This is a genomic window from Lysobacter arseniciresistens ZS79, assembly GCF_000768335.1.
GTDB lineage: Bacteria > Pseudomonadota > Gammaproteobacteria > Xanthomonadales > Xanthomonadaceae > Novilysobacter > Novilysobacter arseniciresistens.
Genome location: NZ_AVPT01000022.1, coordinates 1 through 43,865, shown reverse-complemented (window position 1 = coordinate 43,865; position 43,865 = coordinate 1). Strand labels below are relative to the sequence as shown.

36 protein-coding genes and 1 pseudogene are annotated in these 43,865 nt (G+C 72.6%); 22 read left to right on the top strand and 15 right to left on the bottom strand.

The features are described 5' to 3' along the window. Positions 1-95 precede the first annotated feature (95 nt). Genes tssM through N799_RS10655 form a run of 3 tightly spaced genes read left to right on the top strand, consistent with a single transcriptional unit; the run spans position 96 to position 5,696 of the window. Positions 96-3,866 carry a type VI secretion system membrane subunit TssM gene (tssM, locus tag N799_RS10665; protein WP_081974969.1) on the top strand — a complete coding sequence of 1,257 codons (3,771 nt, stop codon included), beginning with the start codon at positions 96-98 and terminating at the stop codon, positions 3,864-3,866. After that, positions 3,866-4,861, top strand: a complete 996-nt coding sequence (gene tagF / locus N799_RS10660; protein WP_052101468.1) for a type VI secretion system-associated protein TagF — start codon at positions 3,866-3,868, stop codon at positions 4,859-4,861. Before tssM ends, tagF begins: the two co-directional genes overlap by 1 nt. Position 4,862: 1 nt before the next feature. Then, positions 4,863-5,696: an OmpA family protein gene (locus tag N799_RS10655; RefSeq protein WP_081974968.1), complete on the top strand. Its 834-nt coding sequence runs from the start codon at positions 4,863-4,865 to the stop codon at positions 5,694-5,696. Between the two features lie 16 nt (positions 5,697-5,712). Here N799_RS10655 and xth read toward each other — a convergent pair whose 3' ends face one another. Continuing rightward, complete coding sequence (xth, locus tag N799_RS10650) at positions 5,713-6,486, bottom strand: exodeoxyribonuclease III (protein ID WP_036212110.1); 774 nt, start codon at positions 6,484-6,486, stop codon at positions 5,713-5,715. A gap of 65 nt (positions 6,487-6,551) precedes the next feature. On the opposite strand from xth, the gene N799_RS10645 reads away from it, so the two are divergent. Further along, positions 6,552-7,088, top strand: coding sequence for a gamma carbonic anhydrase family protein (locus N799_RS10645; RefSeq protein WP_036212108.1), 537 nt, complete (start codon positions 6,552-6,554; stop codon positions 7,086-7,088). Positions 7,089-7,107: 19 nt separating this feature from the next. Here N799_RS10645 and N799_RS10640 read toward each other — a convergent pair whose 3' ends face one another. Together N799_RS10640 and aroE are read right to left on the bottom strand one after the other, a co-directional pair. After that, complete coding sequence (locus N799_RS10640) at positions 7,108-7,395, bottom strand: YkgJ family cysteine cluster protein (protein ID WP_052101467.1); 288 nt, start codon at positions 7,393-7,395, stop codon at positions 7,108-7,110. A 2-nt stretch (positions 7,396-7,397) separates the two neighbouring features. Beyond that, positions 7,398-8,246, bottom strand: a complete 849-nt coding sequence (gene aroE, locus N799_RS10635) for a shikimate dehydrogenase (protein ID WP_036212106.1) — start codon at positions 8,244-8,246, stop codon at positions 7,398-7,400. A gap of 44 nt (positions 8,247-8,290) precedes the next feature. On the opposite strand from aroE, the gene N799_RS10630 reads away from it, so the two are divergent. Beyond that, positions 8,291-9,229, top strand: coding sequence for a TolB family protein (locus N799_RS10630; protein ID WP_052101466.1), 939 nt, complete (start codon positions 8,291-8,293; stop codon positions 9,227-9,229). Here the strand turns inward: N799_RS10630 and hemB are convergent. From hemB to N799_RS10610, 4 genes are all read right to left on the bottom strand, one after another. Beyond that, entirely contained in the window at positions 9,187-10,182 is a 996-nt protein-coding gene (gene hemB / locus N799_RS10625) for a porphobilinogen synthase (RefSeq protein ID WP_036212104.1), read from the bottom strand. The two genes, N799_RS10630 and hemB, sit on opposite strands and share 43 nt — an antisense overlap. Positions 10,183-10,219: 37 nt before the next feature. Then, positions 10,220-10,468, bottom strand: coding sequence for a hypothetical protein (locus N799_RS10620; protein ID WP_036212101.1), 249 nt, complete (start codon positions 10,466-10,468; stop codon positions 10,220-10,222). 65 nt (positions 10,469-10,533) lie between these two features. Next, the gene (locus tag N799_RS10615; protein ID WP_036212099.1) at positions 10,534-11,535 is read right to left on the bottom strand and encodes a chorismate transformation FkbO/Hyg5 family protein; all 1,002 of its coding nucleotides are present in this window, start codon (positions 11,533-11,535) and stop codon (positions 10,534-10,536) included. Positions 11,536-11,546: 11 nt separating this feature from the next. Continuing rightward, a complete protein-coding gene (locus tag N799_RS10610; protein ID WP_081974967.1) occupies positions 11,547-12,956 on the bottom strand; it encodes an NAD(P)/FAD-dependent oxidoreductase in 1,410 nt (469 codons plus the stop codon). A gap of 106 nt (positions 12,957-13,062) precedes the next feature. Here N799_RS10610 and N799_RS10605 point away from each other — a divergent pair, with 106 nt between their 5' ends. The 9 genes from N799_RS10605 to N799_RS10565 all read left to right on the top strand — a co-directional run bounded on the left by N799_RS10605 (position 13,063) and on the right by N799_RS10565 (position 20,341). Further along, positions 13,063-13,332, top strand: coding sequence for a phosphopantetheine-binding protein (locus N799_RS10605; protein ID WP_036212096.1), 270 nt, complete (start codon positions 13,063-13,065; stop codon positions 13,330-13,332). 15 nt (positions 13,333-13,347) lie between these two features. Beyond that, entirely contained in the window at positions 13,348-14,040 is a 693-nt protein-coding gene (locus tag N799_RS10600) for a COG4648 family protein (RefSeq protein ID WP_203225051.1), read from the top strand. A gap of 69 nt (positions 14,041-14,109) precedes the next feature. Next, positions 14,110-14,442: an ApeI family dehydratase gene (locus tag N799_RS10595; protein WP_036212127.1), complete on the top strand. Its 333-nt coding sequence runs from the start codon at positions 14,110-14,112 to the stop codon at positions 14,440-14,442. Continuing rightward, on the top strand, positions 14,439-15,416 hold the full coding sequence (locus N799_RS10590; RefSeq protein ID WP_036212091.1) for a lysophospholipid acyltransferase family protein: 978 nt from the start codon (positions 14,439-14,441) through the stop codon (positions 15,414-15,416). The genes N799_RS10595 and N799_RS10590 overlap by 4 nt, the downstream gene beginning before the upstream one ends. Then, on the top strand, positions 15,337-16,023 hold the full coding sequence (locus N799_RS10585) for a LolA-related protein (RefSeq protein WP_238978917.1): 687 nt from the start codon (positions 15,337-15,339) through the stop codon (positions 16,021-16,023). The genes N799_RS10590 and N799_RS10585 overlap by 80 nt, the downstream gene beginning before the upstream one ends. A 5-nt stretch (positions 16,024-16,028) precedes the next feature. Beyond that, positions 16,029-18,374 carry an MMPL family transporter gene (locus N799_RS10580; protein WP_152597907.1) on the top strand — a complete coding sequence of 782 codons (2,346 nt, stop codon included), beginning with the start codon at positions 16,029-16,031 and terminating at the stop codon, positions 18,372-18,374. Between the two features lie 26 nt (positions 18,375-18,400). Then, positions 18,401-18,859 carry a hotdog family protein gene (locus N799_RS10575; protein ID WP_036212089.1) on the top strand — a complete coding sequence of 153 codons (459 nt, stop codon included), beginning with the start codon at positions 18,401-18,403 and terminating at the stop codon, positions 18,857-18,859. A 134-nt stretch (positions 18,860-18,993) separates the two neighbouring features. After that, the gene (gene fabG / locus N799_RS10570; protein ID WP_036212086.1) at positions 18,994-19,731 is read left to right on the top strand and encodes a 3-oxoacyl-ACP reductase FabG; all 738 of its coding nucleotides are present in this window, start codon (positions 18,994-18,996) and stop codon (positions 19,729-19,731) included. 145 nt (positions 19,732-19,876) lie between these two features. Beyond that, positions 19,877-20,341 (top strand): hypothetical protein, encoded by a 465-nt coding sequence (locus N799_RS10565; protein ID WP_036212083.1) that lies wholly within the window; start codon positions 19,877-19,879, stop codon positions 20,339-20,341. A gap of 61 nt (positions 20,342-20,402) precedes the next feature. Here N799_RS10565 and N799_RS10560 read toward each other — a convergent pair. From N799_RS10560 to N799_RS10545, 4 genes and pseudogenes are all read right to left on the bottom strand, one after another. Next, positions 20,403-22,043, bottom strand: a pseudogene (locus tag N799_RS10560) (NAD(P)/FAD-dependent oxidoreductase); the annotation flags it as partial. Further along, the gene (locus N799_RS10555) at positions 22,040-22,861 is read right to left on the bottom strand and encodes a glycosyltransferase family 2 protein (protein WP_036212080.1); all 822 of its coding nucleotides are present in this window, start codon (positions 22,859-22,861) and stop codon (positions 22,040-22,042) included. The gene N799_RS10555 and the pseudogene N799_RS10560, both read right to left, overlap by 4 nt. After that, entirely contained in the window at positions 22,854-23,666 is an 813-nt protein-coding gene (locus N799_RS10550; RefSeq protein WP_036212076.1) for a beta-ketoacyl synthase chain length factor, read from the bottom strand. The genes N799_RS10555 and N799_RS10550 overlap by 8 nt, the downstream gene beginning before the upstream one ends. Continuing rightward, positions 23,663-24,874: a beta-ketoacyl-[acyl-carrier-protein] synthase family protein gene (locus N799_RS10545; protein WP_036212073.1), complete on the bottom strand. Its 1,212-nt coding sequence runs from the start codon at positions 24,872-24,874 to the stop codon at positions 23,663-23,665. Before N799_RS10545 ends, N799_RS10550 begins: the two co-directional genes overlap by 4 nt. Before the next feature lie 202 nt (positions 24,875-25,076). On the opposite strand from N799_RS10545, the gene N799_RS10540 reads away from it, so the two are divergent. From N799_RS10540 to uvrD, 3 genes are all read left to right on the top strand, one after another. Further along, a complete protein-coding gene (locus N799_RS10540) occupies positions 25,077-25,832 on the top strand; it encodes a YdcF family protein (protein WP_036212119.1) in 756 nt (251 codons plus the stop codon). A gap of 61 nt (positions 25,833-25,893) precedes the next feature. Next, complete coding sequence (locus N799_RS10535) at positions 25,894-28,257, top strand: S9 family peptidase (protein ID WP_036212070.1); 2,364 nt, start codon at positions 25,894-25,896, stop codon at positions 28,255-28,257. Positions 28,258-28,533: 276 nt separating this feature from the next. Beyond that, positions 28,534-30,714, top strand: coding sequence for a DNA helicase II (gene uvrD, locus N799_RS10530; protein ID WP_036212068.1), 2,181 nt, complete (start codon positions 28,534-28,536; stop codon positions 30,712-30,714). Position 30,715: 1 nt separating this feature from the next. Here the strand turns inward: uvrD and chaB are convergent, their stop codons facing one another. Then, entirely contained in the window at positions 30,716-30,943 is a 228-nt protein-coding gene (chaB, locus tag N799_RS10525) for a putative cation transport regulator ChaB (protein WP_036212065.1), read from the bottom strand. Positions 30,944-31,076: 133 nt separating this feature from the next. Next, a complete protein-coding gene (locus N799_RS10520) occupies positions 31,077-31,364 on the bottom strand; it encodes a DUF2782 domain-containing protein (RefSeq protein ID WP_036212062.1) in 288 nt (95 codons plus the stop codon). Between the two features lie 72 nt (positions 31,365-31,436). On the opposite strand from N799_RS10520, the gene polA reads away from it, so the two are divergent. Continuing rightward, positions 31,437-34,253, top strand: a complete 2,817-nt coding sequence (gene polA / locus N799_RS10515) for a DNA polymerase I (RefSeq protein WP_036212059.1) — start codon at positions 31,437-31,439, stop codon at positions 34,251-34,253. Between the two features lie 467 nt (positions 34,254-34,720). Here the strand turns inward: polA and hemF are convergent, their stop codons facing one another. Both hemF and N799_RS10505 read right to left on the bottom strand, forming a co-directional pair. Then, complete coding sequence (gene hemF / locus N799_RS10510) at positions 34,721-35,671, bottom strand: oxygen-dependent coproporphyrinogen oxidase (protein ID WP_036212056.1); 951 nt, start codon at positions 35,669-35,671, stop codon at positions 34,721-34,723. A 205-nt stretch (positions 35,672-35,876) separates the two neighbouring features. After that, positions 35,877-38,297: a S9 family peptidase gene (locus N799_RS10505; protein ID WP_052101461.1), complete on the bottom strand. Its 2,421-nt coding sequence runs from the start codon at positions 38,295-38,297 to the stop codon at positions 35,877-35,879. 209 nt (positions 38,298-38,506) lie between these two features. On the opposite strand from N799_RS10505, the gene N799_RS10500 reads away from it, so the two are divergent. The 4 genes from N799_RS10500 to N799_RS10485 all read left to right on the top strand — a co-directional run. Then, positions 38,507-39,946 (top strand): cytochrome ubiquinol oxidase subunit I, encoded by a 1,440-nt coding sequence (locus N799_RS10500; RefSeq protein WP_238978915.1) that lies wholly within the window; start codon positions 38,507-38,509, stop codon positions 39,944-39,946. Next, positions 39,946-40,959, top strand: coding sequence for a cytochrome d ubiquinol oxidase subunit II (gene cydB / locus N799_RS10495; RefSeq protein ID WP_036212053.1), 1,014 nt, complete (start codon positions 39,946-39,948; stop codon positions 40,957-40,959). The genes N799_RS10500 and cydB overlap by 1 nt, the downstream gene beginning before the upstream one ends. Positions 40,960-41,069: 110 nt before the next feature. Continuing rightward, entirely contained in the window at positions 41,070-41,342 is a 273-nt protein-coding gene (locus N799_RS10490) for a YcgL domain-containing protein (protein WP_036212114.1), read from the top strand. A gap of 280 nt (positions 41,343-41,622) precedes the next feature. Continuing rightward, positions 41,623-43,865, top strand: a 2,243-nt coding sequence (locus N799_RS10485) for an ankyrin repeat domain-containing protein (RefSeq protein ID WP_425476986.1), incomplete at its 3' end; no start/stop codon positions are given.

Below are 43,865 nucleotides of genomic sequence, written 5' to 3'. Positions count from 1 at the left end.
CCCCCGACGCCCCCGCCCCCGACGCCCCCGGCACCGACGCCGATACCCGAACCCCGGCCGCCGCAACGGCCACCGCCTGACGACTGGATGCACCGATGAGCAGTTTCTGGATGAACCTCCGCTATTGGCTGACCGACTACCGGGTGCTCGCCGCGCTCGGCATCGCCGCCGCCGCCGCGGTCGCCTACTTCGGCGTCGACGGCCTGCTGGCCGCCGGCGGCTGGCTGCTGGTGGCCGTGCTGGTCGCCGCCGCGGTGTGGCTGCTGGTGGTGATCGCGCGCAAGGTCCGCGCCCGCCGCGCCGGCGAGCGGATCGACGAGATGGTCAACCGCCAGGCCGAGCACGCCGTCGCCAGCGCCCAGCCGGCCGCGCGCGCCGACGCCGAGCAGCTGCGCGAGCGCATGGCCGAGGCGGTCAAGGCGATCAAGTCGTCCAAGCTCGGCCAGACCCGCGGCAGCGCGGCGCTGTACGAGTTGCCGTGGTACGTGATCATCGGCAACCCGGCGGCCGGCAAGAGCACCGCGATCCTCAATTCCGGCCTGCGCTTCCCGTTCGAGGACAACCGCAGCAACGTCATCCACGGCCTCGGCGGCACCCGCAACTGCGACTGGTACTTCACCACCGAGGGCATCGTGCTCGACACCGCCGGGCGCTACTCGGTCAGCGCCGAGGACCGGCTGGAGTGGCTGACCTTCCTCGACCTGCTGAAGAAGAACCGCCCGCGTGCGCCGATCAACGGCATCATCATCGCCGCCTCGATCGCCGAGCTGTCCGGCAGCAAGCCGGAGTTCGCGATCGAGCTGGCCAAGAACCTGCGCCAGCGCGTGCAGGAGCTGACCGAGCGGCTGGAGGTGCACGCCCCGGTCTACGTGGTGTTCACCAAGGCCGACCTGATCAGCGGCTTCACCGACTTCTTCCGCAACCTCGACCCGTCCGAGCGCGAGAACGCCTGGGGCGCGACCCTGCCCTACGACGTCAGCGCCCAGACCGACGCGCTGGCCGCGTTCGACCACCACTTCGACATCCTGTCCGACGGCCTGCGCGAGATGGGACTGTCGCAGATGGCGATGGCGCGCGGCCGCGAGGTCGCGCCGGGGCTGCTGACGATGCCGATGGAGTTCGCCGGCATCAAGCCGGCGCTGCAGACCTTCATCGCCACCCTGTTCGAGGAGAACCCCTACCAGTTCAAGCCGGTGTTCCGCGGCTTCTACTTCACCAGCGCGCTGCAGGAAGGCGTCGCGGTGCAGCCGGCGTCGGAGCGCGTCAGCCGCCAGTTCGACCTGCCGCCGGGCCGCGGCGGCGAGGAGGCGGTGGCGCCGGCCGACAGCAGCCACTTCCTGCTCGGGCTGTTCCGCAAGGTGATCTTCGCCGACCGGCAACTGGTGCGGCAGTACTCCAGCCCCGGCCGCACCCGGCTGCGCTACGCCGCGTTCGGCGCCGCGGTGCTGGCGCTGGGCATCGCCCTGACCGGCTGGACCTGGTCGTACACCGGCAACCGCCAACTGGTCGCCGACGTGCGCGCCGACCTCGACAAGGCGATCGCCCTGCAGGAAGGCAAGGTCGACCTGCAGTCGCGGGTCGAGGCATTGCTGGTGCTGCAGGACCGCCTCGGCCAGCTGGAGCGCTACCGCGACGACCACCCGCTCAGCCTCGGTCTGGGCCTGTACCAGGGCGAGGCGATCGAGGCGACGCTGCGCCGCGAGTACTTCCACGGCATGCGCCAGCTGATGCTGGATCCGACCACGACGCGGATCGAGGACTACCTCGGCAAGGTCGTCGCCAGCGCCGGCGAGCTGCGGCCGCCGCGGGTTGGCGCGCCGGCCGACGGGCAGGGCGATGGGCAGGCCGATGACGGCGCCGACGCGACCGCCGGCACCGGCCAGCTCTACCGCGACGCCTCGCCGACCGACACCCAGGACGCCTACAACGCGCTCAAGACCTATCTGATGCTGGCCGACGGCTCGAAGGTCGAGGCCACCCATTTGGGCGACCAGCTGACCCGCTTCTGGCGCGGCTGGCTGGAGGCCAACCGCGGCGCGATGCCGCGCGAGGACATGCTGCGTGCGGCCGGCCGGCTGATGACGTTCTACGTCGCCCAGGCCGGGCACCCGGACTGGCCGGAGGTCGAGAACCGCTACAGCCTGGTCGACGACAGCCGCCAGGCCCTGCGCGCGGTGATGAAGGGCACCCCGGCGCGCGACCGCGTGTACGCGCAGATCAAGGCGCGCGCGGCGACGCGGTTCAGCCCGGTGTCCGTCGCCAGCCTGCTCGGCGAGGACGGCGGCGACCTGCTGACCGGCAGCCACCAGATCCCCGGCACCTTCACCCGCGAGGCGTGGGAGGAGTACGTCGAGGACGCGATCGCCGAGGCCGCCACCACCGAGCTGAGCAGCACCGACTGGGTGCTGGAGGCGACCGTCCAGAACGACCTGACCCTCGCCGGCAGCCCGCAGCACATCGCCCAGGAGCTGACCGCCCTGTACAAGGCCGAATACGCGCGCGAATGGCGCAAGCTGCTGCTCGGCGTCGGACTGGCGCGGTTCGAGGACTTCGCCGACGCGGTGGCACGCATGAACCGCCTCGGCGACCCGGCCGCCTCGCCGCTGCGCGCGCTGCTGGAGGAGGTCAACCGGCAGACCGTGTGGGACAACCCGGCCGCCGCCAGCGCGGTCGCCGACGCCGCCCGCGGCGGCTTCGTGGCCTGGTTCAACCGGGTGATCATGCGCCGCAACCCGACGTCGGTGGCGGTCGAGGTGGACCCCGGGACCGGCGCCAAAGCCCCGGCCGCGGCCGGCCCGATCGGCCAGGAGTTCGCCGGCCTGGCGCGGTTGCTGGCCACCCACGAGGGCAACCCGCCGCTGCTGGACCAGTACTTCGAGGCGCTCGGCAAGGTCCGTACCCGCTTCAACGCGATCAAGACCCAGGGCGACCCGGGCCCGGGCACCCGCCAGCTGATGCAGCAGACTTTCGACGGCGAGGGCTCCGAACTGGCGGCCGCGCTGCGGCTGGTCGATGAACAGATGCTCAACGGCCTCGCCCAGGACCAGCGCGACGCCCTGCGCCCGCTGCTGCTGCGGCCGCTGATGCAGGGCTTCTCCGCGCTGGTGCCGCCGACCGAGGCCGAGATCAACCGGACCTGGGCGGCCCAGGTGCACAAGCCGTTCGCCGAGGGCATCGGCCAGCGCTACCCGTACTCGCCGAACGCGACGGTGGAGGCGGCGCCGTCGGACATCGAGCGGATGTTCGGCCCGCAGGGCGCGATCGCCAAGTTCGGCGAGGACGCGCTGGGTTCGCTGGTGATCCGCCGCGGCAACACGCTGACCGCGCGCCAGTGGGCCGACATCGGCATCAACCTGCGGCCGGAACTGGTTGCCAACTACGGCCGCTGGGTCGGTGCCAGCGCCGCCGGCGACGGCCCGACGATGGTGATCGAGATCCTGCCGCTGGCGGCGCGCGGTCGCGAATACACGGTCACCATCGACGGCCAGCAGCTGCGTTACCGCAACACGCCGCCTCAGTGGCACACCTTCCAGTTGCCCGGCCAGGGCGTGCCGGGGGTGCGGATCGCGGCGGTGACCGGCGACGGCCGGGGGATCGACGTGTTCAACGAGCCCGGCGACCAGGCGATGGCGCGGATGTTCGAGGCCGCGCGCAAGCAGAGCCTCGGCAAGAACCATTACCGGCTGGCGTGGGAACGCGACGGCGCCGAGGTCGAGGTGGAGCTGCGGATCGTCAGCGTGGTGCAGCCCAACAGCGACGGCAACGACGCGCTCGGGCTGCAACTGCCGGCGCTGGTGGCCGGCGCGACGCCGGCGGTGCCGGGCGGCGCGTCGACCGCCACCGCCGCACCGGCGGAGGCGCCCTGATGGTCGCGGTCGACACCGGCCGGCCGCTGGGCTGCTTCGGCAAGCTGCCCAGCCGCGGCGACTTCGTCCGCACGCCCGACCAGCACGGCCTGATGGCGACGCTGGACCGCTGGGCCGGCGGCGGCATCGAGCTGCTGGCGCGCTCGCCGGACTGGAAGCGGCTGTACGACAGCGCCCGGCCGCTGCACTTCGCCTTCCTCGGCTCGCGCAGCCGGGTCGCGATCGGCGGCCACTTCGTCCCCAGCCACGATGCGTCCGAGCGCCGCTTCCCGTTCCTGGCCGCGACCCGGATCGAGCTGACCGAGCCGCTGGCCTTCATCGGCCGCAGCCCGCTGGCGCTGTCGCGGCTGTGGTCCGGGCTGGCCCGCCACGGCCGCGAGGCGGTCGCCGCCGAGGACGCCGGCGAGGTGCTGCGCGCGCTGGCCGAGGCGCGCATCCAGGCCAGCGCCGACCCGCACGACTACGACGCGCCGTTCGACGACTTCATCGACCTGCAGGACATCGGCATGCTGCAGGGCCTGTTGCGCCAGTCCGGTCATCCGCAGCTGCAGCTGCGCTGGGTGCTGCCTGCGCTGGGCCTGCTGATGCAGCCGCTGATCGCCGGCGGCAGCGGCCGGATCGACAAGGCGCTGTCGCTGCCGCTGCCGGCCGACGCGCTGTACCGGCCGCTGGTGGCGGCGTTGTGGCTGGACCTGCTGGCCGGCTTCCTCGGCCGCGCCGACTTCGAGCTGGTGCTGTTCATCCGTGACGGCGACGACACTGGCGGGCCGCAACTGGTGGTCGGCTTCAATGGCGCCGACCCGCGCACGCTGCATGCGGTGCTGGACCCGCAGGTGGCCGACGAGCACGTGATCCGGGTCGACGACGCCGAGTGGGTCGAGGACCAGGTCGACGGCGACTACGCGCTCAACCGGCTGGTCAGCTTCGTCGCCCGCGACGACCTCTCGCTGCGCCAGGCGCGCAGGACCTTCAACGAAACCTTCCTCGGTACCTGACATGCGCGTCGTTTCCTGCCCGCGGTTCACCTCCGTCCCGTCCCTGTTGCCGCGCCCCTGGTACGGCCTGTTGCTGGCATTGCTGCTGGCACCGGCGGTGTCCGCCCAGGTCGCCGCCCCCGCGTCGGCCGCGACCCGCGCCGACCAGCCGGTGATCGCCGCCGGCACCGTCCCCGACGAGGCCACCCGCGCCGCGGTGCTGGCCCGCCTGCGCGAGCTGTACGGCGCCGGGCGCGTGGTCGACCGGATCGAGGTCGGCACGGTGATGGCGCCGCCCAACTGGGGCGAGCGCGTGGTCGCGATGCTCGGGCCGGACCTGCAGCAGGTCCGCCGCGGCGAGCTGGTGGTCGATGGCAGCAGCGTGCGCATCAGCGGCGAGGTCGCCAACGAGGCCGAGCGCCAGCAGCTCGCCAGCACCCTGGCCACCGCCGCCGGCCCCAACTACCTCGTCCGCAACGCCCTGCGCGGCGGCGGCAACCGCCAGCAGCAGCTGCTCGACCAGGCGCTGGCCGACCGCATCATCGAGTTCCAGAGCGGCAGCGCGACCCTGACCCCCGCCGGCCGAGCGATCCTCGACGAGATGGCGGTGGCGATGAAGCAGGTCGGCGACCAGCAGGTGCAGGTGATCGGCCACACCGACGACGTCGGCCAGCGCGAGGCCAACGTCGCGCTGAGCCTGCAGCGCGCGATCGCGGTCAAGGCCTACCTGGAAAGTGTCGGCGTCGCGCCCGACAACCTCGGCGTGCAGGGTTTCGGCCCCGACCGGCCGGTGGCCGACAACACGACCGCCGAGGGCCGCGCGCGCAACCGGCGGATCGAGTTCCGGGTGCTGTGACCCGGCCTGGCCGCGGCTAGATCGCGGCCAGCTGCACCCAGGCCGGCGCGTGGTCGCTCGGCCGCTCCCAGGTGCGCGGCTCGCGGTCGATCCCCGCCGCCACCGCCACCGGCCGCAGCGCGTCCGACACCAGGGTCAGGTCGATCCGCAGCCCGAGGTTGCGGCGGAACGCGGCCTGCCGGTAATCCCACCAGCTGAACTCGCCGGCGCCGTCGTGATGCAGCCGGTAGGCGTCGTGCAGGCCGAGGTCGAGCAGCCGCCGCAGCGCGTCGCGCTCGGGCGTCGAGGTCAGGATGTGGTGCTCGTTCCAGCGTACCGGGTCGTGCACGTCGCGCTCGTCCGGGGCGATGTTGAAGTCGCCCAGCACCACCAGCCGCGGGTGCGCCTGCAGCTCGGCGGCGAGCCAGCCGTGCACCGCCTCCAGCCAGCGCAGTTTGTAGGCGTACTTGTCGGTGCCGACGTCCTGGCCGTTGACCACGTACAGGTTGACCACGCGCACGTCGCCGACGGTCGCCGCGATCACCCGCTTCTGCTCGTCGCCGAAGCCGGGGATGCCCATCTGCACGTCGGTCGCCGGCTCGCGCGAGAGGATCGCCACGCCGTTGTAGGTCTTCTGCCCGGTGAACACGCTGCGGTAGCCGAGCGCGGCCAGCGCGTCGTCGGGGAAGCGCATGTCGTCGAGCTTGGTCTCCTGCAGCCCGACCACCTCCGGCGCCGCGGCCCGCAGCCACTGCTCCAGGTGCGGCAGGCGGACGTTGAGGGAGTTCACGTTCCAGCTGGCGATTTTCATGCCCCGCAGTCTAGCCGGGCGCCGCCGCGCCCGCCCGGACTGCACCGGCCCGCTAGAATGCGCGCATGAGCATCCGACCCTTTCTCGACCACCTCCCCGCGCTCGGCGAGCGTGTGTACGTCGACCCGGCGGCGACCGTCATCGGCCGCGTCACCCTCGGCGACGACGTCTCGATCTGGCCCGGCTGCGTGGTCCGCGGCGACGTCAACTCGATCGAGATCGGCGCGCGCACCAACATCCAGGACGGCACCATCGTCCACGTCACCCACGAGGGGCCATTCACCCGACCGGGCGGGTTCCCGACGGTGATCGGCAGCGACGTCACGGTCGGCCACGGCGCGATCGTGCACGCCTGCCGGATCGGCGACTTCGCCCTGATCGGGATGGGCTCGACCGTGCTCGATGGCGCGGTGGTGGAGGCGTTCGGCTTCGTCGGTGCCGGCGCGGTGGTGCCGCCGGGCAAGACCGTCGGCGAGGGCGAGCTGTGGCTCGGCAACCCGGCGCGGTTCGTGCGCAGGCTCGGCGAGCGGGAGATCGAGCAGCTGCGCTACAGCGCCGGCCACTACATGCGGCTGAAGGACCAGTACCTGTCGATGGGCTGACGCGCGCCGCCGGGTCGTCCTACGGGTTACGCGGCGCCGCCGTGTCGGATGGCGAGGGCCGGGTGGCTTCCTCCAGCGCGGCCAGCATCGCCAGCGCCTGCGCGCGACTGCTTCCGCACATGTCCGGGCCCGGTCGCAGCGAGGCGCAGAAGGCCGGCCGCTCGGGGCGGCCGAACAGCCGGCAGCGCATCCGCTCGTCCAGTTGCACGCAAGGCACGCCGGCCGGCTTGCCGGCGGGCATGCCGGGGATCGGCGAGGTGATCGACGGCGCCGTGCAGCAGGCGCCGCACAGCGCGCGGCACTCCATCGTCAGCCGGCGGTCGCCATCGATGACTCGCGCGCGCGCAATTCGTCGTAGACCGCGTCGCCGTCGGGTCGCACGCCGTGCCAGACGAGGAAGCTTTCGGCGGCCTGCTCGACCAGCATGCCGAGGCCGTCGATCACGTGGTCGGCGCCGGACGCCCGCGCCCACGACAGGAACGGGATCGCCGCCTCGCCGTAGCCGAGGTCGACCACGTCGCAACGTGGCGCGATCAGCGAGCCCGGCAGCACCAGCTCGCCGCGGCTGGTCCGTGCGATCGAAGTCGCGTTGATGATCAGGTCGAACGAACCGATCGCGCCGAGGTCGTTGAAGTAGCGCGGGTGCACCCGCCGCGGCTCGCCCAGCGCGTCGGCCAGCGCGTCGCTGCGGGTGTCGGTGCGGTTGACGATGAACAGGTCGGCGATGCCGGCGTCCAGCAGCGCCGGGGCGACGCCCTGGGCCGCGCCGCCGGCGCCCAGCAGCAGCACCTTGCGGCCGCGCAGGTCCTGGCCGTGGCGGCTGGTGAGGTCGCGCACCAGGCCGACGCCGTCGGTGTTGTCGCCGTCCCAGCCGGTGGCGGTGCGCACCAGCGTGTTGACCACGCCGGCGCGGCGCGCGCGCTCGGTCAGGTGGCCGCAGATGCCGGCCGCGCGCTGCTTGTGCGGCAGGGTGACGTTGGCGCCGACGCCGCCCTCGGCCGCGAACGCCGCCAGCGCCGCGTCGAAGTTCTCCCGCGGCGCGTCGATCGCGCCGTACTCCAGCGCGATGCCCGCCTGCTTGCCGAAGCGCGCATGGATGAGGGGGGACAGCGAATGTGAGACCGGGTGGCCGATCACGGCGTAGCGTGGAGAGGACATGGCAATCTCGCTTGTTCCGGGACTGATATGCAGGGAGACGCACGATGCAGCAGCGCACGGCCCTTGTCGGGGCCAGTCTACTCGCGGGGCTGTTAACCGCCGGCAGCGCCGCGGCGTGGCTGTCGGAGTACGGCATCGAGGGCATGCACGTGGTGTCGACGAAGGCCGTCGAGGTCCGCGCCAGCGTCAGCCCCGACGGCCAGCGGATCGTCTGGGGCAGCACCGACCGCGAGGGCGGCCGCGGTGGCTGGGACCTGTGGCAGGCCCGGCTGGTCGACGGCCGCTGGCAGGACCCGCAGCCGTTGGCGCTCAACAGCCGCGACAACGACTTCGACCCGATGTTCAGCACCGATGGCCGCTGGCTGTACTTCTTCTCCAACCGCCGCGGCGGCGAGGGCGGCGACGACCTGTACCGTGCCGCGGTCGAACCCGGTGGTTTCGGCAAACCGGCCAACCTCGGGCCGGGGGTCAACACCGCCGGTGACGAGTGGGCGCCGACCCCGTCGGCCGACGGCGCGCACCTGCTGTTTGCCAGCGACGGCCACGGCGGGGCCGGCGGCCACGACCTGTTCGTCGCCCGCCACGACGGCGACGCCTTCGTCGATCCGCGCCCGCTGGCCGGGGTCAACACCGCCGCCGACGAGTTCGACGGCGCCTGGCTCGGCGCCGGCCGCTCGCTGGTGTTCGCGCGCTCGGACGACCCGGCGACGGCGCCTGTGCGCCTGCACGTCGCCCACTGCGACGGCAGCCGCTACGGCCGCGAGGCGCCGCTGAAGCTGTCGTTCAACACCGCCGAGGCCACCACGCTCGGCCCGGTGGTCGACTGGAACAAGCCGGGCGAGCTGCTGGTCACCGGCGTGGCCCGGGCGCCGCGCGCCGGCGGCCTGGACATCTACCGGATGAAGGCACCGGCGGCCGACGGCGAGGCGGGTTGCGTCGCTCAGCCGTCCTCGCGCAGCCAGCCGGCGGCGTCGAGCGCGTAGTACGTCAGCACGCCGTCGGCCCCGGCGCGCTTCATGCTGGTGAGCGCCTCCAGCGCGCAGGCGCGCTCGTCGAGCCAGCCGTTGAGCGCGGCGGCCTTGAGCATCGCGTACTCGCCGCTGACCTGGTAGACGAAGGTCGGCACGCCGAATTCGTCCTTCACCCGGCGCACGATGTCGAGGTAGGGCAGGCCGGGCTTGACCATCACCATGTCGGCGCCCTCGTCGAGGTCGAGCGCGACCTCGTGCAGGGCCTCGTCGCTGTTGGCCGGGTCCATCTGGTAGGTCTTCTTGTCGGCCTTGCCGAGCGCCGTGGCCGAGCCGACCGCGTCGCGGAACGGACCGTAGAAGGCGCTGGCGTACTTCGCGCTGTAGGCGAGGATGCGGGTGTGGACGTGGCCCGCGTCTTCCAGCTCGCCGCGGATCGCGCCGATCCGGCCGTCCATCATGTCGCTCGGTGCGACCACGTCGGCGCCGGCGCGGGCGTGGCTCAGGGCCTGCCGTACCAGCGCGTCGACGGTGCGGTCGTTCATCACGTAGCCGCTGTCGTCGAGCAGGCCGTCCTGGCCGTGGCTGGTGTAGGGGTCGAGTGCGACGTCGGTGATCACGCCCAGTTGCGGGAAGCGCTGCTTGAGCGCCCGCACCGCGCGCTGGCACAGGCCGTCCTCGTCCCAGGCGGCGGCGGCGTCGAGCGACTTGGCCTCCGGCGCGGTGACCGGGAACAGCGCGAGCGCCGGCACCCGCAGCTCGCTGGCCTGCTCGGCGACTTTCAGCAGCTCGTCGATCGACAGCCGCTCGACGCCGGGCATCGACGGCACCGGCACGCGGCCGGCGGGCTCGTGGACGAATACCGGGTAGATCAGGTCGTTGGCGGTGAGGACGGTCTCGCGCATCAGGCGGCGCGAGAAGTCGTCGCGGCGCATCCGCCGCGGGCGGGTGTGGGGGTGGCTGCTCATGGGCGCGATTCTACGCCCGCGCGCCGCGTGCCCCGGCCTAGATGATCCCGCCGCCGAGGCTCAGGCGGACGATGCCGACGATGATGACGATGCCGTTGAGCACCAGCCCGGCCTTGGCGCGGCCGCGCTTCTCCGGGCTGGTCAGGGCGATGCCGATCGCCGCGATCACCGCGCCGATGGCGGCGAACGGGATCAGGAACCAGTTGCCCCAGCCCAGCAGCGGGATCAGCGCGACCACCATCCAGATCATCGCGACCACGCCCCACAACAGGCTGATCAGTCCCATGTCACTTCTCCGTACGGCGTGGTCGATGGGCGAATGGTCGCCCGGGCGGGACAATCGCGCACGGCTCAAAGGTCATGCACGCCGTCGATCTCGATCCGCAGCTCGCGCCGGCAGATCGCCGCGTGCAGCACGATCCGCGGCACCGCCGGGTCCAGCCGGTCGGCCAGCAGCTGCTCGACGTGGGCGAGCTCGGCCGCGTCGCGGACGTAGACCTTGAGCCGCGAACCCGGCCCGAACCGGGTCGGCAGCGACGGCCGGCGCGCGTGGGCGGTCGCCAGCAGGCTGTCGAAGTTGGCCAGGGTCTCGTCGAGCTGGGTTTCGACCGAATCGGCGTGGCGCGACTCGTGGCCGACGATCGCGGCGGTGCCCGACAGCAGCAGCGGCATCGCGCTGCCGGGCGGCGGCAGCAGGGCGCGGGCGAAGCTCGGCGACTGCGGCCCGTACTGGCGCGGGTAGCGGTAGGCGCTGAGCTGGCGCGGGTTCTCCAGCGGCGTGCCGGGCGCCTTCGCGGCCAGCCAGTACACCTGCAGCCGGCGCCGGCCGTCGAGCCGGCCGATCGCGGTCGCCGCCGGCAGCCGGGTCGGCTCGAAGCCGCCCAGCCCGGCGGCGCGGCCGACGCAGAAGCGGCGGTAGCGCTCGTCGTCGTCGCGGCCCTCGGTGATGCCGTCGAGGTAGTTCCAGATCCGCAGCAGGTGCGGGTAACCGCTGGTATCGATGAAGCCGAGCATGCGCCGGTAGGCCTCGGCCGCCGCCGCGCCGATATCGTCGTCGCCGGCGGCGATCGCCGGCTCGTCGATCTCGATCGCGCCGAACTGCAGCCGGCCATCCGATGCCCAGGCCACGTCGCCGTCGCGGCCGTGGCGGACCGGGCCGACGCCACGCCAGACCTCCAGCGGCGCCGTACCGTGCGGCTGCAGGCCGACCTGCAGATAGCGCGGGTCGTCGCTGCGCGGCGCGGCGTCGCCGAAGCCGAACACCGCGAGCACGTCGGGCTCGCGCAGCAGCGTGGCGAGGCCGGTGTCGAGATAGTCGACCTGCAGCCGCGGCGTCGCGGCGGCGTTGTCCAACGGCGCGGTACTCAACGCACGGCCTCGGCGTCGCCGGGTTCGAAACCGCGGGTGCCGGTGCCTGCGCGCGGCGCCGCGGGCGGGTCGGCCTGCAGGGTGTCGCCGCCGAAGGCCACCGCCGGCTGCCGCTTCCGCTCGCGCCATGCGCGCCAGGCCTGCGGCGCCGTCTTCAGCGTGCCAAACGCGTAGATCAGCCGGAACAGCCGCAGCCGCCAGCGCACCGCCGGCGCGTCGAACACGTCGCCGGCCAGCATCGAGATCACCGCCTGCTCGACCTGCAGTACGTTGCGCGGGCGCGAGAACAGCGACTTCATCGTGGGCGAGGTGAAGCGGTAGATGAACCATTTTAACTCGTCGAGGCCGCGGCTGAGCCTCTTCTCCAGCGCCGCCATCAGCGCCGCCTCGCGGGCCGGCTCGCGCAGCAGCGTGTCGACCGCGCCCGCGCCGAGCTCGGCGCTGTTCATCGCCAGGAACACGCCGGAGGAGAACATCGGGTCGACGAACGTCCACGCATCGCCCAGCAGCATCCAGCCCGGGCCGCTCATGCGGCTGCAGTCGTAGGCGTAGTTGCCGGTCGCGTGCACCGGCGCGACGCGCTTGGCGCCGCGCATGCGTTCGGCCGCGGCCGGCACCGACTCCAGCGTCTGCTGCAGGAACGCCTCGCTGTCGCCGCGGCGCTGCTTGAGGTACTCCGGCGTGCACACCGCGCCGACGCTGGTGACGCCGTCGCGCAGCGGGATCAGCCACAGCCAGCCGTGCTCGTGTCGGATGATGCTGACGTTGCCGGCGTCGTCGCCGGGCCGGCGCTCGACCCCGGTGTAGTGGCTGAACAGCGCCGCCGAAGCGTGCCGCGGGTTGCGCCGCTTGAGCCCGAGCCGGCCGCCGAGGAAGGCGTCGCGGCCGCTGGCGTCGACCAGGTAGCGCGGCCGGAACCGCAGCGTGCCGTGCTCGCCGCGGGCGTGCACCAGCGTCGCGCCGTCGTCCAGCTCGACCCGCTCCACCCGCACGTTGTCGCGTGCGTCGACGCCTTCGCCGCGGGCGTGCTCGAACAGCAGCTGGTCGAACTCGGCGCGCTTGACGTGGAACGCGTAGCCCGGGCTGTCGCCAAGCGCGCGCTTGAACGGGAAGCCGTTGTAGCTGCCGTCGTCGACCGGGAAGTCGGCGCCGAGCTTGAGCACGCCGATCCCTCGCACCTGTTCGAGCACGCCGAGGCGTTCGAGGATCGGCATGTTCATCGGCAGCAGCGACTCGCCGATGTGGAAGCGCGGGTGCCGGTCCTTTTCCAGCATCGTGACCTGCCAGCCCTTGCGCGCGAGCAGGGTGGCGATGGTGGACCCTGCCGGGCCGCCGCCGATGACGAGCACGTCGGGATGCGCGATGGAGTCGGCGGAAGCGGTTGCGGCGGGGTCGGGCACGGTCATGCGCGGCATGATACTTGGCGCCCGCCGCGGCGCGGCCGCCGGTTGCGCCGGGCCGGCCGATCGCGGATCGTTGCCGCCATCGTCACCACCACACTGGAAGCACCCGATGTCCGCACAGAGCCCCGCCGAGCACGAACTGGCGCAACTGCTGGTCGAGAGCCTGAACCTGGAGGGCGTGCAACCCGAGGGGATCGACCCGGAGGCGCCGCTGTTCGGTGACGGGCTCGGGCTGGATTCGATCGACGCGCTCGAGCTGGCGCTGGCGATCAGCAAGAAGTACGGCTTCCAGCTGCGATCGGACAGCGACGAGAACCGCCGCATCTTCGCGTCGCTGCGCGCGCTGTCGGCGCACATCGAACAGCACCGGGCCGGCTGACCGCCCGGCCCGCCGGTGACCCCGCTCGTCGCGCTGCGGCTGCTGCTCGCGATCGCCTATCCGCTGCTGGCGCACTGGGCCAGCACCGATGGCGGCGGCACGGTCGCGCTGCTGGCGCTGGCCGACCTTGCGCTGATCGTCCTGCTGGCCCCGCTGGCGCGGCCGCGCGCATGGGCGTGGCTGCTGCTGGCGGCGCTGCTGGCGGGGTTGTGGGTTGTGCGCGACAGCCCGGTGCCGGCGCTGCTGCTGCTGGCCCCGCCGATGGTGTTCACCGCGCTGCTGGCATGGTGGTTCGGCCGCAGCCTCGGCGGTGGCCGGGTGCCGCTGATCAGCCGGATTGTCTCCGGACTGGAGGGCTGCGAACCGGCGGCGCTGCGGCCCGACCTCAAGGCCTACACGCGCCGGCTGACGCTGCTGTGGTCGCTGCTGCTGGCGGGTCTGGCGCTGGCCAACGGCGTGCTGGCGCTGGTCGCGGTGCCCGACGGGCTGCTGGTGCGGATGGGCCATCCGCCGCTGGTGACGGTGCCGCAGGAAGCCTGGTCGTGGTTCGCCAACCTGCTCAACTACGGGATCGTCGGCGGCTTCTTCATCGGCGAGTACGTGTACCGCAAGCGGCGCTTCCCGGACCGGCCGTACCGCGACTTCCCGGATTTCCTGCGCCGCATGGCCGGGCTCGGGCCGGCGTTCTGGCGGACCCTGTTCGACTGAGCCCGGGTCGCGGCCGCGCGGCTGTCTTATCCTTGCGGCCCCGAAAGCCTCGCGTGCGCCGCCGTGTCCCTGTCGTTCACCATCCCCGCCGACCATCCGAGCCTGCCCGGGCACTTCCCCGGCCGCCCGCTGGTGCCCGGCGTTGTGGTGCTGGACCGCGTGCTGGAGGCGATCGAGTCGCGCCATGGCGCGCTGCCGGCGGGCCTGCGGCTGCCGCAGGTGAAGTTCCTGCAGCCGCTGCTGCCGGGCGAGGCGGCGCGGGTCGAGCTGGACGTGGTCGAGCCGGTCGCGGCCGGAGCGGTTGCGGCCGACACGCCGTCGCGCTGGCGCTTCCGGGTGCTGCGCGGCGATGTCTTGCTGGCCAGTGGCGAGGTGGTCGCCGGCCACGGGGCGACGCCGTGAGCGCCGACTGGAAGCAGCGCCCCGAGGGCGGCGGCTGGTTCGCGATCTGGCTGATCCGCAGCATCGCCCGCTACGGCGGCCGCGCCGTCGCCCGGCTGCTGCTGTACCCGATCACGCTGTATTTCCTGCTGGTGCGCGGCCCCGAGCGCGCCGCCTCGCGCGACTACCTGCGACGCGTGCTGGGGCGGCCGGCGGGGCTGTCCGATGTCGCCCGCCATATCCACGCGTTCGCCGCGACCATCCTCGACCGGGTGTTCATGCTCAGCGGCCAGATGGAGCGGTTCGACGTCGGCATCGACGGGCTGGAGGCGCTGCACGCGCAGATGGACCGCGGCCGTGGCGTGCTGATGTTCGGCTCGCACCTGGGCAGTTTCGAGGTGCTGCGGGTGCTGGCCCGGCGCCGCCCCGACATCACCGTGCGGGTGGTGCTCGACAAGTCCCACAACCCGGCGATGACCCAGCTGCTGGACGCGCTCAACCCCGAGATCGCGCGCACCGTGATCGACGCCGGCCAGGACGGCCCGTCGATCGTGATGGCGATCCGCGAGGCGACCGAGGCTGGCGCGCTGGTCGCGCTGCTGGTCGACCGCACCCACCCGGGCCAGCCGTCGCAGCCGGCGAACTTCCTCGGCGGGACCGCGCGCTTCCCGGTGGCGCCGTGGCTGATCGCCTCGGTGCTGAAGGTGCCGGTGGTGCTGGCGTTCGGCCTGTACCGCGGCGGGCGTCGCTACGACCTCGCGTTCGAGGTGTTCAGCGAGGGCATCGAGATGCCGCGGCCGCAGCGCGCGGCGATGCTGGCCGAGCTGGTCCAGCGCTACGCCACGCGGTTGGCGCACCATGCACGCAGCGCGCCGTACAACTGGTTCAACTTCTACGACTTCTGGCAGACCGACCATGCGAACGAGCACGACCACGACCGCTTGCCTGCTGGTGTTGCTGGCCGCGACCGGCTCGCGCCCCGCCGCGGCGGCTGAACAGGCCGGCGCGGCGGCCACCGGCGACCCGGTCACCACCGGCTGGATCCTCGAGCGGCTGGCTCGGCCGGCGCCGATGCGGACCAACTTCGTCGAACTGCGCGAGTCGCGCCTGCTCAAGCACCCGCTGCGGCTGAGCGGCGAGTACCGCCGGCCCGAGGACGACGTGCTGGTGCGCGAGGTGCGCGCGCCGTACGCCGAGACCACCACGATCCGTGCCGGTGCCGCCACCATCGCCCGCGACGGCAAGTCGCCGCGCACCGTCCCGCTGTCGCGCGCGCCCGAGCTGGCCGGCCTGCAGGCGAGTTTCGGCGCGCTGCTGTCGGGTGACCGCGAGCAACTGGAGAGCCACTACACCGCCAGCAGCGACGGCACCCGCCAGGACTGGGTGCTGACCCTGGTGCCGCGCCAGGCCGCGCTGGCCGGGAAGGTCCGCGACATCACCCTGCACGGCCGCGGCGCCGAACTGCGCTGCATCGAGACCCGCAGCCCCGGCGAGGCCGATCCGCAGCGCACCCTGCTGGCCAGCGCCGCGACCGCGGCGGCGGAGATCGCCGACGCCAGCCGCTTCGTCGCGATCTGCCACGGCGCGGACGCGGCCGACTGATGGCGATGCCCGGTTCGCCCCCGGCGCGACGGCTCGGTCTCGCGCTGGCCTGGCTTGCGCTGCTGTTGCTGGCCGGCTGGCTGGTCGCGCCGCGACTGCAGCTCAGCGGCGACCTGCGCAAGTTCATGCCGGAGGCGCGCACGCCGGCGCAGAAATTGCTGATCGACGAGCTCGGCGAGGGCCCCGGCTCACGCCTGCTGCTGTTGGCGCTGTCGGGCGACACGCCGGAAACGCTGGCCGCGCAATCCGCCGCGCTGCGCGACGCGCTCGCCGGCGACCCGCGTTTCGTGCTGGTCGCCAACGGCGGCGCCGCCGGACTCGACGCAATTCCCGAGAACCTGCGGCCGTACCGCTACCTGCTGTCGCCGACGCTTGATCGCCAGCCGCTCGATGCCGCCTACCTCGACGCCCAGCTGCAGGCGCGCGTGCAGGACCTCGGCTCGCCGGTGGCGGCGCTGGTCGAGCCGCTGCTGCCGGCCGACCCGACGCTGGAGACGCTGGCGCTGGCCGAGAGCTGGCAGCCGGCCGACGCCCCGCAGACCCTGCACGGCGTCTGGTTCGACGACGCCGGCGAGCAGGCACTGCTGGCGGTGCAGACCCGCGCCGCCGGCTTCGACCCGGCCGGCCAGGAAGAGGCCGTCGCGGCGATCCGGGCCGCGTTCGACGACCTCCGCGGCGACAGCGACGCGCGGCTGGAGATGACCGGGCCGGGTGCGTTCTCGGTCGAGGTCGGTGGGCGCACCGCGCGCGAGGCCAGTCGCGTCGGCAGCCTCGACACGCTGGTGTTCGTGCTGCTGCTGGCGCTGGCCTACCGCAGCTGGAAGGCGCCGCTGCTGGGCGCGCTGCCGCTGGCCAGCGGCGGCCTCGCCGGGCTGGCGGCGGTCGCGCTGGGCTTCGATGGCGTGCATGGCATCACCGTCGCGTTCGGTTTCACCCTGATCGGCGTCGCCCAGGACTACCCGATCCATCTGTTCAGCCACCAGCGGCCGGGGCTGTCGCCGTGGGCCAGCGCGCGCGCGCTGTGGCCGACGCTCGGCACCGGTGTGGCGGCGACCTGCATCGCCTACCTGACCTTCCTCGTGTCGGGCGTCGAAGGACTGGAGCAACTGGCGGTGTTCACCGTGGTTGGGCTCGGCGTGGCCGCGCTGGCCACGCGCTTCCTGCTGCCGGGGCTGATCGACCCGGCCCCGCGCGACGTCGCCGACATCGGCTGGCTCGGCCGCGCATGGACCCGGCGCGCGCGCTGGCCGCACCTCGGCCTCGCCGGCGGATTGGCGGTGGCGCTGGTGGCCGGCGCGGTCGCGTGGTTCGCGCCCGACCCGTTCTGGCAGAACGATCTGTCGAAGCTGACCCCGGTGCCGGCCGCCGCGCTGGCGCGCGACGCACAACTGCGGGCCGAGCTCGGCGCGCCCGACGTGCGTTACCTGGTCGCGCTGCGCGGCGACGATGCCGAAGCCGCGCTGCAGGCCGCCGAGCGCCTGCAGCCGACGCTGGAACAGCTTCGCGCCGATGGTGCAATCACCGGCTTCGACCACGCCGCCCGCTACCTGCCGAGCGCGGCGACCCAGCGCGCGCGGCAGGCGCGGCTGCCGGACGCGCGGACGCTGCGCGCCGACCTCGCCGAAGCGGTCGCGGCCAGCCCGTTCCGGGACGACGTGTTCGCGCCGTTCCTGGCCGACGTCGCCGCCGCCCGCGAGACCGATCCGCTGACCGTCGACGACCTCGCCGGCACGCCGCTGGCGGCGCGTGTCGACGGCCTGCTGCTGCGCGGCGACTCCGACGCGACCGCGCTGGTCGCGCTGGGCGGGATCGCCGACCCGGCCGCGGTCGCGCGCGTGGTCGAGGGGGCCGGCGCGCAACTGCTCGACCTCAAGCAGGCGTCCGAATCGCTGGTCGCCGAATACCGCGGGCGCGTGCTGTGGGCGCTGGCGCTGGCCGCGCTGCTGCTGGCGGCGACGGTGTGGGTCGCGCTGCGCTCGCCGGCGCGGGTGCTGCGCGTGCTCGCGCCGATGCTACTGACCACAGTGCTGGTGCTGGCGGTGCTGCGCGCCGGCGGGGTCGAGCTCAACCTGTTCCATCTGGTCGCGCTGATCCTCGGCGCCGGCCTCGGGCTCGACTACGCGCTGTTCTTCGACCACGCCGGCGACGGCCGCGCCGAACAGCTGCGCGCGCTGCACGCGATCATCGTCTGCAGCCTGACCACGCTGCTGGTGTTCTCGCTGCTGGCGGCGTCGAGCATCCCGGTGCTGCGCGCGATCGGCGGCACGGTGGCGCTGGGTGTGCTGTTCAACTTCGTGCTGGCGCTGCTGATCGTGCCGCGACCGCTGGCAACCGGGGCGGAAGCCGCATGAGCACCAGTGGCCGCGACATAACTGCCATGCACGGCGACGCGCCTATCGACCGCGCGCGCATCGCCGCGCTGATCCCGCACCAGGGCGACATGTGCCTGTGGGACGAGGTGCTGGCGTGGGACGCGCAGACGATCCGCCTGCGCGCGATGCGCCATCGCGACCCGGCCCACCCGCTGCGCAGTGGCGGTCGCCTGCGCGCGGTGCACCTGTGCGAGTACGGCGCACAGGCGATGGCGGTGCACGGCGGGCTGCTGGCCGCGGCCGGCGGTGGCTGCGCCGCGCCCGGCGTGCTGGTCGCGCTGCGCGGGGTGCAGCTGCGTCGCGCGCGGATCGACGACCTGCCCGGCGACCTGGTGTGCGAGGCGCGGCAACTCGTCGCCTCGGCGGCCAGCCAGCAGTACGGGTTCCGCATCACGCACGCCGGCGAACTGCTGGCCGAAGGCCGCGCCGCGGTGGTGCTGCAGCCGCAGGCCGACGTTCCGTAGGATCGGTGGCATCGGTTCCGTGGTTCGTTCCGGCCGCCTCATCGCAGGCGCGTCGCCGGGCTTCGGATGCCGCTCCGCGGTCGCGACTCGCGTCGCTCCTACAATGGGCGCCGACGACCGACGGAGCCCCGCCCATGACCAGCCCTTCCGCCCAGCGCCGTGCCCTCGTCACCGGTGGCAGCGGCGATCTCGGCGGCGCGATCTGCCGGCGCCTGGCCGCCGACGGCCTGCACGTGATCGTCCATGCCAACGCCAACCTCGCGCGCGCGCAGGAAGTGGTCGCGGCGATCCACCACGAGGGCGGCAGCGCCGAGGCGGTGGCGTTCGACGTCGCCGACGGCGAGGCCACCGCCGCCGCGATCGAGGCACTGCTGGCCGACGGCCCGGTGCAGGTGCTGGTCAACAACGCCGGCATCCACGCCGACGCGCCGCTGGCGGGCATGAGCGACGCGCAGTGGAAGCGGGTGGTCGACGTGTCGCTGCACGGCTTCTTCCACGTCACCCGGCCGCTGCTGTTGCCGATGGCGCGCACGCGCTGGGGGCGGATCGTCAGCGTGTCGTCGGTGGCGGCGGTGCTCGGCAACCGCGGGCAGGCCAACTACGCCGCGGCCAAGGCGGCCCTGCACGGCGCCAGCAAGTCGCTCGCGCGCGAGATGGCCAGCCGCGGCATCAGCGTGAACGTGGTCGCGCCGGGCGTGGTCGCCGGACGCATGGCCGCCGAAGCCTTCCCGCCCGAACAGATCAAGCAGATGGTGCCGGCCGGCCGCGCCGGCACGCCGGACGAGGTCGCCGCGCTGGTCGCCTTCCTGTGCGGCGACGAGGCCGGCTACATCAACGGCCAGGTGATCGGCATCAACGGCGGGATGGGGTAGCGGCACAGGTAGTCGCCGGTACCGACGGATCCGCGTGCGCCGTCGTTGTTGCGAACCACGATGTGACATTCACCCGCCGCTGTGACGGGCGGAGCGATACTCGCGCCGATTGCCCCGACGTCCTAGCCGTTACCACGGAGCCACCATGCAGACCAGAACCGTATTGCTCGCCGTTGCGCTGGTACTGGCCGCCAGCGGCTGCGCCAGCACCTCGAAGGTGATGCTCGGCCCGGCCCGGCCGGCGGTCGCGCCGGAGCAGGTGCGCGTGTACTTCTCGGCGCCGCCGGGGCGCTACGAGGAGATCGCGATGCTGGAGACCTCCAGTGGCGGGTTCACCTATGGCGCGCAGAACAAGATGGACGAGGTGATCGGCAAGCTGCGGGTCGCCGCGGCCGAACTGGGCGCCAACGGCGTGCTGTTCGAGGGCTCCGCGCAGGGGCCGGGTGGCAGCAACGTCGGGATCGGCGTCGGCGGCGGACGCTTCGGCGGCAGCAGCCACCTCGGTGGCGGCGTCGGGGTCAGCATCAGCCCGAGCCGGACCCACGCGCGCGGCGTCGCGGTGTACGTGTTCGACCCGCCGCCGATGGGTGCGCAGCCGCCGGTGGAATGAGGGAGGCGCGGTCCTGAATGTCGCGGGCGATGGCGGCGTCGTGGGCGGGCGTGTCTGACGGAGCGGTGTGCGCGTACCACTCGGGTGCAAGCAGCGGTTCCGCAGATTCCGGCACTTCGTCGAGCAGCGCGGCCAGGCCGTGGTCGCCGATCGCGGGGTGGGCGACGCGGGCGTGGGCCAGCTGTTCGGCCGCCAGCTGCGCCATCAGGGTGACGTTCGCGGCGAGCTTCGCGACCAGCGCGTCGTCGTCCAGTTCGTCGGCGAGGGCGCGGTTGAGTTCGTGGAACCAGCCGATCCGGTACTGGTCGAGGTTGCGTCCGTCCAACGGCCCGGCGTCGTCGCGGCCGGCGGCGGCGTTGCGCTCGCCCCACTCGCGCAGCAGCGGCTGCATCGCCGCGTTGAGCGTCTCGGCGCGGGCGAAGACCGGACGCAGGCGGCCCAGCAGCGGCAGCGCGGTCAGCCGCCCGCCGAAGTACAGCGGCGCCAGCAGCGCCCAGTAGAACGTGTAGTCCCAGATCACCTTCAGCGGCATCACCGCGGCGTCGCCGAACAGCGCGTACTGGCCGCGGAACAGGCTCAGGGTGTTGTCGTAGAACGAGAAGTACAGCTGCTGGTAGATCGCCGCGTGCGGCGCCAGCGGCTCGCCGGCGCGGTCGCGCGCGACGAGGTCGCAGACGTAGCCGTTGCTGATCGCGATGAAGTCGCTGCCGGGCGAGTAGAACGGGTCGAGGAACAGCCCGGCCTCGCCGGTCAGCGCCCAGCGGTCGGCCGAGAACACCTGCCGGCAACCGTAGGAGAAGTCGCGCAGGAAGCGGAAGTCGCGCAGCGCGTGGCTGCCGTCGTCCAGCGCCGCGGCGACGCGCGGCTGGTGCGTGCGCAGCCAGTCCATCGCCTTGTCGTGGGTGTTCATCGTCTCCAGCGGATGCGCCGCCGGGTCACAGACGATGCCGAGCGAATGCGCGCCCGAGGCCAGCGGGATCAGCCACAGCCAGTAGCCCGGGCCGCACATGTGGCTGGTCGAGCGCCAGCGGTCGGGCGGGTCGCAGCGCTGCCGCCAGTCGCTGTCGTCCGACCAGCCGTTGGGGTCGAGGCGGCCGTCGACCCGCCACCACACCGCGTTGACGTCGTGGTCGTTGGCCTGCGCCAGCCCGAGCTTGCGCTTGAGTACGCCGGCGCGGCCGCTGGCATCGACCAGCCAGCGCGCGCGCAGTTCGCCGGTCTCGCCGTCGTGCCCGAAGCGCAGCGTGTGGGCCTCGTCGCCGGTGCCGATGTCGATGCCGCGCACGGCCGTGCCGTCGCGGAAGTCGACGCCGAGCGCGCGCGCGTGTTCGCCGAGGAAGTTCTCGAAGCGGCCGCGGTCGATCTGCCACGACGGCGTCGGCAGCAGTGCGCTGACGCCGATCTCGGTGCAGCGGTCGATCCCGTCGCGGCCCTCGCTGAAGAAGAAGCGGAAGCCGAACTTGCGGATCTGTCCGGCGTCGAGGTGCTCGCGCAGGCCGAGCACGTGGGCGAAGTAGTGGCCGCCGATCTCGACCGTCGATTCGCCGACCTTGAACGCCGCCTCGCACACCGGGTGGGTGTTGCGCTCGATTACCACCACGCGCAGGCCCGGGTCCTGCCGCCGCAACTGGATCGCGAGGCTGAGCCCGGCCAGGCCGCCGCCCAGGATCGCGACATCGGCGTCGGCCCGGGCCGCGCTCATCGGCTGCCGGCCGCCTGCTGCACCACCGGCGCACTGGCGAACTCGCCGCTGGGGTCGTCGATCAGCGCCGGGTTGGCGCGGATGCTGCGGTACTGCGCCGCGATGCCGCCGCGGGCGAGCACGCCGCGCACGACGTGGCCGGTGATGCGGCTGAAGTCGCGCAGCGGCTTGAAATGGCTGGCACGGAACTCCTCGTCGGTATGCACGCAGGCGTAGCGCGACTCGATCGGCACCGACACGCAGCGGGTGCCGAGCTGCTGCGCGGCCGAGATCAGGATCTGCGCTTCGAACACGAAGTCCTCGCCGGGTACGTCGCCCAGCGCGGCGACCTCGGCCGGGTACAGGCGCTGGCCGCTCTGGGTATCGGCGATCCGGTAGCCGGTGCCCCAGGCGATGCCCCAGTCGCCGAACGCGTTGGCCAGGCGGCGGTAACGCGGTTGCTGCGAGCGCTTGCGCAGGCGCGCGCCGATCACGATGTGGCCGGGGTGGCGGTTGGCGGCGTCGAGCAGGCGGGGGATGTCGCTGGCCTGGTGCTGGCCGTCGCCGTCCATCGTCAGCACGCCGCGGAAGCCGCGCCGCAGCGCCTCGGCAAAACCGTCGCGCAGGCTGGCGCCCTTGCCGTGGCGGTGCGGGTGGCGCAGCAACACCACCGGCAGGTCGGCGATCCGCGCCACGGTGTCGTCGTCGGAGCCGTCGTCGATCACGATCACGTTGTCGCACTCGGCCAGCGCGCCTTCGACCACGCCGCGGATGCGCAGCGACTCGTTGAGCGCGGGGATCACCACCGCGATGTTGTTGCGATGCAGCCGATCAGCCATGCATGAGCTCCGGATGGGTGAGCGCGAGCCGCAGGGTCCGTCCCGGGCCGGCATTGAGTCGCGCCACGGGCAGGCCGCCAGCGAGCGCGTCGAACAGCGGCAGCATCGGCGACATCGCGTTATCCGGCGTGAAGCGGGCGAGCGCGCCGCGGCTGTCTGTGATGTCGCCGTCAGCACCGTCGTCGCCCAGCGTGGCCTGCAGCGTGGGCAGGTCGTTGCGCACGCCGCGCGACAGCAGCAGCGCCGCGCCGAGCAGTCCTTCGCTGCGCGACACCCGCGCCAGCGGCCCGGTCGAGGTGCCGTCGTAGCCGACCAGCAACACCGCCTCGGCCCCGGTGGCGAGTTGTGCCAGCGCCTCCACCAGCCCCTGCGCGAAGCTCGCGTCGAACGCGCTGATCGCGGTGGCGCCGTGCATCGCGCCGGTACCGATGGTCCAGTAACCGGCCGCGGCGTTGTGCACCGAGTTGTGGAAGCGCGTTGGCGACACCGCCTGCGGCTGGCTGGCCAGCGTGCTGCACATGTAGTCGGTGATCGCCAGCTCGCCATGGGTGGAGGCGAACACCGACGGCAGCGTAGCCGGGTCGCGGCCGGCGGCCTCGCAGGCGGCCAGCGCGACGTCCAGTGCGACCGCGACGGTTTCCGGCGCGCGGCGGCGCTCGTTCGGCGCGAGCAGTTGCGGCGACGGGCGCGGCGGCGCGGACTCCGGCCGCGTGCCGTCGGCGACGAACGCGCGCGCATCCGTCCATGACGGCAGCCCGCGGGTCCAGAAGCCGACGCCTTCGATGGTGGCGGCGAGCGCGCTCATGCAGCCCTCCCGAACACCAGCGAGCAGTTGTTGCCGCCGAAGCCGAACGAGTTGTTCATCGCGAATCCGACGTCCGCCGCGGCGTTGTCGAAGCGGATCTGCGGGCCGCAGGCGGGGTCGGGCACCGCGCTGCCGAGGATGCCCGGCAGGGTGCCGCGCTGCAGCGCCAGCAGCGCGATCACCGATTCGACGATGCCGGCCGCGCCGAGGGTGTGGCCGGTCCAGCCCTTGGTCGAGCTGGCATGCAGCGACGCCGGGAACAGCGACGCCACCGCCGCCGCCTCGACGCTGTCGTTGGCCGGCGTAGCGGTGCCGTGCAGGTTGAGGTAGCCGACCGCGTCCGCGTCGATGCCGGCGCGCGCGAGCGCATCGCGCATCGCCAGCCGCGCGCCGAGGCCTTCGGGGTGCGGGGTCGACATGTGGTGGGCGTCACTGGACTCGCCGTAACCGCGCAGCTGCAGGCCGGTGTCGCTGTCGCCGGCGCGCTCGACCAGCGCGTAGCCGCCGGCCTCGCCGAGCGACAGGCCGTCGCGGCCGGCGTCGAACGGCCGGCAGGGTTCGGCGGAGACCAGCTGCAGCGAATTGAAGCCGTACAGCACGCTGCCGCAGAGGGTGTCGACGCCGCCGACCAGCGCCGCGTCGGCCAGCCCGGCCTCGATCAGCCGCGCGGCCTGGGCGAACACCTTGGCGCTCGACGAGCACGCGGTGGCGACGGTGGCGCACGGCCCGCGCAGGCCGGTCGCGTGCTGCACGAAGTCGCCGGTGGCGTGCACCGTGTGGACGATCGGTCGGGCGATGTCGGCGGCGAACGCCTGCACGCCGTCGATGCCGTCGGCGAGGCGGGTGTAGGCCTCCTCGGTCTCGCCGATCGAGGAGGTCGAGGTGCCGATGACCACCGCGACGCGTTCGGCGCCGTGGCGCGCGGCCGCGCCGGCGATCGCCTCCGGCAGGCCGTCCTGCTGCAGCGCCAACCAGGCCAGGCGGTTGTTGCGGCAGTCCCAGCGCTCCAGCGCCGCCGGCAGGGCCACATCCTCGACGCCGTCGACCCGGCCGATCCAGCACGGCAGCGGCGCACCGTCCTCGCCGACCGGGCCGAAATCGTTGCGGCGCAGGCCGCTGCGGCGTTCCACCAGCGCCCGATGCTGCGCCTCCACCCCGCGGCCCAGCGCGGTGGTCGCGGTGAACGCGCGGATCGCGAGCGGGGCCATGGCCGACGACGGCGGCGGCGGGAGCGACGGGGGGGCTGCGGGCACGCGGAACTTCCTGTATCGACGGAGACGCCGCGCGGTGGCGGCAGCGGCCGGTCCGGTGCGGACCGGCGACGAGTATGCCAGCGCCGCTTGCCTGAACAGGTCGCCCGACCCGTAGACTGCGCCTTCCGCGGCCCGCCGCGTGTGCCTGTACGCCGCCGTGCCGTCCCGCCCGAGATCCCGCGCCGCCCATGTCCTCGCCCTCGTCGGCGACCGCGACGTCTGGCATTCGGCCGCCGTCGCCGGTGCCGCCTGCGTGCTGACCGCCGGGCTGGTCTACGTCGGCTACTTCGTCCACGTGCTGCGCGTCGCGCGCAAGGCGCCATGCGTGCCCGAGCGCGGCGAGTGCGTGCTGGTGTTCGGCAAGCACGCCCCGGCCGGGCGGCTCGACCACGATTTCGAAGCCCGGCTCGACCGCGCGGTGTCGCTGTGGCGCGAACGCCCGCCGGCCAGCGTGGTGCTGCTCGGCGGTGGCGCCTCCGGTGAGCCGACCGAGGCCGAACTGGCACGACAGGGGTTGCTCGCCCGCGGGCTGGCGGCCGATGCGCCGCTGCGGCTGGAGGCGCAGTCGCGCGACACGATGGAGAACCTGCGCAACGCACGCGTGCTGCTCGGCGTCGGCACGGCCACCGTCGCCGCCGGCGCGGCGGTGCCCGTGTCGTCGTCGCCGCAACTTGTCGCCGCGCCGCTGCGCGTCACCCTGCTCAGCAGCCGCTACCACCTCGCGCGCTGTGCCCTGTTCGCGCGCCAGCTCGGCTTCGACGCGGAGCTGTGCGCCGCCGAGCCGCGGCTGGAGCTGCGCCCGCGCACGCTGCTGCGGATCGCCGGCGAGGCCGCCTACGTCTGCTGGAGCGACCTCGGCACCCGCTGGGCGCGGCTGACCCGCAACCACCGCATGCTGTCGCGGGTGACGTAAGGTTGACCCCTCGTGCCGCCGGCAGCGGTGGCGCCCGGCCACAACGACTCGGGGGAACCGCATGGGAGCCATCAACCACACGCCGCGCCTGACCGGCGCACTGTTCGCCGGCCTGCTGCTGGCCGCGTCGCCGGCCATCGCGCAGGAGCGCGGCAAGATCTACACCCATGCCGATTACGCCCGTGCCGAGCGCTTCATGGGCTACAACACCGCGCCGCTGCTCGACCACGCGGTCCACACCGTGGTCTGGCAGGACGACCGCCACTTCTGGTTCAAGGACCACGATGCCGACGGCGACCACTTCCGCCGCGTCGACGCCGCCACCGGCGCGATCACCGATGCGTTCGACCACGACGCCCTCGCCGCGGCGCTGGCGAAGGCCAGCGGCAAGGACATGGACGCCGCCAGGCTGCCGGTGACCGGGTTCGGGATCGCCGCCGACGGCCGCTTCGACATCGCGCTCGGCAAGCAGCATTACCTGTGCGACCTGCAGCGCGAGGCGACGTGCGAGGCCGCCAGCGGCACCACCACCCGCAAGCCGGCCGGCGACGACGCGCCCGGCAGCGACGCGCCGGTGGTCGAGTCCCCCGACGGCCGGCTCGCCGCCTTCATCCGCGACTGGAACCTATGGGTCCGGAACACCGCCACCGGCGTCGAGACGCAACTGACCACCGACGGCGTCACCGACTACGGCTACGCCACCGACAACGCCGGCTGGACCCACAGCGACCGGCCGATCCTGGTCTGGTCGCCGGACTCGACCAAGATCGCGACCTTCCAGCAGGACCAGCGCCGCACCAGCGAGATGGTGCTGGTGAGCACCGCGATCGGCGCGCCGGAGGTGGAGCGCTGGAAGTACCCGTTCGTCGGCGACGAGCACGTCACCATGATCGAGCGCGTCGTCATCGACGTGCCGGCCCGCAAGGTCGTGCGCCTCGACCTGCCGCCCGACCAGCACCGCTCGACCCTGTGCGACGACGTCAGCTGCTACGGCGGCTGGGAGGACGTGCAGTGGGCGCCAGACAGCAGGACGCTGGCATTCGCCTCGACCTCGCGCGACCACAAGGACACCTGGCTGCGCGTTGCCGACGCCACCACCGGCGCGGTCCGCGAGGTCTACCACGAGCGCGTGCCGACCTACTTCGAGTCCGGCAACGGCCGGGTCAACTGGAAGTACCTGCCCGAGTCGAACGAGTTCATCTGGTTCTCCGAGCGCAGCGACTGGGGCCACCTGTACCTGTACGACCTCGCCGACGGCACGCTCAAGCACGCGATCACCGGAGGCGTCGGCAACGTCACCGAGGTCCTGCATGTCGACCCCGGCAGCCGCACGCTCTGGTTCCGCGGCGTTGGCATGGAGGACGGCCGCAACCCGTATTACCAGCACTTCTACAAGGTCGGCTTCGATGGCGGCGAGCCGGTTCTGCTGACCCCCGAGGACGCCAACCACACCGTCACCCTGTCGCCGGACGGCAAGCACTTCGTCGATGCGTATTCGACCCCGACCGTGCCGCCGGTGACCGTGCTGCGCGCCAGCGACGACGGCCGCACCCTCGCCACCATCGCGCGTGCCGACGACAGCCGCCTGCGCGCCACCGGCTGGGTGCCGCCGACGCCCATCACCGTCACCGCGCGCGACGGCAGGACCACGCTGTACGGGATGATGTTCAAGCCGACCGGCCTCGATCCGTCGAAGAAGTACCCGGTGGTCAACTACATCTACCCCGGTCCGCAGACCGGCTCGGTGCGCGGGCGCAGCTTCACCCCGGCGCGGATCGACCACCAGGCGCTGGCCGAACTGGGCTTCGTCGTGGTCGCGATCGACGGCATGGGTACGCCGTGGCGCTCCAAGAGCTTCCACGACGCCTTTAACGGCGACGTCGGCGACAACACCCTGCCCGACCAGGTCGCCGGCCTGAAGCAGCTGGCGCAGCGCCACCCGTGGATCGACCTCGAGCGCGTCGGCGTCTGGGGCCACTCCGGCGGTGGCTACGCGACCGCCGACGCGATGTTCACCTACCCGGATTTCTACAAGGTCGGCATCAGCGAGAGCGGCAACCACGACAACCGCAGCTACGAGGACGACTGGGCCGAGAAGTGGCAGGGGCTGGAAGTGGTCGACGCCGAGGGCAACAGCAACTACGACGCCCAGGCCAACCAGAACCGCGCGGCCAACCTGCAGGGCAGGCTGCTGCTGGCGCACGGCATGATGGACGACAACGTGCCGCCGCAGAACACGCTGCTGCTCGTGGATGCGCTGATCAAGGCCAACAAGGACTTCGACCTGCTGCTGTTCCCGCACGCCCGCCACGGCTTCGGCGAGGACAGCGACTACATGACCCGTCGGCGCTGGGACTACTTCGTCGAGCACCTGATGGGAGCGACCCCGCCGGCGCAGTACGAGATGAAGGCCGGCAAGAAGTAGGTGCAAAGCCGGGTTGCCGTCGCCAGCCGCGGCGGCGACCCGCATCCTGTAGGAGCGACGTGAGTCGCGACCCGCCGACCGCGTCAGGAGCCGCTGAACCCGCTCGGGACGGATGGTGTCGAAGCCTCTCGGCCGAAACGACACGGCCCAGCCGCCGACGTTCCGGCCGCGATGTACAGGTCGCGACTCACGTCGCTCCTACGGGTGGTGCCCGGCCGGGAAGCCGCATTCACCCCACGTCGCGGGCCGCGCGACGCCCGCCGGTAGAATGGCGCGATGGATGTCTCCCACCTGCTCGACGCGCTCAACCCGGCGCAGCGCGAGGCCGTCAGCGCGCCTCCCGGCCACTACCTGGTGCTGGCCGGCGCCGGCTCCGGCAAGACCCGCGTACTGACCCACCGCATCGCCTGGCTGCACGAGGTGTTCGGGGTGCCGACCCACGGCATCCTCGCGGTCACCTTCACCAACAAGGCCGCGGCCGAGATGCGCCAGCGCGTCGACGCCCAGCTCGGCGGCGGCACCCGCGGCATGTGGATCGGCACCTTCCACGGCCTCGCCCACCGGCTGCTGCGCCTGCACTGGCAGGAGGCCAAGCTGCCGGAAGGCTTCCAGGTGCTCGATTCCGACGACCAGCTGCGGCTGGTCAAGCGCGTGGTGCAGGCGCTGGAACTCGATGACAGCCGCTTCCCGCCACGCCAGATCGCGTGGTGGATCAACGCGCAGAAGGACGAGGGCCGCCGCCCAGAGCACCTGCAGCCCGACCCGAATGACCAGTGGGCCGACGTCATGCAGCGCTGCTACGCCGCCTACCAGGAGCGTTGCGAGCGCGCGGGACTGGTCGACTTCGCCGAACTGCTGCTGCGCGCGCACGAGCTGTTGCGCGACAACCCCGCGCTGCTGGCGCACTACCGCCACCGATTCGGCGAGATCCTGGTCGACGAGTTCCAGGACACCAACGCGATCCAGTACGCCTTCGTGCGCGTGCTCGCCGGTGACAGCGGCAAGGTGTTCGTGGTCGGCGACGACGACCAGTCGATCTACGGCTGGCGCGGGGCCAAGGTCGAGAACGTGCAGCGTTTCCTGCGCGACTTCGACGGTGCGCGGACGATCCGGCTGGAGCAGAACTACCGCTCCTCGGCCAACATCCTCGACGCCGCCAACGCGGTGATCGCGCACAACCCCGACCGCCTCGGCAAGAAGCTGTGGACCGACAGTGGCAGCGGCGAGCCGGTCGACCTGTACGCGGCGTACAACGAGATCGACGAGGCGCGGTTCGTGGTCGAGCGCCTGCGCCAGTGGGTGCGCGATGGTGGCAGCCACGGCGAGGTCGCGATCCTGTACCGCAGCAACGCGCAGTCGCGCGCGTTCGAAGAGGCGCTGCTGTCGGAGCAGGTGCCGTACCGCGTCTACGGCGGCCAGCGCTTCTTCGAGCGCGCCGAGATCAAGGACACGCTGGCCTACCTGCGGCTGGTCGCCAACCGCAGCGACGACGCCGCGTTCGAGCGCGCGGTCAACACGCCGACGCGCGGCATCGGCGAACGCACGCTGGACGAGGTGCGTCGACGCGCGCGCGCCGACGGCGCGCCGCTGTGGGTCGCCGCGCGCTGGCTGGCCAACGAGCCGGTGCTCGCCGCGCGCGCGCGCAACGCGCTGGCCGGCTTCATCGAACTGGTCGACAGCCTCGAGGCCGAACTCGCGCCGATGCCGCTGCCCGAGAAGATCGACCACGTGCTCGCCCGCTCCGGCCTGCGCGAGCACTACGCGCGCGAGAGCAAGGGCCAGCTCGACTCGCGCACCGACAACCTCGACGAACTGGTTTCGGTCGCCTCGCGTTTTTCGCGCAGCGACGAGGAGGACGCCGAGGCGATGCCGGAGCTGGTCGCGTTCCTGTCTTACGCCTCGCTGGAGGCCGGCGAAGGCCAGGCCCAGGCCGGCGAGGACGGCGTGCAGCTGATGACCCTGCACAGCGCCAAGGGGCTGGAGTTCCCGCTGGTGTTCCTGGCCGGGCTGGAGGAGGGGCTGTTCCCGAACAACCGCTCGATCGAGGAATCCGGGCGGCTGGAGGAGGAGCGCCGGCTCGCCTATGTCGGCATCACCCGCGCCCGCGAAAAACTGGTGCTGAGCTACGCCGAGGCGCGCCGCATCCACGGCCAGGAGATGTACGGCATCCCGTCGCGGTTCCTGCGCGAGATCCCGCCGGTGCTGCTGCACGAGGTGCGGCCGAAGCTGCAGGTGTCGCGGCCGATGGCCGGTGCCGCGCCGAAGCGAAACTTCGGCCACGCGCCGATCGAGCAGCCCGCGCTGCCGCTGGGCGCCAACGTGCGCCACGCCAAGTTCGGCACCGGCGTGGTCACCGACTTCGAGGGCAGCGGCGCGCACGCGCGCGTGCAGGTCAACTTCGACGAGGCCGGCAGCAAGTGGCTGGTGCTGGCCTACGCCAACCTGCAGCCGGGGTGAGTTACTTCGCGTGCCACCTGTCGTCGTCGCCCTTCTCGTACTTCTGCTTGACCGCCGACCACGCCACCTTGTGCGCGGTCTCCTCGCGCGAGGCGTCGCCGCGGCGGTCATCGGAGTCCTTGTACTCGTCCCAGGCGCTGTTGAACGCCTCCTTGTAGATCTCCTGCGCATGCTTGGGCGTGTTGTCGCGCACCGAGTCCGGCAGGTCGCTGATGCGGTCGTAGGGCATGGGGATGTCCTCGGACGGGGGTATCCGACTATCCACGCCGTGCGATAAGCCGACGCGAAGACCGGCGCCCGGGGCCGAAAAACGACGACAGCCGGCGCGATGGCCGGCTGTCGGGATCACACCAGGCGGGGTGTCAGTTCCACTCGAACAGTTTCCACCACACCGGCGACACCGGCCCCTCGTCGTCGGGCTTGCCGTCGCCATCCTGGTCCATCAGGTAGTACACCGGCCCGCGCGACGGCGTGACCTTGACCACCTTCAGCTGGCCGTTGACCCGGTACTGCTCGATCACGTCGCCGTTCTCGGCCACGGTACGGGTGACGTCCGGGTCCTGCAGCGAGGCGGTCGGGTCGGCCGGCGTGGTGGCGCAGGCGGCCAGCGCCAGGGACAGGGCGAGCGGAGCGAGCAGGGCGATGCGCATGGTGGGCCTCGTCGTCGGTGGCTGCGGCCAGCATACGCCGGCCGCGCGACCGCAGCGCCGTAGAATCGCCGCATGAAACGACTAGTCCTGATCGACGGTTCCAGCTACCTCTACCGCGCCTTCCACGCGCTGCCGCCGCTGAGCAACGACGCCGGCGAGCCGACCGGCGCGCTGTTCGGCGTGGTCAACATGCTGCGCGCGCACCTGAAGGAGCAGCCGGACTACATCGCCTTCGTGGTCGACGCGCCAGGCAGGACCTTCCGCGACGACCTCGACCCGCAGTACAAGGCCAACCGCCCGCCGATGCCCGACGAGCTGCGCGCGCAGGTGCAGCCGATGTGCGACATCGTGCAGGCGCTGGGCATCGACATCGTCCGCATCGACGGCGTCGAGGCCGACGACGTGATCGGCACGCTCGCGGTGCAGGCGGCCGACGCCGGCGTCGACGTGACCGTGTCGACCAGCGACAAGGACTTCGCCCAGCTGGTGCGGCCGTGCCGCGACGCCGACGGCGGCGACTGCGCCGGCATCGTCATGGTCAACACCATGAGCGGCAGCCGGCTCGACAGCGACCAGGCGGTGATCGACAAGTTCGGCGTGCGCGCCGACCAGATCATCGACTACCTCGCGCTGATGGGCGACAAGATCGACAACATCCCCGGGGTCGAGAAGTGCGGGCCGAAGACCGCGGCGAAGTGGCTGGCCGAGTACGGCACGCTCGACGGCGTGATCGCCAATGCCGATGCGATCAAGGGCAAGATCGGCGGCAACCTGCGTGCGGCGCTGGAGCGGCTGCCGCTCAATCGCACGCTGACCACGATCCGCACCGACCTCGCGCTGGATCGCCGCCACGACGAGCTGCGCCTGCGCGAGCGCGACGCCGATGCACTGCGCGGGCTGTACGCGCGCTACGGCTTCAAGCAGGCGCTGCGCGAGCTGGAGGCCGGCAACGGCACCGTCGCCGCCGACGCGACCGGCGACCGCGCCGGGGTGCGCAACACCGCGGCCGGCTACGCGCGCGGCGCCGCGGCGCCGATCGAAAGCCTCGACCCCGCGCTGTCGGCGCCGGGCGAGTACGAGACGGTACTCAACGACGCGCAGCTGGGCGAGTGGGTCGCGCGCCTGCGGGCCGCCGACGAGTTCGCCTTCGACACCGAGACCGATTCGCTCGACGCGCTGTGCGCGCGACTGGTCGGCCTGAGCCTGTCGGTCGAGCCCGGCCGCGCCTGCTACATCCCGCTCGGCCATGATTACCCGGGCGCGCCGGCGCAGCTCGACCGCGACACGGTGCTGGCCGCGCTGCAGCCCGCGTTCGCCGACGCCGGCAAGCGCAAGGTCGGCCACAACGGCAAGTACGACCTGCACGTGCTGCGCTGCCACGGCGTCGAGGTGCGCGGTTACGCCGACGACACCATGCTCGAGAGCTTCGTGTTCAACGCCACCGCCAGCCGCCACGACATGGACTCGCTGGCCAGCCGCTACCTCGGCTACGAGACCGTCAAGTACGCCGACGTCGCCGGCAAGGGCGCCAAGCAGATCACCTTCAACCAGGTCGCGATCGACGACGCCGCGCGCTACGCCGCCGAGGACGCCGACATCACCCTGCGCCTGCACCGGGTGCTGTCGCCGAAACTGTCCGCCGAGCCGCAACTCGAACGTGTCTACCGCGAGATCGAGGTGCCGCTGGTGCCGGTGCTGGAACGGGTCGAGGCCAATGGCGTGCTGGTCGACGCCGCCGAGCTGCGCCGGCAGTCGGCCGACCTCGGCGCGCGCATGCTCGCCGCCCAGCAGCGCGCGACAGAACTGGCCGGGCGCGCGTTCAACCTCGACTCGCCCAAGCAGGTCTGCGCGCTGCTGTACGACGAGCTGAAGCTGCCGGCGCTGGTCAAGACGCCGAAGGGCCAGCCGTCGGCCAACGAGGAGGCGCTCGAAGCCATCGCCGATCTGCACGAGTTGCCGCGGGTGATCCTCGACTACCGCGGCCTGGCCAAGCTGCGCAGCACCTACACCGACAAGCTGCCGCAGATGATCAACGCGCAGTCCGGCCGCGTGCACACCAGCTACCACCAGTCCGGCGCCGCCACCGGACGGCTGTCGTCGAGCGACCCGAACCTGCAGAACATCCCGATCCGCACCGACGACGGCCGCCGCATCCGCAAGGCCTTCATCGCGCCGGAGGGGCGCCGCATCGTGGCCTGCGACTACTCGCAGATCGAACTGCGGATCATGGCCCACCTGTCGGAGGACCCGGCGCTGCTGGGCGCGTTCGCCTCCGGTGCCGACATCCACAAGGCGACCGCCGCGGAGGTGTTCGGCAAGACCCTGGAGAGGGTCGAGCCGGGCGAGCGCCGCGCGGCCAAGGCGATCAACTTCGGCCTGATGTACGGCATGAGCGCGTTCGGCCTGGCCAAGCAGCTGGGCGTGTCGCGCGGCGAGGCGCAGGACTACATCGGCCTGTATTTCAGCCGCTACCCCGGCGTGCGCGAGTTCATGGACCGGACCCGCCAGCAGGCGCGCGACCAGGGCTACGTGGAGACCGTGTTCGGCCGCCGGCTGTACCTGGACAACATCCACGCCCGCAACCAGGGCCTGCGCGCCGGCGCCGAGCGCGCGGCGATCAACGCGCCGATGCAGGGCACCGCGGCCGACATCATCAAGCGCGCGATGGTCGACATCGATGGCTGGCTGGCGGGGCAGCGTGGCGATGGCGACGCGGGTCCGGCGCTGATGATCATGCAGGTGCACGACGAACTGGTGTTCGAGGTCGACGCCGGCTTCGTCGACACCCTGCTGGCCGAGGTGCCGAGGCGGATGACCGCCGCCGCCGAGCTGCGGGTGCCGCTGGTGGTGGACAGCGGAGTCGGGCTGGACTGGGACCAAGCGCATTGAACCGCTGGGTCCCGCCGCTCGGCGTCCCGCAATAGCTGAATGGGCGACCCCGGCTATCCGCGCCAACAAAGCTGAACGGGCGACCCGACGCGGCGCTGGTGGACGCTCCGGGGCAGGCCTGCAGGCCCCGCGGCTTGGCGGTTTCTGGCGCTCTGAATCCGTCCTGAATCCAACAATTCCTTAACCCGGATCTTCACGTTTCATCCATGTTGGCGGTGTTCAACTAGCCCTCGACAGATGCAACGTCTGTCGACGATCTCTCCCTCCCCTGGAGTGATCCCCCGGAACGACGACCCCTCCCCAGGTCCCGTTCCACCAGCCCCGCCGGCCCCCCCTGCCTGCGGGGCTTTTTATTGCCTGCCAGTCCGGTTGATCCGGAGCTTCCTTCGCCTTCCGGGGTAGGAGCGACGTGAGTCGCGACCTGTACATCGCCCCGGGATGCCGGCGGGTCGCGACTTGCGTCGCTCCTACAGTTCTTCGAGCCAGTCGCGCGGCCGCAGGTACTCGGCCAGGCGCGCCTCGGCGCTGCCTGCTTCGGGCAGGTAGCCGTACTCCCAGCGCACCAGCGGCGGCAGGCTCATCAGGATCGACTCGGTGCGGCCGCCGGCCTGCAGGCCGAAGTGGGTGCCGCGGTCGAACACCAGGTTGAACTCGACGTAGCGCCCGCGCCGGTACAGCTGGAACTGCCGCTCGCGCTCGCCGTACTGCGTGTCGCGGCGGCGCTCGACGATCGGCAGGTAGGCGTCGAGGAAACCGTCGCCGACCGCGCGCAGGTAGTCGAAGTCGGTCCCGGCATCGCCCTGCAGGTCGTCGAAGAACAGCCCGCCGACGCCGCGGGTCTCGTCGCGGTGCTTGAGGAAGAAGTACTCGTCGCACCAGCGCTTGTGCGCCTCGTAGCGCTCCGCGCCGCCGAACGGTTCGCACAGCGCGCGGGCGGTGCGGTGCCAGTGCAGCACGTCCTCGTCGAAGGGGTAGAACGGGGTCAGGTCGAAGCCGCCGCCGAACCACCAGGCGACCGTCTCGCCGTCGCGCTCGGCGCGGAAGTGGCGGACATTGGCGTGCGTCGTCGGCAGGTAGGGGTTGCGCGGGTGGAACACCAGCGAGACGCCGACCGCGCGCCAGGAGGCGCCGACCAGTTCCGGCCGGTTGGCGGTGGCCGACGGCGGCAGCTTCGTGCCGGAGACGTCGGAGAACCCGATCCCGGCCTGCTCGAACACCGCGCCGTCGCGCAGGATGCGGGTGCGGCCGCCACCGCCGGCCAGGCCGCTGGTGCTGCCCTCGGCGCTGCGCTCCCAGCGGTCCTCGATGAAACGGGCCTGGCCGTCGGCGGTCTCGATGGCGCTGCAGATGCGGTCCTGCAGGCCGGTGAGGTAGTCGCGGACGGCGGTGAAGTCGGGGGCGGGGGAGTGCGCGGTCATGCGCGCATTCTAGGCGACCGGGGCGGGCGGCCCGGCGAACGTGCGCCGGCGCGCGACCGTAGGAGCGACGTGAGTCGCGACCCGCCGACCAGTGGTCGCGCCGCGGCCGCGCACGCGGAAGGCGGACAGGGCCGGCGTCAGGAAAAACGCCTGCACACGCGGTGTGCAGGCGTCGATGGCCGGGCGGCAAAGCGGGCTTCGCAACCTACTTCAGGTTGTCCTCGAACAGCTCGAAGATCCGCCGGTACTCGTCGTACCAGCTGTCGGGATGCACGAAGCCGTGCCGCTCCAGCGGGTAGCTCGCCAGCTCCCAGTCGTCCTTGCGCAATTCGATCAGGCGCTGGGCCAGCATCACCGAGTCCTTGTAGAACACGTTGTTGTCGATCATGCCGTGGGCGATCAGCAGGTTGTCCTGCAGGCCTTCGGCGAACTCGATCGGCGAGGAGCGCAGGTAGGCCTCCGGGTCCAGCACGGGCGTGTTGAGGATGTTGGACGTGTACTCGTGGTTGTACTGCGACCAGTCGGTGACCGGGCGCAGCGCGGCGCCGGCCTTGAACGCACCAGGCTGCTTGAACAGCGCCATGAAGGTCATGAAGCCGCCGTAGCTGCCGCCGTAGATGCCGGCGCGGTCGACGTCGCCCTGCTTGTTGGCGCCCAGCCATGCGAGGCCGTCGAGGTAGTCCTGCAACTCCGGCGTGCCCATCTGCCGGTAGATCGCGGTGCGCCAGTCGCGGCCGTAGCCCTCGGACGCGCGGTAGTCGAGGTCGAGCACGATGTAGCCGTGCTGCACCAGCAGGTTGTGGAACATCTGCTCGCGGAAGTAGACCGGGTAGCGGTCGTGCACGTTCTGCAGGTAGCCGGCGCCGTGGACGAACATCACCACCGGGTACTGCTTGCCGGCCTGCATGTCGGCCGGGCCGTAGTACTTGCCCCAGATCGTGCCGGCGCCGTCGCTCGACGGGATCTGCACGATCTCCGGCTGCACCCACTGGCGCGCCTTGAATTCGGCGCTGCGGGTGTCGGTCAGCAGCGCGGTCTCCTCGCCACGGGTGTCGACCACCGCCAGCTGCGGCGGCAGGTAGCTGTCGGAATGGCGCACCAGCAGCTTCGCGCCGTCCGGCGACAGCGCGAAGCTCTCGACGCCGTCCAGCGCGGTGATCTCGCGCACGCCGCCGCCGTCGCGGTCGACCGCGCAGACCTCGTAGTCGCCCGGCCAGTTGCGGTTGCAGGTGAAGAAGAACGTGCGGCCGTCGGCGCCGAGCACCGGCGCGGACACCTCCCACTCGCCCGAGGTCAGCGCGCGCGGCTCGCCGGCGCCGTCGGCGATGTACAGGTGCGAGTAGCCGGTCTGCTCCGACAGCAGCCACAGCGCGCCGTCGCCGGTCCAGCCGAAGTCGTTGAAGCCCCAGTTGATCCAGGCGTCGTCGTGCAGGCGGTGGCGCGGCGCGAGCGCGGCCTGCGCGACCTGGCCGGTGGTCGGGGTCACGGTCGCGATCCAGCGGTCCTTGTTGTCGACCGCGCGCAGCAGCACCGCGGCGCTGCGGCCGTCGTCGCGCCAGTGGATCGCCGGGCCGGTGCCGTCGCCGTCGGTCTCCACCCGCACCGGGCGGTTGCCGTCCAGCGGCGGCAGCTCGGCCTTCTCGCGCAGCGCCGCCAGCGGGTCGGTGGCGATGCCGGGCAGGCCGTCGAAGCCGAGCTCGGCGACCTTGCCGCTGGCGACCTCGACCAGCCACAGCCGGTGCGGCAGCGGTGCGTTGCGGCCGACCCGCACGCGCACCTCCTCGAACTCCTCGTAGCCCGACTCGGTGACGTACTTCGGCATCTTGCCGGCCTGGCCTTCGTCGCCGTCCTTCGGCTCGGTCACCACCAGCAGCCACGCGGCGTCCGGCGACAGCGCGCTGTCGACGATCGACAGGCCGTCGCCGAGGTAGGCCGGCAGCGGCGCGCGGGTCGGGTCGGCGGCACGCCAGGCCTCGTCCTGCGCGCGGGCGGCCTCGCGGCGGGCGCGATCGCTGGCGAGGGTCTCGATCAGTCGCAGCTGGCGGTCGCGCAGGTCGTCGGGCAGCGGCTCCAGCGCCGGGTCCTTCTCGGCCTTGACGATCGCGGCTTGGCTGGTGCCGAGGCCGGCGTGCCACTGGTACCAGTCGTTGCCGGCGCGGAACACGAGGTTGCCGCCGCGGCTCCACTGCGGGCGCGACTCGGCGTCATTGCTGCGCGTCACCTGGGTCAGCGCGCCGCTGCGCAGGTCGCGCACGAAGATGTCGCCGTTGCGCACGAACGCCATGCGCGTGCGGCTGGCGTCGTAGGCCGGGTTGGCGGCATCGAGCTGCGCGCGCGCGGCGCCGTCGACGCGGCTCGGCACGCCGCCGGTGATGCCGACCTCCCAGGTATCGCGGATCGACTCGCCCTCGCGCTTGAGGTTGTACTGCGCGCGGTTGCTGTCCCACGACCACCACGCGCGCTCCACCGGCGGGCCGATCCAGTCCGGGTCGGCCATCGCCTGGCCGAGCGTGATCGGCGTGGAGGCGGTGGCGGCCTCGTTGAGCGGCACGCCTTGGGCATGCGCGGTGGACAACAGCGGGGTCGACAGCAGCAGGGCGGCGGACAGCGGCAGCAGGCGGAGCATCGGCAGGGTTCCGGCGGACAAAAGTGCCCGAAGCGTAGCAGCGGCGGGCCTGCCGGGGACCGGCCGGCGGTCATGGGCGGGATGACCGGCGTCACACCGGCGGCGATCGGGCAGGGCGCGCACAGGGCGCCGGCGGGGACGGAAGCTGAACAACCCGCGCGTACAATGGCCGTCGCGGCGCTCCCCCGCGCGCCGCGGAGGTGCGATGCGTGGATGCCGGATGGTTCTCGCCGTTGTTCCTGTCACGGGTGCAGTTCGGCTTCGTGATCTCGTTCCACATCCTGTTCCCGGCCTTCACGATCGGCCTGGCGAGCTGGCTGGCCTTCCTCGAATTTCGCTGGCTGCGCACGCGCGAGGCGCTGTGGCGCGACCTCTACTTCTTCTGGCTCAAGATCTTCGCGATCTCGTTCGGCATGGGCGTGGTCAGCGGCATCGTCATGAGCTTCCAGTTCGGCACCAACTGGGCGGTGCTGAGCGAGCGCGCCGGCAACATCCTCGGGCCGCTGCTTTCGTATGAAGTGCTGACCGCGTTCTTCCTGGAGGCGACCTTCCTCGGGGTGATGCTGTTCGGCTGGAAGCGGGTGTCGCACCGGCTGCACTTCTTCGCGACCTGCATGGTCGCGCTGGGCACGCTGATCTCGACGTTCTGGATCATCTCCGCCAACAGCTGGATGCAGACGCCGCAGGGGCACGAAATCATCGATGGCGTATTCGTGCCGGTCGACTGGTGGGCGATCATCTTCAACCCGTCGTTCCCGTACCGGCTGGCGCACATGGTGCTGGCGGCGTTCATCACCACCTGCTTCGTGATCGGCGGGGTCGGCGCGTGGTACCTGCGGCGCGACGAGCACGTCGCCGCCGGCAAGCGGATGCTCGGGCTGGCGGTCGCGTTCGCGATCATCGCGGTGCCGCTGCAGGTCGGCGTGGGCGACCTGCACGGGCTCAACGTCGCCGAGCACCAGCCGACCAAGCTGGCGGCGATGGAGGGCCACTGGGAAGAAGGCGAAGAGGGCGCGGGGCTGCCGCTGGTGCTGTTCGGCTGGCCCAACGCCGCCGAGGAGCGCAACGACTACGCGGTCGAGGTGCCACGGCTGGGCAGCCTGATCCTCACCCACAGCTGGGATGGGACGATCGAGCCGCTGAGCATGGTGCCGCCGGAGGAGCGGCCGCCGGTCGCGCCGGTGTTCTGGGCGTTCCGGGTCATGGTCGGGATCGGACTTGCGATGCTGCTGCTGGTGGTCGCCTCGGCGTGGGCGTGGCGGCGCCGGTGGCTGTACGACTCGCGCTGGCTGCTCAATGGCTGGCGGCTGATGGCGCCGTCGGGCTTCGTCGCGCTGCTGGCCGGCTGGTACGTGGTCGAGATCGGCCGCCAGCCGTACGTGGTGTACGGCCTGCTGCGCACCAGCGAGGCGGTCAGTCCGAACATCACCGCCGCGGCGGTGGCCTGGTCGCTGGCGATCTACGCGACCGCCTACGCGATCATCTTCGGCGCCGGCATCGGCTACCTGCTGGCGCTGATCCGGCGCGGGCCGCTGCCGCACGAGCCGGCCCCCGAACACGACGACGGCGAACGCACGCCGGCGCGGCCGCTGTCGGTCGGCAACCGGCAGGACGACATCGGCACCGACGCCATCCGGGAGGCCCGGTGATGGACCTGCAGACCGTGCTCCCGGTGATCTGGTTCGGCGTGATTGGTTTCGGCGTGCTGATGTACGTGCTGCTGGACGGCTTCGTGCTCGGCCTCGGCATCCTCGCGCCGTTCGCCGAGGACGAGGCCCAGCTCGACCACATGATGAACACCGCCGCGCCGATCTGGGACGGTAACGAGACCTGGCTGGTGCTCGGTGGCGCCGGCCTGCTGGCGGCGTTCCCGAAGGCCTACGCGCTGCTGCTGTCGGCGCTGTACGTGCCGGTGCTGCTGATGCTGATCGCGCTGATCTTCCGCGGGGTGGCGTTCGAGTTCCGCTTCAAGGCGCGGCGGGCCAAGCGGTTCTGGGGCGCGGCGTTCGCGCTGGGCTCGATGCTGGCGGCGTTCGCGCAGGGGGTGATCCTCGGCGCGCTGGTCGAGGGCATGCCGCTGGAGGCCGGCCGCTACCTCGGCGGCGCGTTCGGCTGGTTCGGGCCGTTCCCGATGCTGACCGGGATCGCGGTGCTGTTCGGCTACGCGCTGCTGGGCTCGACCTGGCTGGTGCTCAAGACCGAAGGCGCGCTGCAGAAGAACGCGCGGGTGCTGACCCGGCCGCTGGTGCTGGTGGTGGTCGCCTTCATGGGGCTGGTCAGCGCGTGGCTGCCGTTCCTGGACTCGCGGATCATGGCGCGCTGGTTCGAGGGCGCGAACGTCCTGTGGCTGGCGCCGGTGCCGCTGCTGGCGCTGGCCAACGCGCTGCTGCTGTGGCGCGCGGTGATGGACCAGGGCCGCGACGCCCGGCCGTTCGTGCTGACGCTGTGCTTCTTCGCGCTGGGCTTCGCCGGGCTGGTGCTGGGGGTCTGGCCGAACATCGTGCCGCCGGCGCTGACCATCTGGGAGGCCGCATCGCCGCCGTCGTCGCAGGGCTTCCTGCTGGTTGGCATCGCGTTCCTGCTGCCGGCGATCCTCGGCTACACGTGGTGGTCGTACAGCGTGTTCAAGGGCAAGGTCGCGGCCGACGCCGGTTACCACTGAGGCCCTTGCACGACGGGCGCGGACACAGGCTGAACGCCGGATTCGCGCCCCGCCGGGCTGCGGGTATGCTTGTCGCCAGCCCCGCCGCGCAGCTTCCCCCGGCCGCCGACATGCAAGCGTTTGTCTACAAGAGTCTCCGCAAGGACGACACCTACGTGTTCCTCGCCGCGCGCGACGACTTCGAGCGCGTGCCGGCGTCCGTGCGCAACGCGCTGGGGCGGATGCAGTTCGTGATGGAACTCGAGGTCACGCCCGAGCGCCGGCTGGCCCGCAGCGATGCCGCCACCGTGCGCGGCAACCTCGCCACCCGCGGCTTCCACCTGCAGATGCCGCCGAGTGCCGCAGCCGACCCGTTGAGCGGAGACTGGGGCACCGATGCCTGATTCGCCGGTGAAGCGCACCCCGTTGGCCGGCCTCGGCGCGGGCGCGGTGGTACTGGCGCTGCTGGCTGGCGTCGGCGGCTGGGCCGGGGCGCTGGCCGGCACGCTGGCGCAACCAGTGTTCGCACTGGCCGCGCGGCACTGGCGCAGCGGCCGGCCGGTCGAGCCGGCGCGCCTGCGCCACAGCGCGATGCCGCTGCTGCTGCTGTGGGTCGGCGCCATTGCCGGCCTGGCACTGGTGGTGGCGTGGCCGCTGACCGCGTTGCTGGAAGGCGGCTCGCTGATGGCGGCGCTGTCACTGAGCGCGGTGGTCGGCGTCGCGCTGCTGGTGCTGTGGCGGCTTTGGCCGCTGTGGCAGGGGCTGGAACGCGATGACGGCGCCCTCGGCGACCACTGGCGCGCGCTGGCGGGGCTGGAGCCGGGCGCGTGGCGCGGGCTCGGCGTCGCGGTGGCGGTCGCGCTGGTTGGCGGGCTGGTGATCATGCTGGCCTGGCCGTCGCTGCTGGGCGGCGCGTGGCGCTGGCTCGGCGCGGTCGCGCTGATGGCGGGCTCGGCCGGGCTGCATCTGTGGCTGCAGCGGGTCGCACCACCGGAGGCGCTGCGCTTCTTCGACGAGGAAGAGTACGTAGACGACGAAGCGACGGAGGACGCGGTGGCCGAAGTCGCCCCGCCCGTCGCGGCGGAGCCGTCCGTGGTCGCGCCGGTGACGCCCGCGGCATCGCCCGAACCGCTGCCGCTGACCGCCGCGACGGTGGCCGGCGAGACCGCCGCGCCCCCCGCGCCGCCGGCCGAGCCGCTGGAGCCGGACCTCTACGACGCCGCCCGCAACGGCCGGGTCGAACGCGCGCTGGAGCTGATCGAGGCCGGCGCCGACCCGCACGCGCCGCCGCCGGCCGGCGACCGCGACCAGCGCAGCCTCGCCGTGCTCGCCGCGGTGCTGCCCGACCTGCGCCTGCTGCGCGAACTGATCGCCCGCGGGGTCGACCTCAACCGTGCCCACGCCGGCATGACCCCGCTGCTGGCCGCGACCCGCGACAGCTGGCACGGCCGCCCCGACGCGGTGATGACCCTGCTCGCCAACGGCGCCGACCCGCGCGCGACCGACGCCGAGGGCAACACCCCGCTGCACTTTGCCGCGCGCAGTTCCGACCCGGGCGTGGCCGCGCTGCTGCGCGACGCCGCGGCCGAGCTGGAGGTGCTCAACAATGACGGCCTGTCGCCGCTCGGCGTCGCCTGCGCCGCTGGCAACTGGCGGCTGGCCCGGTTCCTGCTGGAGCGTGGCGCCCGGCCCGAACCCGCCGGCGGCCAGCCGGCGCTGCTGTCGGCCGCGGCCGGCGAGGATGACGACCCGGCCGGCGTGCAACTGCTGCTCAAGCTCAAGGCGCGCGTCGACGCCCGCGGTCCGGGCGGCCGCAGCGCCCTGCACGAAGCCGCGCGGGCCGGCCACCAGGCGATCTCCGACGCGCTGCTGGCGGCCGGCGCCGACCCGCTCGCCGCCGACGACCGCCACCGCACGCCGCTGCACGAGGCGGCGAGCGGTGGCCACCTCGGCCTGCTCCAGCACCTGCTCGACGCCGTCCCGGCCGATCGCCACGAGGTCGCGACCGCCACCGACGACGACGGCCGCGACCTGCTGATGCTGGCCTGCATGTCCGAGGGCGGCGACGCGGCGCTGGTCCAGCGCCTGCTCGCGCTCGGGATCGACCCGGCCCGCACCGATGCCGACGGCAAGCGCGCGGTCGACCGCGCCGCCGCCGCCGGCCGCTGGTCGCTGGTTGCCGTGCTCGACCCCGCCCACGCCCTGCCGGCCAGTGTCGGTGGCGAGCAGGCGCTGCCCGACCGCGCCCCCGCCGCGCTGCTGCGCGAGGGCCTCGGCGAGGGCCGCGAGCACCAGCTCGACGCGGTCGCCGCGCTGCTTGGCCCGGCCGAACTCGGCGCGCTGCTGCACGACGGCGACGGCGTGGTGCCGGCGCACCAGGTCGAGTGGCTGCTCGCCCGCGGCGCCGACCCCGAGGTCCGCGACGGCCGCGGCCACACCCCGATGAGCCTGCTGCTGGAACGTGGCCCATCGTCGCGGGGGGCGCTGCAGGCACTGCTGCGGCGCGGGGTGTCGCCGGCCGGCGCGGGTGGCCTGGCGCGCTTCCTCGCCGCCTGCACCGGCGCCGACCCCGGCGCCCGCGCGCTCGAACCGCTTGCACTGGAACTGCTCGACCACGGCGCCGACCCGTTCGCCGCCAGCCCCGCCGGCGACCCGCCGCTGGCGCTGGCGGTGCGGTTGGGCTGGACGGCTCTGGTCGACCGACTGCTCGACACCGGCGTCGACCTCGACGCCCGCGACAGCCGCGGCATGAGCCCGCTGCACCTGGCCGCGGCGCTCGGGCGCGACCACGCGCTGCGGCGGCTGGTCGCCCACGGCGCCTCGCCGGACCTGCGCGCCGCCGACGGCCAGACCCCGCTCGGGGTGGCGCTTTCGGCCGGCCGCCGCGACCTCGCCGACTGGCTCGACTGGCGCGGCTGGCCGTTGCC

Excerpts from the sequence above, each read along its gene's own strand:
- N799_RS10580 (WP_152597907.1), top strand. The coding sequence starts at position 16,029 with ATGCCCGGTTCGCCCCCGGCGCGACGGCTCGGTCTCGCGCTGGCCTGG.
- N799_RS10555 (WP_036212080.1), bottom strand. The coding sequence starts at position 22,861 with ATGGCTGATCGGCTGCATCGCAACAACATCGCGGTGGTGATCCCCGCG.
- N799_RS10505 (WP_052101461.1), bottom strand. The coding sequence starts at position 38,297 with ATGCTCCGCCTGCTGCCGCTGTCCGCCGCCCTGCTGCTGTCGACCCCG.
- fabG (WP_036212086.1), top strand. The coding sequence starts at position 18,994 with ATGACCAGCCCTTCCGCCCAGCGCCGTGCCCTCGTCACCGGTGGCAGC.
- xth (WP_036212110.1), bottom strand. The coding sequence starts at position 6,486 with ATGAAAATCGCCAGCTGGAACGTGAACTCCCTCAACGTCCGCCTGCCG.
- N799_RS10545 (WP_036212073.1), bottom strand. The coding sequence starts at position 24,874 with ATGGCCCCGCTCGCGATCCGCGCGTTCACCGCGACCACCGCGCTGGGC.
- N799_RS10630 (WP_052101466.1), top strand. The coding sequence starts at position 8,291 with ATGCAGCAGCGCACGGCCCTTGTCGGGGCCAGTCTACTCGCGGGGCTG.
- N799_RS10535 (WP_036212070.1), top strand. The coding sequence starts at position 25,894 with ATGGGAGCCATCAACCACACGCCGCGCCTGACCGGCGCACTGTTCGCC.
- N799_RS10655 (WP_081974968.1), top strand. The coding sequence starts at position 4,863 with ATGCGCGTCGTTTCCTGCCCGCGGTTCACCTCCGTCCCGTCCCTGTTG.
- polA (WP_036212059.1), top strand. The coding sequence starts at position 31,437 with ATGAAACGACTAGTCCTGATCGACGGTTCCAGCTACCTCTACCGCGCC.
- N799_RS10610 (WP_081974967.1), bottom strand. The coding sequence starts at position 12,956 with ATGACCGTGCCCGACCCCGCCGCAACCGCTTCCGCCGACTCCATCGCG.
- tssM (WP_081974969.1), top strand. The coding sequence starts at position 96 with ATGAGCAGTTTCTGGATGAACCTCCGCTATTGGCTGACCGACTACCGG.
- hemF (WP_036212056.1), bottom strand. The coding sequence starts at position 35,671 with ATGACCGCGCACTCCCCCGCCCCCGACTTCACCGCCGTCCGCGACTAC.
- N799_RS10640 (WP_052101467.1), bottom strand. The coding sequence starts at position 7,395 with ATGGAGTGCCGCGCGCTGTGCGGCGCCTGCTGCACGGCGCCGTCGATC.
- tagF (WP_052101468.1), top strand. The coding sequence starts at position 3,866 with ATGGTCGCGGTCGACACCGGCCGGCCGCTGGGCTGCTTCGGCAAGCTG.
- N799_RS10605 (WP_036212096.1), top strand. The coding sequence starts at position 13,063 with ATGTCCGCACAGAGCCCCGCCGAGCACGAACTGGCGCAACTGCTGGTC.
- N799_RS10520 (WP_036212062.1), bottom strand. The coding sequence starts at position 31,364 with ATGCGCATCGCCCTGCTCGCTCCGCTCGCCCTGTCCCTGGCGCTGGCC.
- N799_RS10620 (WP_036212101.1), bottom strand. The coding sequence starts at position 10,468 with ATGGGACTGATCAGCCTGTTGTGGGGCGTGGTCGCGATGATCTGGATG.
- hemB (WP_036212104.1), bottom strand. The coding sequence starts at position 10,182 with ATGAGCAGCCACCCCCACACCCGCCCGCGGCGGATGCGCCGCGACGAC.
- N799_RS10585 (WP_238978917.1), top strand. The coding sequence starts at position 15,337 with ATGCGAACGAGCACGACCACGACCGCTTGCCTGCTGGTGTTGCTGGCC.
- aroE (WP_036212106.1), bottom strand. The coding sequence starts at position 8,246 with ATGTCCTCTCCACGCTACGCCGTGATCGGCCACCCGGTCTCACATTCG.
- N799_RS10550 (WP_036212076.1), bottom strand. The coding sequence starts at position 23,666 with ATGAGCGCGCTCGCCGCCACCATCGAAGGCGTCGGCTTCTGGACCCGC.
- N799_RS10490 (WP_036212114.1), top strand. The coding sequence starts at position 41,070 with ATGCAAGCGTTTGTCTACAAGAGTCTCCGCAAGGACGACACCTACGTG.
- chaB (WP_036212065.1), bottom strand. The coding sequence starts at position 30,943 with ATGCCCTACGACCGCATCAGCGACCTGCCGGACTCGGTGCGCGACAAC.
- N799_RS10645 (WP_036212108.1), top strand. The coding sequence starts at position 6,552 with ATGAGCATCCGACCCTTTCTCGACCACCTCCCCGCGCTCGGCGAGCGT.
- uvrD (WP_036212068.1), top strand. The coding sequence starts at position 28,534 with ATGGATGTCTCCCACCTGCTCGACGCGCTCAACCCGGCGCAGCGCGAG.
- N799_RS10575 (WP_036212089.1), top strand. The coding sequence starts at position 18,401 with ATGCACGGCGACGCGCCTATCGACCGCGCGCGCATCGCCGCGCTGATC.
- N799_RS10565 (WP_036212083.1), top strand. The coding sequence starts at position 19,877 with ATGCAGACCAGAACCGTATTGCTCGCCGTTGCGCTGGTACTGGCCGCC.
- cydB (WP_036212053.1), top strand. The coding sequence starts at position 39,946 with ATGGACCTGCAGACCGTGCTCCCGGTGATCTGGTTCGGCGTGATTGGT.